At 70.5% G+C, this 54434-nt stretch carries 55 protein-coding genes (1 of these 55 cut by a window edge); 40 read left to right on the top strand and 15 right to left on the bottom strand.

From position 1 onward, the window contains the following. The first annotated feature begins 234 nt into the window (after nucleotides 1-234). The 14 genes from ACIGO6_RS32485 to ACIGO6_RS32420 all read left to right on the top strand — a co-directional run bounded on the left by ACIGO6_RS32485 (nucleotide 235) and on the right by ACIGO6_RS32420 (nucleotide 9554). The gene (locus tag ACIGO6_RS32485) at nucleotides 235-792 is read left to right on the top strand and encodes a hypothetical protein (protein ID WP_266552551.1); all 558 of its coding nucleotides are present in this window, start codon (nucleotides 235-237) and stop codon (nucleotides 790-792) included. Nucleotides 793-948: 156 nt separating this feature from the next. Then, the gene (locus ACIGO6_RS32480) at nucleotides 949-1623 is read left to right on the top strand and encodes a GNAT family N-acetyltransferase (protein WP_399882566.1); all 675 of its coding nucleotides are present in this window, start codon (nucleotides 949-951) and stop codon (nucleotides 1621-1623) included. A gap of 92 nt (nucleotides 1624-1715) precedes the next feature. Beyond that, nucleotides 1716-1949 (top strand): hypothetical protein, encoded by a 234-nt coding sequence (locus tag ACIGO6_RS32475; protein WP_053761229.1) that lies wholly within the window; start codon nucleotides 1716-1718, stop codon nucleotides 1947-1949. 215 nt (nucleotides 1950-2164) lie between these two features. Next, nucleotides 2165-2632, top strand: a complete 468-nt coding sequence (locus ACIGO6_RS32470) for a hypothetical protein (protein WP_266552542.1) — start codon at nucleotides 2165-2167, stop codon at nucleotides 2630-2632. A 76-nt stretch (nucleotides 2633-2708) separates the two neighbouring features. Next, nucleotides 2709-3011, top strand: a complete 303-nt coding sequence (locus ACIGO6_RS32465) for a hypothetical protein (RefSeq protein ID WP_266552538.1) — start codon at nucleotides 2709-2711, stop codon at nucleotides 3009-3011. 135 nt (nucleotides 3012-3146) lie between these two features. After that, entirely contained in the window at nucleotides 3147-3512 is a 366-nt protein-coding gene (locus ACIGO6_RS32460) for a hypothetical protein (RefSeq protein ID WP_399882571.1), read from the top strand. 143 nt (nucleotides 3513-3655) lie between these two features. Then, on the top strand, nucleotides 3656-4675 hold the full coding sequence (locus tag ACIGO6_RS32455; protein WP_399882563.1) for an N-6 DNA methylase: 1020 nt from the start codon (nucleotides 3656-3658) through the stop codon (nucleotides 4673-4675). A 49-nt stretch (nucleotides 4676-4724) separates the two neighbouring features. Further along, complete coding sequence (locus ACIGO6_RS32450) at nucleotides 4725-5078, top strand: hypothetical protein (RefSeq protein WP_030578709.1); 354 nt, start codon at nucleotides 4725-4727, stop codon at nucleotides 5076-5078. Between the two features lie 13 nt (nucleotides 5079-5091). Next, nucleotides 5092-6087 carry a DUF4007 family protein gene (locus ACIGO6_RS32445; RefSeq protein WP_399882561.1) on the top strand — a complete coding sequence of 332 codons (996 nt, stop codon included), beginning with the start codon at nucleotides 5092-5094 and terminating at the stop codon, nucleotides 6085-6087. A 161-nt stretch (nucleotides 6088-6248) separates the two neighbouring features. Beyond that, on the top strand, nucleotides 6249-6857 hold the full coding sequence (locus tag ACIGO6_RS32440; protein ID WP_205383903.1) for a hypothetical protein: 609 nt from the start codon (nucleotides 6249-6251) through the stop codon (nucleotides 6855-6857). 128 nt (nucleotides 6858-6985) lie between these two features. Beyond that, nucleotides 6986-7672, top strand: coding sequence for a hypothetical protein (locus tag ACIGO6_RS32435; protein WP_399882559.1), 687 nt, complete (start codon nucleotides 6986-6988; stop codon nucleotides 7670-7672). Nucleotides 7673-7987: 315 nt separating this feature from the next. Further along, nucleotides 7988-8437, top strand: coding sequence for a hypothetical protein (locus ACIGO6_RS32430; RefSeq protein ID WP_030819367.1), 450 nt, complete (start codon nucleotides 7988-7990; stop codon nucleotides 8435-8437). Next, nucleotides 8434-8796 carry a hypothetical protein gene (locus ACIGO6_RS32425; protein ID WP_399882556.1) on the top strand — a complete coding sequence of 121 codons (363 nt, stop codon included), beginning with the start codon at nucleotides 8434-8436 and terminating at the stop codon, nucleotides 8794-8796. Before ACIGO6_RS32430 ends, ACIGO6_RS32425 begins: the two co-directional genes overlap by 4 nt. Next, nucleotides 8793-9554, top strand: a complete 762-nt coding sequence (locus ACIGO6_RS32420) for a DUF6884 domain-containing protein (protein WP_399882554.1) — start codon at nucleotides 8793-8795, stop codon at nucleotides 9552-9554. Before ACIGO6_RS32425 ends, ACIGO6_RS32420 begins: the two co-directional genes overlap by 4 nt. A gap of 350 nt (nucleotides 9555-9904) precedes the next feature. Here ACIGO6_RS32420 and ACIGO6_RS32415 read toward each other — a convergent pair whose 3' ends face one another. Next, a complete protein-coding gene (locus ACIGO6_RS32415; protein ID WP_399882552.1) occupies nucleotides 9905-10915 on the bottom strand; it encodes an NAD(P)H-dependent glycerol-3-phosphate dehydrogenase in 1011 nt (336 codons plus the stop codon). A 328-nt stretch (nucleotides 10916-11243) separates the two neighbouring features. On the opposite strand from ACIGO6_RS32415, the gene ACIGO6_RS32410 reads away from it, so the two are divergent. Next, a complete protein-coding gene (locus tag ACIGO6_RS32410; RefSeq protein ID WP_399882550.1) occupies nucleotides 11244-12230 on the top strand; it encodes a phosphotransferase family protein in 987 nt (328 codons plus the stop codon). Here the strand turns inward: ACIGO6_RS32410 and ACIGO6_RS32405 are convergent. From ACIGO6_RS32405 to ACIGO6_RS32385, 5 genes are all read right to left on the bottom strand, one after another. After that, complete coding sequence (locus ACIGO6_RS32405) at nucleotides 12191-13480, bottom strand: ATP-grasp domain-containing protein (RefSeq protein WP_399882548.1); 1290 nt, start codon at nucleotides 13478-13480, stop codon at nucleotides 12191-12193. The two genes, ACIGO6_RS32410 and ACIGO6_RS32405, sit on opposite strands and share 40 nt — an antisense overlap. Then, the gene (locus tag ACIGO6_RS32400) at nucleotides 13477-14628 is read right to left on the bottom strand and encodes a glycine amidinotransferase (protein WP_030819377.1); all 1152 of its coding nucleotides are present in this window, start codon (nucleotides 14626-14628) and stop codon (nucleotides 13477-13479) included. Before ACIGO6_RS32400 ends, ACIGO6_RS32405 begins: the two co-directional genes overlap by 4 nt. 29 nt (nucleotides 14629-14657) lie before the next feature. Then, entirely contained in the window at nucleotides 14658-15635 is a 978-nt protein-coding gene (locus ACIGO6_RS32395) for an aspartyl/asparaginyl beta-hydroxylase domain-containing protein (RefSeq protein WP_399882546.1), read from the bottom strand. A 15-nt stretch (nucleotides 15636-15650) separates the two neighbouring features. Next, nucleotides 15651-17057, bottom strand: coding sequence for a hypothetical protein (locus tag ACIGO6_RS32390; RefSeq protein ID WP_399882544.1), 1407 nt, complete (start codon nucleotides 17055-17057; stop codon nucleotides 15651-15653). A gap of 61 nt (nucleotides 17058-17118) precedes the next feature. Then, nucleotides 17119-18291: a cytochrome P450 gene (locus tag ACIGO6_RS32385; protein WP_399882542.1), complete on the bottom strand. Its 1173-nt coding sequence runs from the start codon at nucleotides 18289-18291 to the stop codon at nucleotides 17119-17121. 372 nt (nucleotides 18292-18663) lie between these two features. Here ACIGO6_RS32385 and ACIGO6_RS32380 point away from each other — a divergent pair, with 372 nt between their 5' ends. Continuing rightward, nucleotides 18664-19983 carry a helix-turn-helix transcriptional regulator gene (locus ACIGO6_RS32380; RefSeq protein WP_399882540.1) on the top strand — a complete coding sequence of 440 codons (1320 nt, stop codon included), beginning with the start codon at nucleotides 18664-18666 and terminating at the stop codon, nucleotides 19981-19983. Between the two features lie 278 nt (nucleotides 19984-20261). Here ACIGO6_RS32380 and ACIGO6_RS32375 read toward each other — a convergent pair whose 3' ends face one another. Beyond that, the gene (locus ACIGO6_RS32375) at nucleotides 20262-21026 is read right to left on the bottom strand and encodes a hypothetical protein (protein WP_399882538.1); all 765 of its coding nucleotides are present in this window, start codon (nucleotides 21024-21026) and stop codon (nucleotides 20262-20264) included. Nucleotides 21027-21238: 212 nt separating this feature from the next. Here ACIGO6_RS32375 and ACIGO6_RS32370 point away from each other — a divergent pair, with 212 nt between their 5' ends. Next, the gene (locus tag ACIGO6_RS32370) at nucleotides 21239-21382 is read left to right on the top strand and encodes a hypothetical protein (RefSeq protein ID WP_167353436.1); all 144 of its coding nucleotides are present in this window, start codon (nucleotides 21239-21241) and stop codon (nucleotides 21380-21382) included. Nucleotides 21383-21509: 127 nt separating this feature from the next. Here ACIGO6_RS32370 and ACIGO6_RS32365 read toward each other — a convergent pair whose 3' ends face one another. From ACIGO6_RS32365 to ACIGO6_RS32345, 5 genes are all read right to left on the bottom strand, one after another. Then, nucleotides 21510-21773: a hypothetical protein gene (locus ACIGO6_RS32365; protein WP_030819389.1), complete on the bottom strand. Its 264-nt coding sequence runs from the start codon at nucleotides 21771-21773 to the stop codon at nucleotides 21510-21512. Between the two features lie 347 nt (nucleotides 21774-22120). Then, nucleotides 22121-25123 (bottom strand): DUF499 domain-containing protein, encoded by a 3003-nt coding sequence (locus ACIGO6_RS32360; protein ID WP_399882535.1) that lies wholly within the window; start codon nucleotides 25121-25123, stop codon nucleotides 22121-22123. A 49-nt stretch (nucleotides 25124-25172) separates the two neighbouring features. Beyond that, nucleotides 25173-27893: a DUF1156 domain-containing protein gene (locus ACIGO6_RS32355; protein WP_399882533.1), complete on the bottom strand. Its 2721-nt coding sequence runs from the start codon at nucleotides 27891-27893 to the stop codon at nucleotides 25173-25175. Then, nucleotides 27890-30889 carry a helicase-related protein gene (locus ACIGO6_RS32350; protein WP_399882531.1) on the bottom strand — a complete coding sequence of 1000 codons (3000 nt, stop codon included), beginning with the start codon at nucleotides 30887-30889 and terminating at the stop codon, nucleotides 27890-27892. The genes ACIGO6_RS32355 and ACIGO6_RS32350 overlap by 4 nt, the downstream gene beginning before the upstream one ends. A gap of 233 nt (nucleotides 30890-31122) precedes the next feature. After that, complete coding sequence (locus ACIGO6_RS32345; RefSeq protein WP_399882529.1) at nucleotides 31123-32277, bottom strand: hypothetical protein; 1155 nt, start codon at nucleotides 32275-32277, stop codon at nucleotides 31123-31125. A gap of 295 nt (nucleotides 32278-32572) precedes the next feature. Here ACIGO6_RS32345 and ACIGO6_RS32340 point away from each other — a divergent pair, with 295 nt between their 5' ends. The 18 genes from ACIGO6_RS32340 (at nucleotide 32573) to ACIGO6_RS32255 (ending at nucleotide 46382) form a co-directional block, all read left to right on the top strand. Next, the gene (locus ACIGO6_RS32340) at nucleotides 32573-32707 is read left to right on the top strand and encodes a hypothetical protein (protein ID WP_399882527.1); all 135 of its coding nucleotides are present in this window, start codon (nucleotides 32573-32575) and stop codon (nucleotides 32705-32707) included. A 396-nt stretch (nucleotides 32708-33103) separates the two neighbouring features. After that, complete coding sequence (locus ACIGO6_RS32335; protein ID WP_399882525.1) at nucleotides 33104-33409, top strand: hypothetical protein; 306 nt, start codon at nucleotides 33104-33106, stop codon at nucleotides 33407-33409. Nucleotides 33410-33518: 109 nt separating this feature from the next. Then, entirely contained in the window at nucleotides 33519-34091 is a 573-nt protein-coding gene (locus ACIGO6_RS32330) for a hypothetical protein (RefSeq protein WP_384995759.1), read from the top strand. 75 nt (nucleotides 34092-34166) lie between these two features. Continuing rightward, nucleotides 34167-34529 carry a hypothetical protein gene (locus ACIGO6_RS32325; RefSeq protein ID WP_399882522.1) on the top strand — a complete coding sequence of 121 codons (363 nt, stop codon included), beginning with the start codon at nucleotides 34167-34169 and terminating at the stop codon, nucleotides 34527-34529. Between the two features lie 51 nt (nucleotides 34530-34580). Next, a complete protein-coding gene (locus tag ACIGO6_RS32320; RefSeq protein WP_399882520.1) occupies nucleotides 34581-35138 on the top strand; it encodes a hypothetical protein in 558 nt (185 codons plus the stop codon). Then, nucleotides 35135-36040, top strand: a complete 906-nt coding sequence (locus tag ACIGO6_RS32315; RefSeq protein ID WP_399882518.1) for an N-6 DNA methylase — start codon at nucleotides 35135-35137, stop codon at nucleotides 36038-36040. The genes ACIGO6_RS32320 and ACIGO6_RS32315 overlap by 4 nt, the downstream gene beginning before the upstream one ends. 74 nt (nucleotides 36041-36114) lie before the next feature. Further along, nucleotides 36115-36774: a hypothetical protein gene (locus ACIGO6_RS32310; RefSeq protein ID WP_399882516.1), complete on the top strand. Its 660-nt coding sequence runs from the start codon at nucleotides 36115-36117 to the stop codon at nucleotides 36772-36774. Between the two features lie 346 nt (nucleotides 36775-37120). Beyond that, nucleotides 37121-38074 (top strand): SAV_2336 N-terminal domain-related protein, encoded by a 954-nt coding sequence (locus ACIGO6_RS32305; RefSeq protein ID WP_399882514.1) that lies wholly within the window; start codon nucleotides 37121-37123, stop codon nucleotides 38072-38074. A 324-nt stretch (nucleotides 38075-38398) separates the two neighbouring features. After that, nucleotides 38399-40159, top strand: a complete 1761-nt coding sequence (locus ACIGO6_RS32300; RefSeq protein ID WP_399882512.1) for a hypothetical protein — start codon at nucleotides 38399-38401, stop codon at nucleotides 40157-40159. Nucleotides 40160-40261: 102 nt separating this feature from the next. After that, the gene (locus tag ACIGO6_RS32295; protein WP_399882510.1) at nucleotides 40262-40723 is read left to right on the top strand and encodes a hypothetical protein; all 462 of its coding nucleotides are present in this window, start codon (nucleotides 40262-40264) and stop codon (nucleotides 40721-40723) included. 804 nt (nucleotides 40724-41527) lie between these two features. Further along, complete coding sequence (locus tag ACIGO6_RS32290) at nucleotides 41528-42154, top strand: TetR/AcrR family transcriptional regulator (RefSeq protein ID WP_399882508.1); 627 nt, start codon at nucleotides 41528-41530, stop codon at nucleotides 42152-42154. A gap of 49 nt (nucleotides 42155-42203) precedes the next feature. Then, complete coding sequence (locus tag ACIGO6_RS32285; RefSeq protein ID WP_266552374.1) at nucleotides 42204-42593, top strand: hypothetical protein; 390 nt, start codon at nucleotides 42204-42206, stop codon at nucleotides 42591-42593. Nucleotides 42594-42702: 109 nt separating this feature from the next. Continuing rightward, the gene (locus ACIGO6_RS32280) at nucleotides 42703-43152 is read left to right on the top strand and encodes a hypothetical protein (protein WP_062192848.1); all 450 of its coding nucleotides are present in this window, start codon (nucleotides 42703-42705) and stop codon (nucleotides 43150-43152) included. A gap of 156 nt (nucleotides 43153-43308) precedes the next feature. Further along, nucleotides 43309-43665 (top strand): hypothetical protein, encoded by a 357-nt coding sequence (locus ACIGO6_RS32275; RefSeq protein ID WP_024126702.1) that lies wholly within the window; start codon nucleotides 43309-43311, stop codon nucleotides 43663-43665. A 127-nt stretch (nucleotides 43666-43792) separates the two neighbouring features. Then, a complete protein-coding gene (locus ACIGO6_RS32270; protein ID WP_399882505.1) occupies nucleotides 43793-44773 on the top strand; it encodes a hypothetical protein in 981 nt (326 codons plus the stop codon). Between the two features lie 102 nt (nucleotides 44774-44875). After that, the gene (locus ACIGO6_RS32265) at nucleotides 44876-45013 is read left to right on the top strand and encodes a hypothetical protein (RefSeq protein ID WP_234315795.1); all 138 of its coding nucleotides are present in this window, start codon (nucleotides 44876-44878) and stop codon (nucleotides 45011-45013) included. A 471-nt stretch (nucleotides 45014-45484) separates the two neighbouring features. Beyond that, complete coding sequence (locus ACIGO6_RS32260; protein ID WP_399882503.1) at nucleotides 45485-46015, top strand: hypothetical protein; 531 nt, start codon at nucleotides 45485-45487, stop codon at nucleotides 46013-46015. Next, nucleotides 46008-46382 (top strand): hypothetical protein, encoded by a 375-nt coding sequence (locus tag ACIGO6_RS32255; protein WP_399882501.1) that lies wholly within the window; start codon nucleotides 46008-46010, stop codon nucleotides 46380-46382. The genes ACIGO6_RS32260 and ACIGO6_RS32255 overlap by 8 nt, the downstream gene beginning before the upstream one ends. A gap of 107 nt (nucleotides 46383-46489) precedes the next feature. Here ACIGO6_RS32255 and ACIGO6_RS32250 read toward each other — a convergent pair whose 3' ends face one another. From ACIGO6_RS32250 to ACIGO6_RS32240, 3 genes are all read right to left on the bottom strand, one after another. Continuing rightward, the gene (locus ACIGO6_RS32250) at nucleotides 46490-47734 is read right to left on the bottom strand and encodes a hypothetical protein (protein ID WP_399882499.1); all 1245 of its coding nucleotides are present in this window, start codon (nucleotides 47732-47734) and stop codon (nucleotides 46490-46492) included. 284 nt (nucleotides 47735-48018) lie between these two features. Further along, complete coding sequence (locus ACIGO6_RS32245) at nucleotides 48019-48723, bottom strand: beta-ketoacyl-ACP reductase (protein ID WP_024126708.1); 705 nt, start codon at nucleotides 48721-48723, stop codon at nucleotides 48019-48021. Nucleotides 48724-48765: 42 nt separating this feature from the next. Next, nucleotides 48766-49635: a helix-turn-helix domain-containing protein gene (locus ACIGO6_RS32240; RefSeq protein ID WP_399882496.1), complete on the bottom strand. Its 870-nt coding sequence runs from the start codon at nucleotides 49633-49635 to the stop codon at nucleotides 48766-48768. A 98-nt stretch (nucleotides 49636-49733) separates the two neighbouring features. Here ACIGO6_RS32240 and ACIGO6_RS32235 point away from each other — a divergent pair, with 98 nt between their 5' ends. The 5 genes from ACIGO6_RS32235 to ACIGO6_RS32215 form a co-directional block, all read left to right on the top strand. Continuing rightward, entirely contained in the window at nucleotides 49734-50606 is an 873-nt protein-coding gene (locus tag ACIGO6_RS32235; protein ID WP_399882494.1) for a helix-turn-helix transcriptional regulator, read from the top strand. Between the two features lie 68 nt (nucleotides 50607-50674). Then, a complete protein-coding gene (locus ACIGO6_RS32230; RefSeq protein ID WP_399882492.1) occupies nucleotides 50675-51646 on the top strand; it encodes an MBL fold metallo-hydrolase in 972 nt (323 codons plus the stop codon). Between the two features lie 314 nt (nucleotides 51647-51960). Beyond that, nucleotides 51961-52491: a hypothetical protein gene (locus ACIGO6_RS32225; RefSeq protein WP_399882490.1), complete on the top strand. Its 531-nt coding sequence runs from the start codon at nucleotides 51961-51963 to the stop codon at nucleotides 52489-52491. Between the two features lie 523 nt (nucleotides 52492-53014). After that, a complete protein-coding gene (locus ACIGO6_RS32220; protein WP_031062083.1) occupies nucleotides 53015-53593 on the top strand; it encodes a hypothetical protein in 579 nt (192 codons plus the stop codon). Between the two features lie 17 nt (nucleotides 53594-53610). Continuing rightward, a protein-coding gene (locus ACIGO6_RS32215; RefSeq protein WP_399882488.1) for an ATP/GTP-binding protein crosses the window boundary here: on the top strand, nucleotides 53611-54434 show its 5' portion. 73 nt of this gene lie beyond the right edge of the window; only the first 824 of its 897 coding nucleotides appear in the window; it begins with the start codon at nucleotides 53611-53613; the stop codon falls past the right edge of the window.

Below are 54434 nucleotides of genomic sequence, written 5' to 3'. Positions count from 1 at the left end.
AGTCCGGTCCGGGAGCAACGGCTCAATCCGCGCCCACTGCGCATCAGTCAACGGCACACCCGGACCAACGACCGACTGATCCAAACGAAACTGCCTAGCTGAAGTGTTGTTGCGTATTTGCATTCCACTGTGTATTGTCATTCTCGGTTCGGGCCAACGCCCCGCCACACCAACCCACTTGACGAGCGCCGCTCCGGGCGTCGCGCCCGTCTCAGCACATCCGGGGGACTACAGATGAAGCGGAACAAGCCGCTCATAAAGCGCCGCAAGGCCGGGACGCAGTACCGGCGGCGGAGGCTGCATCCGTGGGGAAAGCACGCCTCCTCGTACTGGGCGCTGGCCGTGCCCCAGGCGTTCACCGGGACCGGCCAGACCGTCCTCGACATGACCGGAGCGGTGCCCGCGGGCGCGGACGAGTCCAGGCCCGACAACCCGCGCTACGGCTCCGTGCTGCGCTGGCGGCTCGACCGCGGCGGCCAGACGCAGTTCGTCTACGGCATCCAGGTATGGGGGCGGTACCGGAGCGAGAGCCCGTCGGCTTACGGCAAGCGCATCTCCGGCGCGTTCCGCCGGTCCCTCCCCACTTCGACGGACGTCTACCACGTGTTCGTCGCGGAGCGGCCGGGTTGCGCACGAGGAACGCGGTGCCCGCTCACGCGGCACTGGTACACGGCCATCGAGGCCGACCTGTCGACACACCAGCCGGATCGGTGCCCGATGGGCGTCCTGAACGACGGCCCGCCCTGGCGCCTGATCGGCCGGACAGTCCCTGACGGCCGCCACATCTACTGACGGCCCTCGCACAGCACTCCGGGCCGCCCGGGCAGCTCTCAGCTCCGGTCGGCCCGGCCTCAGAGCCCGAACCGCCGTTGAGGCCCCTCCGGCAACCCTCCCTTCCGCCAACCCCAGAGGCGACGCACTGCGCCTCATACCGCCCCAGGAGTCCCTATGGGTAGCACCCGCACACGCCTGCCCGGCATCACCCTCCGCGACGCGGCGCCCACCGACGCGGACGCCGTCATGCGGCTCCTCGCCGACGTGAACCCCGACGATCCCGACGCGTTCGAGGACGTACGGCCGAACCTGTCCCTGCCGCAGGAAGGGCCCCTCTCCCACTTCCGGGCCCTGATGATCGTGGCCGAAAACGATGAAGGCGAGACGCTCGGCGTCCTCATCGGAGGCGTTCCGCTGTGGCTCTTCGACCATCCCGGCATCGACGTGCCGCTGGCGCACCTTCTGGCGGAACGGACCGCGATCGTCACCGCGGTTGCGGTGGACCCCGGGCAGCGCGGGCGAGGCATCGGGGCCGAACTCATTCGGCATTCCGTACGCCGCTTCACGCGCGCCGGTTACGGACTGCTGACCCTCAACTGCGCCCCGGATCTGGAGAGTTACTACGAAGGTCTCGGCTTCTCCATCATGAACGGCCTGAACGTGGCCCTCGGCCCCCTGAACGCGGTCGGGCACCGATGGGGCGATACCCGGGTGGCCGCCCGGCTCCTGGACCGATACACGACCCTCGTCGACGTCCCGGGCCTTACCTCCCCGGTCGTCTCGGGCATCCTTCCCAACACCCGGATGCAGCGTGGCGCGTACTTCGACGGGGAGCAATTCCGCGCCTGAGCCGATCACTGCCCGGGTGTCTGGCCTCCCGGGCGACAGAACTCACCCACGGATGCAGGTATCAGCCGGCATCCAGAACCAAGGAGGAACTGATGCCGGTTGTCGACGGCAAGAGCCCGAGCCCGTGGGTCCGATGGGCGCTGCGATGGGGCGCGCCGAGCGCAGTCGTCGCCCTGGTCAGCGTGTGGGTACTGGAGCCCGCCAGTCTTGTCGGCGCGGTCATTGCGGCCGGGGTGGCACTGACGGCGCTCCTGGTCTTCGTCGGCACGATGCCCCGCCGGCAGCCACCGGCCCAGCAGCGGGCGCGCAGGGACGCCGGCAAGTAGAAGGCTCCAGCGAGGCGGCCGGTGCGCCGTTACCCGAGAGCTCGGATGGCGGGCCCGGATCAGTGATCCGGCTCGCCCCCGAGGGCGGGCCGAGAAGCGCTCACAACTACCCGCGATGTTGCGTATTTGTCTTTCGGTATGTAGATTGATTGCATCGCTGGCGGACCTCCAGGTCCACGCCGCACAAAACCCCTCTACTGCTCTGGAGTCCTCCCATGCTTGCTGTCGCCCACGAGGCAGAGGTAGACGCCGCCCTTCTCGCCTACCGGAGGGGATGGGCCGACGCCTGGCTGACCCTGGTGGACGTCACCACCGACTTGATGCACCTGGCCAGTCACATGCGCGCCGACATCGAACGCTGCCTCGACGGCGACGCGAAGGCGCGACTCGACGAACGGCCCCTGGCCGCCATGCCGAACCTCGACCCGTCTGTCGCGCCGATCCACAACACGGACGATTCGGCCGCCGCAGACCACCTCTTCGACGTGTACGTGCACGCCAGCGACGCCGCTGCCGCCCTCCGCGTGCACATGGCAGAGGACCCCTACCCCACCTTCTCGAAGGCGCTGCACGTGCTGCTCAACGAACTGCGCGCCTACGCCCAGAACCTCGGCTTCGACTTCGACGAGGTCATGCGCGCGGCATCGCAGGCCCACCGGGTCGACCAGCGCAAGGCCAGGTAGCCGGACGCCGCCCCGGTGCCGCCGCCCGCGGTGCCGCCGCTCCCCACGAACGATCCCTCCTGGAAGGACCTTGACCATGACCACGCCCCTGATCCCCGCCCCGGCTCGATCGGGCCGCGGCTCGATACGCATGCACCTCGACCGCGGGGAACACCCCGCGACTCGGGTGCCGCTCCTCGGCGCCGATCTCGACAACCCGCCCGCCGTCTGCGGAGGCTGCGCCAACACCGTGTTGAAGCGGCTCGATGACGGTCGAGAGCGTCTCAAGTGCGGGCTTCTGCCTCGCGGAAGCCGCGGACTGCGCGGCCCGGATCTGCGCGAGTCCATGCCCGCGTGCGTGAAGTACGCCGCGGCGTCCGCCGCACCGCGGAACACCTGATCTTCCTGACCACGCGCCCGGGCCCCCTCCGCCGGAACCCACGACGGTCCCGTACACCAAAAGGCGGCGGACCCCGGGCGCGCGGTCAGGATCCCCCTCCACCACCCGCACCCGCCTCACCCCGGAGACGTGATCATGCTGCCCGGCCTCGCCCAGCACATCGACTTCCAGGCCGCCCACAACGACTACACCCGCGGGTTCCTCGTGGTGAGCAAGGCCGACCGCACCACCGCGTACGGGTACGTGTGGGAACACGCCCTCCCGGACGGCACCACCACGTGGGTCGCCCAGCCGGACACGGCCAACGACGCTTCGCGCATCCCCGGGTTCCAGTCCCGGGAGTGGGCCGGGGAGTTCCTGTACGAGCGCGAGTGGCCCAAGTTCGTCCGTCGCGGGAACGACAAGGGCGACGCCCTCCCGCAGCCGGGATGCGCCGAAAGCGCGCCGTGTGGGACGTGCTCCCTGTGCGAGCCCGAGCTGGCCTGCCGCGGAGTCCTCTGAACGAGCCGGCTGACGCCCCTACGCCATCCATCACCACAACGTGCAGGTCCGGGGCTGCGGACGACGCCTTCCCGCTCGCGGCCCCGGCACCGGCTTCCTGTTCCTGACCACAACACACCACCCACCCATGCCCTGGAACCCTCATGCCCGCTGCTGATTCCACCGCCGCCCACGTGACCGAGGCCGTTGACCAGGTGCTCACCCACAGGGCTCGGAACTGCACCGACCCGAGCTGCGCCCGGCACGCCGGTACGACCGACTGTCCTCCGATCACCGTCAGTTGTAGCGCCGGCTCCGTCCTCGGCGAAGCGGTCGCCGAAGCCTGGCACGCCGCCGGCGGCAGCCGCCTCGACATCCCCGCAGGGGTCGTCGCGGCCCTCGCCCTGTGGCCCCAGAAGTCCCCCGGTGCGGCGGCCGCCGACACGATCGCCGCGTACATCGCCGCACAGCCCCCGCGCGTCCTGGTCTGCGGCCTGGCCGATAGCGCCAACTACTACTACGGTCTCCGCCCCGACCTTTGGGCCACCGCCCGCCCGCTGTTCGACTGGACCAGGGAGGACCTGCACGACACCCACCTCGCGGGCGTGCGTGCTGTGGCCCTTGCCGCGCTGCGCCACGGAGTCCTCCGGCACACGGGAGACACCGACCCCGCCGAGCGGTCCAGGATCGACCTGATGTCCTGGGTCATCACAGCCCTACGCCACCATCACTCCCGGCGCAGCCTCGGCGAGTACCACACTCCGCCCGACATCAGCGATCTGATCGCCGCGATGCTGGCCGACGAAGGCGGCACAGGAAAGCGACCCCACCACCGCGGTGAGTGGGCGCTCGAGCCGGCCGCCGGAACCGGAGGGCTCTTCCGCTCCGCGGCGCAGGACCTGCGCCGCGACGGCGAGGACCCGGCAGAGCGCGGCTGGGTCATGCTCGAACTCGACCCCCTGGCCGCCGCTGGAGCCGCCGTCAACACCCTCGTCTGGGAACTGGGCCCCCGCGCGGTCGTCGGATGCGGAGACGTCCTCGCACAGCCCGACCTGGCCGAGGAAACCCTTGCCCGGCAGCGTGACATGGCGCGCCACCGCGACGACGTCATGAAACTGATCGGCTTCGCCATCGCCACTCGCACCGCCGAGCAGCTGCTGGACGCCCTCACGGCCAGCAGGTAGCTGCCCCGCCCCGGCCCACGCCTCGTGGGCCGGGCCCGAAGGAGGAACCGTGGCACAAGCCCACGACCACAGCGACAGCCAGGCCGTAGCCCGGGCGCTGCGCGCCGTCATGCCGGCACCCAGCCGTACCAGCGTGTATGTGCTGACCTGCGGATGTCCCGACGCCGAGGGACTGTTGTCCTGGTACATCGACACCGAGACCCGGTCCTACGAACTCGACCTTTCCCGCGCCGCGGCCGGTCCGAGTCAGGTTCGGCTGACCAGCCGGCCGCTCATCGGCGACGGCACCGTCTGGAGCGAGGACCTCCTCGTTCCAGACACCCCGGCCGACTGGGCGCACTCCCTCGCACGTCTCGTCGCCCGGCTCACCCTTTCCGACCGCAGCCCCCTCTCACTCGACTGAGCAAAGGACTACCGTGTCGAACCGCATTCCCCTGACCGGCTGCCTGCCCGGCTTCGGCCGGCACCGTGGCTACCCACCGCGCTACGGGTGGCTCCGCAAGGTCTACGACGCCCTGCGCCAGGACCCGACCGCCCTGCGCCGCCCCGACGCGACCGTCGTGCTGGGCGTCGGCAAGAGCATGGTCCCGTCCATGGCCTTTTGGTCCCAGGCCTTCGGCTTGGCCGCCCGCAACGGCCAGGACCTGGTGCCGACGAACCGCGCCCACTGGCTCCTGGACGAGGAAACCGGGGCCGACCCCTACCTTGAACTCGACGCCAGTCTCTGGCTGTTGCACTGGTGGTTGGTGAGCTCCGAGCAGTGTCACGTGCCCACCTGGCGGTATCTCTTCGGCCACTCCCCGTTCAGCCGGTCCAGCCGCGCGGAGCTGCAGGGGCGCTTGGCGGCCGCCGCCGGCGCGGCCGGCCACAGGACCCCGGCCGCGTCGGTTCTCGCGTCGGACATCGCCTGCCTGGTGAGCATGTACGCGCCCGGCAACCCCACCGCCGCGAACATCGAGGACGAGCTCTCCAACCCGTTCCGCACCCTCCACCTGCTCGACCCCGAGCCGCCCGCCGACCGCACAGCCGACCGCAGCCACCTCGTCGCCCTGCGCCGCATGGCCGGCCGCCACTGCCCCGCGCCCGTCCAGGCGTACGCGAGCCTGGACTTCGCGGCCCGGACCGCCAGCCCCGCGGCCGGCTCTATCAGCCTGGCGCGGCTTGCCTCCGACCCCCTGGGGCCCGGCCGGCTCCTTCTCACCGGTGCCGCCGACCTCCGCCGTGCCCTGCACCAAGTCGCGGACAGGCATGCGGATCTGGCCGTCGTGCAGTCCGGCGACGGCGAGGAGTCTCTCGTCTACTCGCGCCCGCCCGTCCTCCTCGCCGAGGACGTCCTGGCCGGCGCCTATCCCGCCCTGCGGCCGGCCACCAGCGGTGCTGCGGAGAAGGGGAGTTCTTGGTCCCTGTCCTGACGGACTCCGGGTTCCCGCGGGCGCGGATCGCTCAGACGAACACAAGCAATGTTGCTTATTGGCATTCCCATGTGTACTGTGATTCTCGTTGGTGGTGCTCGCCTCCCGGCTTGAGCGCCCCGCGCCCTCCCCTTCCGACGAGACAGGCCCAGGAGACACGCATGCGCATCAAGACCGGTGGACAGCACCAGGGTTGGACCGTGGTCCACCAGGCGCGGCGGGCGTGGCGCGGCTCCTTCGAGGGCGTGTGGCTCGGCGTGGAGGAGTCCACGGGGCACTGGATGGTCGGCCGCCAGCACGACGGGCAGTCGATGGACGACGGCTTCGACGCGGACGGCAACTGGGCCACGTCCCGGCACTTCCGGGAGGGCAACGAGTACCTCAACATGCGCCGGGCTCTGGCCGCGTACGACGAGGAGGCACAGAACGCGAGCGACGTCTGGAACGGGATGTGGGACCAGCGCGCCCACGAGGCCGTCGCCCGGCACCTCGCGCACCGCGTTCCCTTCCCCGCGCCGGTCCGGCTCTCGGCCGGATGGATCGGGCGCGGCCTGACCGATTACCACCCCCCGCGCGGGTCGACGTTCCCGCTCGACGGGCCGGAGGCCAAGTACGAGCTGATCCGCTACCTCCAGGGCCAGACCCGGTTCGACGAGATCGTGACGGAGCCGGGCTCGGTCTCCGAGGAGGAGGCGTACCAGCTGGCCATCAACGCGACGGGGCCGATCCGCTTCGTGTGCCGTGGCGTGACCTTCTACCTGAGCGAATGAGCCCGACGGCACGGGCGCGGGGCCACAGCGCGCACCGCGCCCGTGCCGCCGGACCACAAGTCGTCCAGCCAACCACCGACGTACCCACCGAAGGCGAGGACGCCGCCCCTGGGGGCGGTTGAGACGAGATGGACCACAAGAACCTCATCGGCCACGACGGCGCCGTTCACGAGGGCCTGCTCAACAGCCACACCGGCTTCATGATTGACGTGGCCTGCGACGCGGGCCGGTACGCGGTCGTCCACCACTACGAGAAGCTCGACCCGGCGCGCGTCACCGACGCTCCCCTGACCTGTCCTGAGTGCGTCGCCGCGAACTCCCCCGCCACCGCACAGCTGCACCGCGGACGCATCGCCCATCGGTACGCCGAAGACGTCCTCGCCCTCGCCGATACCCGCGCATGCCCGCCTGCCCAAGACGACGAAGGGCTCCGACTGGCCTTCGTGGCACTCGCGACAGAGAACCCGCCGCCCCGGGCCCTATACGCGCTGATCAGGGAGCACGTGACCGACATGCTGACCGATCGCGCCCTGGCCGTGCCGGAAGGGGTCCCGCAGGTCCTCGTGCCCTACAAGCGGTACACCGGCGGCACAGTCCAGGCCCCCGTCGGCCCTGGGGACCGCCTCATGCACTACAGCGCCGCCGGCGGGAACTTCCAGTACGTCTGGGTCGATGGGCTCGATGAGTCTCCGGACGGAATCGTCGTCACGGTCCACGAGAAGGACCGGCGTCCGGTCACGTACTCGGCGCGCGAGGCCAGCCAGCGGTACTCGAAGCTCGACCGGGCGGCACCGCTGCCGTCGAGCGGTGGGTGATCGAAGCTGACGGCTACGGCCTGACCTCAAACAGTCCTGGGCAGGCCGGGCACGTACCGTCGCGGCTGATCCCGCCCCCATCCGCAGGTGTGCGCCGGGATAACGCTCGTCCATCGCGGCCAGGTCCCCACCGCGATGGCGTCGGCCAGTTCAGGTCTTCTCACCCGCGGCCCGTGCCGGGATCCCCTCGGCCCCAGCACCGCGGGGGATGCGCCCCACCACCGTCCTGCCGCCCAACTGACCCTCTCTTTTCAGGATGCTGCGCCGCGCCGTCGCCGCGCCGCCGCCTCACCCGACTCCGGAGGCGCCCACACCATGACCACCGACAGTCCGCACGTCGCCTACCTGGCCCCTTCCGATCCTGCCCGCCCCCAGCCCGGCCGAGACAACGACGAGGAGGCCGACCGCTCCGAGAACGCGGTCCTGACCGCCTACCTCTTCCACCTGACGGCCAAGGGACACCGTGTCCTGCGGCACCGCGTCGTCACGGATCCCGTCCTGGCGTCCACCGACCTCTTCGACGCGACTGCCGGAGAGGTGGTGATGGCCTGTCACCGATCGCACTACCCCGCGCTCATCGCCGCGTACGGAGTGATCAGCGACTGCGCGCGATTCTTCTCCCCGGCCCGCCGCGCACTGCTGTTCACCGCCGAGCCGGGCTCGGTCGCCAAGGAGTTCCTGTCCCACCACAAGATCATCGCGATCTGGCCCGAGGGCGAGTCCTTCGTCCGCGCGGACCCGGCAGCCGAGACAGGCGGAGCGTGAACCGCCAGAGCTTCGGGCCACCGTCGACGAGAGCCGAGGAACGCGCCTGGCGCGCGGCCGGTCTCCTCGTCGACGTGACCGGGCGCGTACTGCCGGCCACGGCCCCGCCCTGCGGCTTCTGCGACGGCGAGGACATCGGCGACACCTGCCCGGCATCCCTGACCTGCCCCACATGCAAAGCCACGCCCCGACAAAGGTGCCGCCGGCCGAGCGGCCACACCGCCGAGCAGTGGCACCGCAGCCGCGTCCGCGCCGCCGACCTGGAAGACCAGCGCCGCGAGGAAGACGGCGACACCACCCTGCCCGCCCGCTGGGCCGAAACCCCGCCGGCGCCGACCCCATCACGAGGAACACGATGACCACCGACCACCCCCGCAACAGTGCCACGGCCACGTCGCCCGGCGCCCCGGACCGGCCGCGTACGGCCGGAGCCTTCACACCCCGCATCACCCCCGCCCAGCGCCGCGCCCTCCTCGCCGGGGCCAGGGACCCGATCGGGCTGCTGCCCAAGTCCGTCAACCTGCGGACCCTGGCGTCCCTCGCCGACATCGGCTACGTCGGCCTGGATCAGAGCCGCGACGTCCTTCGTGGACAGGAGGCAACGCGGGACGCGCTGGACGTCTGGGGCGGTGCTCTGACCGAGGACGGCTGGGAGCGGGCCCGCGCCGAGGGCGCGGGCAGGTTCCGGATCGTCGTCGTCGGCTGCGGAAAGGCCAAGCAGGACCGCCGCGTGACCGCCGGCGTGATGTACGTCGGCACCTTCCACGGCTCCTGCCGGGAGACGGCCAAAGCCCTGCTCCAGGACGGCGGCCGCCAGTACATCCTCTCCGCCGCCCACGGGCTCCTCGACCTGTCCACGCAGATCGACCCGTACGACATCACCGTGGGCGACCCCGGCAGCGTCAGCGCGGACTTCGTGCAGGCGCAGGTCCGGGAACGCGGCATCGAGTCGGCGGAGGTGACAGTGCTGGCCGGCAGCAAGTACGTGGCCCTCGCCCGGCACTCCTGGCCGGACCTTCAGGCGCCGCTCGCCGGAGCCGGCGGGATCGGGGAGATGAAACAACGCCTCTCCCAGATCCGTCTCGCCGCGCGGGCCGAAGCCGGGCAGGAGCGGTGAGCGCGCCGCTCGGGCCCGCTCCGGCTCGGTGGGAGGCCATGGCTGCCGGCAGCGCCGAGGGCTGGGCTCAGCGGTGGAGCCGCGGTGTGCCGACGTGGGTCCATACGTCGCAAGGCGGCTTCGACCGGCGCCGCTACGAGGTGGTCGAGCTGGCGGAGGCGCCCGCCCGGCGACGACGGCGTCCGGCATCGTCTGCTCGATGAGCAGCGCGGGCGGCAGCGCGATCTCCGCCGCGATGACGCTGGCCGCGACCGCGCGCCAGAGACGAACGTCCCGGTCGGTGAGGTTTCCAGCGTGGCGGCGGACGAAGCCGGAGCGGCAGGCCCCAGGGGCCGGGGTGCCGCAGGGGGTCAGCGCTCGGGCTTGGGGGGCCGCTGCATCAGCGCGGACGCGGCCTGGTCGAGCGTGACCTTCTCGTGCAGCAGGTCGGAGACGATCTCGGTGATCGGCATCTCGACGTCGTGGGCGCCGGCCAGGGCGAGGATCGCCTCGGCGCTCTTGACGCCCTCGGTGGTCTGCCGGGTCGCGGCAGTGGCCTCGGCCATCGTCAAGCCGTGGCCGAGGTGGGTGCCGAAGGTGCGGTTGCGCGACAGCGGGGAGGAGCAGGTCGCCACCAGGTCGCCCAGGCCGGCGAGCCCGGCGAGGGTGGCCGGGTGGGCGCCCATCGCGGTGGCCAGCCGGGTGGTCTCCGCCAGTCCCCGGGTGATGAGCATGGCCTGCGCGTTGTGTCCCAGGCCCATGCCGGAGGCGATGCCGACCGCGAGGGCGATGACGTTCTTGACCGCGCCGCCGAGCTCGCAGCCGGTGACGTCGGTGGAGGTGTAGGGCCGGAAGTAGGGGGTGTGGCACGCGCGCTGGACGCGGTGGGCGGCGTCCTCGTCGGGGCAGGCGATGGTGGCGGCGGCGGGCTGGCCGCCCATGATCTCGCCCGCGAGGTTCGGGCCGGACAGCACCGCGACCCGGTATGCGGGGATGCCGGTCACCTCGGTGATGATCTGGCTCGCCCGCAGCCCGCTGCCGATCTCGATGCCCTTCATCAGCGACACGATCACGGTGTCGGGGCCGATGTGCGGGGCCCAGGCCGCCAGGCTGGTGCGCAGGGACTGCGCGGGGATGGACAGCACAAGGAAGTCCGCGCCCGCGAGCGCGGCGGCTGGATCGGTCGTCGCGCTCACCGTGTGGGGCAGCTCGACGTCCGGGAAGTAGCCTGGGTTGCGGTGCGTGGTGTTGATCGCGTCGGCGATCTCGGCGCGGCGGGCGTGCATGATCACGCTGGTGCCGGCGTCGGCCATGATCTTGCCCACGGCGGTGCCCCAGGAACCAGCCGAGAACACCGCCGCACGGACGTGGTGCTGATTCACTGCGGGGTCTCCATGCTGGACGCGGGCCGGGCGCCGAGACGGCGGCCGGGCGCCGCCATCCTATCGGCCGACCCCACTTCGGGCGGGGCGTGAAGACGCCGCAGGGTCAGCAGCACGGCCCGCCGACCGCGCAGGGTGGGGAGAACCTGGTGCGCCTCGCGGAGCACCCTGGGATCCCAGTCGGAACGGACCAGGAAACCGGTGTTGCTGTCAGAAGTCTTGACAGGTGGTGATCCGGGCCGCGTCACCAAGGACGAATGTGGTTCGGCCGTAGCGTCGTACGCGGTGTATGTGACGAACAGCCTCCGGGCGGGGCATCCTGAGCGGCATGGACTTCCATCCGGTTGAGCGTGCCTCGCAGGCGTTCCAGCAGTCACTGACGGCGGAGGAGATCGAACAGGTCTGCCGACGGGCCTTCGGCGGCGACGCCGCGCCTGTGTCCGCTGTCGAGCTGGGCACGGGGATGTACAACAACGTCTACCGCGTCACCCTGGCCGGCCAGGTCCGGCCGGTGATCCTGCGGGTCGCGCCGCCGGAGGGCCGTCAGTTCCGGAGTGAGCGCCACCTGATGCGCAACGAGTTCGCGAGCCTGCCGTGGCTGGCGGTGATCGCGCCGCTGATGCCGCGGGTGCTCGCCGCCGACTGGTCGCACGAGGTGATCGGCCGGGACTGGATGATCCAGACCCACCTGGACGGCATCGCGGCCCCGGAGCACCTGGGAACGTATCCGCGTACCGCGTGGCCGGCGTTCTTCCGGCGGATGGGCGATATCGCCCGCTCCGTGCACGACGTGCGCGGCCCGCACTTCGGGCCTGTCAGCGGCCCGGGGTACGCCACCTGGAGCGAAGCGGTGATCGCTTCGTTGGAGGAGATCGCTGCGGACCTGGACGGCGTCGGCCTGGACGCGGCCGACGTGCGGAAGGTCGCGGCGGTGGCCGCGCACGAGAGCGCCGTGTTCGACGAGGTCACCGAACCGAGGCTGCTGACCGGGGACCTGTGGACCGTCAACGCCCTGATGGACCCGGCAGCCCCCGAGCCGGTGATCACCGGCGTCCTGGACTTCGACCGCACATGGTTCGGTGACCCCGCCGCTGACTGGACCATCCGCATGGCGACGGCCAAGGCGGACGAGCGCGAAGCGTTCTGGGAGCCCTATGGAGTGCTGGACCGCTCGCCCGCCGCAGTGTGGCGGGCGCGGGTGTACGAGGCCCGGCACCTGGGCGCGATCCGCCTGGAGCGCCACCGGCTGGCCAAGGCGGACGCGGTCCGCGAGAGCTACGGCGCGATGGCCGAGGTGCTCGCCGGACTGACCTGACCGGGCCCGTCCATCGGTTCGACGTGGATGCGGATCTGCCGCAGGAGCGCGTCGGCCCGCTCCTCGACCTCGGCGGCGTCCGGGCCGGTGACCACGAACGACCCCAGCCGGTGGCCGTTGGCGTCCGGCTCGTGGACAAGGCCGCCGATCGCCACCCGCCGGCGGACGAACGGTACGCCCGGACCCGTCCCCGGGAGCCCAGAGAACGACGTCAGCCGTCCCGCGCGCGGGCTGGTCACGAACCGCACGGTCGCGTAACCGCGGGCGGTGGGGGTGAGTGCGGCCGGGCGTCCGAGGGCGACGTCGAGCAGCGCCGCCCACACGTCTACGCCCAGGGCGTGCTGGATCAGGAGCCCGATCTGCCCGGCGGCGAGGCGGGCACCGATCTCGATGACCACGCACCGCCCGTCCCTGCCGACCATGACTTCGGTGTGCGAGGCGCCGTGCCGGATACCGGCCGCCCGGATGGCCGCCTCCGTCTCTCTGTACACGGCTGCCTCGACGGCCGGGGGCAGGTGGACGGGGAGGCTGTGCCCCGTCTCGACTCTGTTCGCGCCGCCCGTCACCTGCTTGTGGGTGACGGCGAGGTGCGTCGTGGTGCCGCCCTGGGTGAAGGACTCGACGCTGTACTCCGTCCCGGCGGCGTACGCCTGGACCAGGACACGCGGGTCGCCTCCGCTTGCGTACATGCCGGCCACCGCGCGGGCGGCGTCGACGGCCTCGGCCGCACCAGCCGGGCCGCTCACCACCCTGACGCCGGCGGAGCCCGCCCCGGCAGCCGGCTTTATGACGCACGGGAAGCCGACCCGCGGGTCCGCCAGCGCGGCCCGCAGCCCCTCCTTGTCCCGGACAAGGACCGTGTACGGGGCGCGCACCCCTGCCGCGGCGAACGCCTCGGCCATGGCCGCCTTGTCCCGGGCCGCCCGTGCCCGGCCCGGGTCGTTACCGGGCACCCCCAGCTCGGCGCAGAGATGCGCGGCGAGTTCGGTCAGGTACTCGTTGACGGTCAGCACCGCGCCGACACCGCGGCGACGGGCATGCGCGGCAAGCTCGGCCAGGGCCCGGTCGGGCCGGGCGAAGTCGGTGACGATGTGCCCGGCCAGCAGGTCCTTCAGCTCAGGCCCGTAGCCCTCGTACGCCGCGGCGGTGGTCGCGGCGTGGACCTGGTGCCCCCGGGCGGCGGCCGCCATGGCGAGGGCGCCCGCTTCGGGGCCGGCCGCGTCCAGCAGCAGCACGCCCGGGAGGGTCACGACAGGTAGTCCTCGAAGCCGCCGGTGCGGTGCGTGTCCAGGGTGAAGCAGTGGAACCCGCCCCCGAACAGGCGCCGGTGCCGGTGGCGTACGGGCACCACGCCGAAGCCCTCGGCCTCCAGCAGCTTGGCCAGGCCGGTGCACTCCTCGTTGACGAGCACCGTGCTCTCGTCGACCGAGAGGACGTTGAGGTCGATGTAGGGGCTGGTGAGGACGAGGTCCTCGTAGTCGTCGTAGACCGGGAACGCGCCCGCGTCCGGCTCCGGCGGCACGATGTAGCGCCACGAGCGCAAGCGTTCGGGCATCAGGTCCCGGATGCCGTCGTGCCGGGCCAGGAACACCCCCGGCTTCAGGGCGAGGACCATCGAGTCGATGTGGTTGTCCGCCATCCGCCACACCCGGTGGACGCGGTACTGGTGGCCGAGGTGCCGCTCCAGCCACTCCGCGCCCCGGGTGTGGTTCTCCTGCGCGACGTTGACGACCAGGTCGCGGCCCAGCCGCAGCACCTGCGCGCCGTCCAGCATCATCTCCACGCCGACGTCGTACGGGCTCGGCTGCGGGTCCTCGATCGCCTCGGTCGGCCCGCCCAGGGTGGTCGCGGTGTCGCGCGCGTACGACAGGTCGAAGCTGTTGTCGGTGAGGGTGGGGCGGGGCATCGTCGTCCACCGCGCGCCGTCCTCCCAGTAGCTGGTGAAGACCGGGGCGAGCAGGCGGGTCTCCAGGTAGCGGGAGCGGATCGCGGGCGGCGTCTCGATGATCTCGGCCCCGAGGATCAGCGTGTTGTCGCGGATGTTCAGCGCGGGCGTGGGGGCGGCCTCCCAGCCCAGGCCCGCGATCGGGGCCGCGTTGGCAGGCAGGGGCAGCGGCCGGTGCACGGCGATTCCGAGCTCGGCGAGCGTGGCCGCCAGCGCCTCCACGTCCTCGTGCAGCTCCTCGGCGTACCGCGCCTTGATGGTCCAGCTCTCCCGGTGGCCAGCCGCCGCCTTCGTCAGGCGCGGATAGGCCCAGTCCGACCGGAAGCCGCTCAGGTTCTCGTGGTGGAACAGCTCGAAGCTGACGTCGCGGTCGTGTCCCACGTAGTTGGCGGCGGACCCGACGATGACCTCCTTGAGCGGGGTGAAGTCGTCGTGACTGTTCAGGCGGGGCATGGGCGTTCCTCTCCGGCGGACGGGGCGGGTCAGGGGGTGCGGGGGGCTGCGGTCACGTGCCGGTCGGCGAGCGCGCGGCCCCGGCGGACGCGCAGGGTCAGACCGGCGCCGTCGTTGTCCGGCTGGAGGGTGCGCTGCTCGCTCCAGCCGGAGAACCGGAACTCTCCGGCGTCGCCGGCCGGGACGAGGGCGAAGGTGCGCCCGGCGATCGTCAGGGTGAGGACGCCGTCGGCGTCGCGGGCGATGCGGGCGGGGATGAGGGAGCCGTCCAGTGGGGCGGCCGCGTCGAAGTCCGCGAACCCGGACGGCAGCAGCGCCTCGTAGGGCAGTCCGGCGGGCCAGGCAGGCTCCGGGCCCGGGCCGGTGCGGTTGAACAGGACCTCGCCACGGGTCAGCAGTTGCTGCCAGGAGTCCGGGAACCAGTCCGCGAGGTCCGCGGTGAGCAGGGCGTCGATGACGACGTGCACCCGGGTCACCGCGGTGCTGGTGTTGCGTACCAGGTGCTCGCGGGAGAAGTCCCCGTACCAGAGGGTGCCCGGCTGCCAGCAGTGTTCGACGCCGCCCAGGACGAGCACGGCGCCCGGGTCGGTGATGACGGGGATGTGCAGGCGGACGATGCCCCGGTCCAGGCGGTACTTGGGGTCGCTGTGCGGGTTGGAGACGGCGCCGGGCCCCAGCGCCATCAGCCGCACTGCGTTCAGCGGGGCCGGGAGCGAGTGAAGGATCTGAGCGAGGTAGGGCAGCTGGTCGAGCCAGCGGGTCGCCGCGAAGGGCTGAGGGCCGGGGCCGCCCGGGTCGGTGCGCTCCGGGTCGCCGCCGAGGCTGCGCAGGGGCAGGACGCGCCAGTCGATCGAGGCGGCTTGGCCGACCTGCCCGCCGTAGGTGTGGATGCGCTGCGGGTTCCACGTGTGGGCGGTGACGGCGGCGAGTTCGGCGGCGAGCTTGTCGGCGTCGAAGACGGGGGAGAGCTGGGCGGCCTCGGCGGCCGCGGTGAGCGAGGTGGTCATGGTGAGGCTCCCGGGTCAGGAGGAGAAGGACACGGCGCCGGTGCCGATGTGCTGGCTGGCGTCGTAGGTGCCGGCGGGCACGGTCGCGAACCGCGCGTCGAGCCGGCCGAAGGCGCCCGCGTGGCCCTCGGCGGGGTCGTAGGCGATGCAGAACACGAACTGCACCGGCTCCCCGGGGGCCAGGGGGATGGCAGGCATCGACACGATCACCCCCATGCGGGTGGCCGGGTCGTACGTCAGGCCCAGCTCGTCGAGCGCGGCCAGGAACGCGGTGAAGGAGGACACGGCCCAGGTGGGCGGGACGTGGTACTCGACCACCTGCCGGGCCGGGGCGGCGGCGACCTCGACGATGCCGTGGGCGATCGACTGGTAGATGTGCAGCGATCCGCTGACCTGGGCGTTGACCTCGGTGAACACCACCCGCCCGCCGGGCAGGACCAGGGCGTCCGCGCTCAGGTGCCCACGGTAGCCCATCGACCGGTACGCCTCGGCGAGGCGGGTGCCGCCGTCCAGGAGTGCCGTACGCACGGGCTCGGTGACGCCGTTGAGGGGTACCACCTGGTGGCTCAGGCGGCGACCGACGTAGTGCAGGTGGCCCGTCTCGGTGGCCCGGGTGCCCTCATCGGACGTGTAGTGCTCGGAGTACACCGCATCGGCGCCGGGCGCGAACTCCTCGATGACGACCGGCCACCGGTCTTCCCCGCTCGCCCACGGCCACCGCTTCGCCCAGTACGCGGTGATGCCGTCCGGGCCCGGGGCCAGGTGGTGCAGGTGCCGGGCACCGACGTGGTCCACCGCCATCTCCTGATCGCGCACGAGCAGCTGGTTGCCGACTCCGGCACCGTTGTGGGCCTGCTTGACCACGACGGCCCCGCTCGCAGAGGTCTCCAGCAGCGCGCCGGTCGCCTCGATGGCTTCGGCGCGGCTGCGGCAGATGCGGCCCGGCAGGATCGGCACCCCGGACGCCGCCGCCAGGGCCCGGAAGTTCGCTTTGTTGTTGCCGATCTCCCCGCCGCCCTGCTCGAAGAAGGCCGCCCCGGGGAAGCGGCTCGCCACACCCAGGGCGTTGGCGAGCCGTGCCACGGCGGCCGACGGCCACAGCGCGAACACCTCGCTCACCGCGCCGCCCCCATCCGGGCCGAGCGCGGCCCGCACCTGCTCCACGAACGCGGGCACGGTCAGCGAGGCGGGATCGAGCAGCCGGTTGCCCCACGCTCCGGCCGGGGCGGTCAGCACGGTCAGCTCCTCGCGCTTCACGCCGGTGTGGGCCAGGGCGTAGTCGACGAACACCGCATCCGGCTCGCAGCACAGGATGAGCAGGTCACCGGGGCGGGCGAACCAGAACAGGCGCTGCGTCCAGGCGCGCATGTCGCCGCGCGCGCGGATCGAGGGATCGATGTGGTTGCCGATGAGGATGCGCACGACGGACTCCTTCAAGAGGTGGGCGGGCGGCGCCTCGCGGCACCGGGCGAGGGGGAGGGGATCAGCGATGAAGCAGGGCGGCGGGCAGCGTGTCGAAGGCGCGCATGGTCGCCGTGCGGCGCCGTACGCCGTCGCCGGCAGCGGCCAGGTGGGCTCGGTGGTCGCTCAGGGCGGCGACCAGGGCGCGCAGTCCGGCCTGGGCGACGGTCGTACCGATGCAGGAATGCGGCCCCCACCCGTACCCGAGATGCGGGTTCGGGGTGCGGTCCAGCACCAGCTCGTCCGCCCGCGCGAAGGCGGCCGGGTCACGGTTGGCCGCCGCGAACAAGGTGACGACCTTCTGCCCGGCGGCGATCTCGACCCCGCCGATCCGGCACGCCCGTACCGCCGTGCGCGTGGTGCCCTGCACCGGCCCGTCGAAGCGCACCAGCTCGTCCACACCCGTGGCCAGCAGCGCCCGGTCCCGCAACCGGTCGAGGACTCCCGGGTGGATGAGAAGGGTGTGCACGGCGTTGCCGACGGCGGCCGCCATCGTGCTGTAGCCGCCCTGGAACATCACCCGCGCGGTGTTCTTCACGTACAGCCGGGCAGCCGCGTCGCCGCCGGGGGCCGCCGCCTGGCGGACCCGGGCCAGCAGGCCGGGCCGGGCCGAGGCCGCGAACCAGGAGTCGACCAGGTCGCTCAGCTGCTGACGAGCGATCCGCCCCGGCTCCACGAGCGTCGGGTTGAGGCCGCCATCCATGCTCCGCATGATCGCGTCCGACACGGCGGCGAACTCCCCGTACGGCGGGGGCTCAACACCCAGCAGATCGGCCACGACGGCCACGGACAGCGGCACGGCAAGCTCGGCCACCACGTCGAACGGACCCCCGCCGGCCAGCACGTCGAGCCGCTCCAGCACCAGGCGGTGGGCGCGCTCCTCGATCGCGGTGAGGTCCTGGGCGCGCAGCGCGGTCATGAACAGGGAGCGGACCTGGCTCTGCTGCGGCGGGTCAAGCGTCTGCACGCTCAACGACGGCTCGGGCACCGTGCCCCCGGTGCGCCGCGGGTCACGGGCGAACGTGGCGTGGTCGCGCAGCACGCGCACGCTGTCCGCGTACCGGGTCAGCGCCCACGAGTCCATGCCAACGTGCCAGAACACGGGCTCGAGCTGCCGCAGTTCGGCCAGCACCGGATACGGGTCGCGCAGGACCTCCGGGTCCAAGGGGTCGTAGCGGTCGGTCACAGAGGGCATCGCGGGTCCTTCCAGAGCGGGGAGGGCGGGCCCGCCCCAGCGGACCCGCCCCGAATGCCTCGGACTCAGTGGTCGTACGACATGGCAGTCCCCTTCCTCGGCGTTGGCGACGGCGGACGTCCCGCAGGGTGGCGAAGGCTCCGTTCGGCCCTCGCCCGACGGGCGGCCAGGTGCAGCCCGGCGGGCGGGACAAAGGCCGTAGGAAACGGGTTCGTCACCGTGGTCCCGCCCGGTCGCACAGGCGCCGAGCGGAACACCACGAAGTACAGCCCCCGCCGAACTCCGTGCCCAGACGCGCGCCCTATCCCCGCCCTATCCCCGGTCTGCACGAACCGCTCCCCCTGGGGGCGGAGCGGGTGGTGCAATGAGCGGGTGGACGACGAAATCCGCCACCCCCTCGCGTACGCCAGGAACGAGCGCGGATGGTCGCAGGAGGAACTGGCCCGCCGCATCCGGCGGGCCGCCGAGCGCCGTGGCCTGCGCTCAGGCACCAGAGGGTCACGGATCTACAAGTGGGAGACCGGCCGGGCCACCCCCGACGAAGACGAATCCCAGCCCCTCATCGCCGAGGTCTTCGGCATCGACTACGCGGCCGTCGCCCATCTCGGCTGGCCCCACTGGCTCCCGAGCCAGGACAGCCCGCTGCCGCTGGGCCCGCACAACGCCGTCCCCTCCCTCCGAGAGGCCCTGATGACCTCCCTGGACCGCCGCTCCTTCCTCGCCTACACCAGCGGCTCCCTGGCAGCCCTCGCCCACCAGTGGGCCATCACCGAGCCCGGCCGGTTCCCGCGCCTCACCGCGCGCGGTGAAGTCGACGCCGAGATGGTCGCCTGGCTGGAGAACAGCGGCGCCGAACTGATCCGCCTCGCCACCGAACGCCGGCAGCACACCCACCGTCTGCTCGACGCGCACCTGACCGCCGTCACCGACCTCATCAGCGAGGGCCGCTACACCCGCCCCGTCGAACAAAGGCTGCATACGCTGGCCGCCGCCCTCTCCCAGGCCATCGCCTGGCAGCACTTCGACGAACGCCGCCACGCCTCCGCCGGCCGTTTCTGGCACGCAGCCCTCCACAACGCCCACGCCGCCGACCAGCGCGACCTCGGTGCGGGCATCTTGTCCGACCTCGCGTACCAGTTGCTGTGGCTTCGGGACGCGCGTACCGCGGCCGACATCCTCGAATACGCGATCCCCCGCACTCGGCACCCCGCCGCGCGATCTCTCCTGCACCTGCGACAGGCCCGCGCCCTCGCCGCCCTCGACGAGGGCGGCCGGTGCCGCCGCGCCCTCACCGCCGCGGAGAAGGCCCTGGACACCTCGTCGTACGACCCCGCACCCGCCTGGTGTTCATGGATGTCACACGCCGATCTCGCAGCGGACGGCGGGCGCTGCCTCGCGGATCTCGGCCAGCGGCGCCAAGCACACCAGCTGATGGACGAGGGCATTGCCCTGCTGCCCGCCACCCGCTCCAAGACTCGATCCGTCTTCCTCACCTACCAGGCCGAGACCTACCTCCGGGACGGCGAACCGGAGATCGCCGCAGCGACCGCTACCCATTCCCTGGACCTGGCCAGCCGGATCGCCGCACCCCGGTGCGTGACCATGGTGCGCGACCTCGAACCGGAGCTGTCTCGGTACGCGCACACACCCGGCGTCGGCGAACTCCTCGAACGACTCCGAGCCGTCGGCTGAAACTCTGCGACCGGCTGCCCGGCCCCGCTTGTGAAGCTCGAACGGATGCGCCGCCATTGGACGTTGCTCATCCTGAAGTTGGTCGAAGGCGACCGCGCCATCGCCGGACACCTCCACGAAGCCCACATCGGCACCCACTTCGCCCGCGCCTACGTCATCCCCGTCGGCCGACCCCGCATGAGAGTGCCCGCAGTCGGCCCCGGCACCGCTTTTCCCCCGTGCCGTGGGGCGCTGCGGGGGCCGACGCAGCGGCCACTCTCGACCCCGGAGCATCCGGCCTACGCGAGCGGGGCGTTGGCGCCGGTGAGGTCTTCGACCACGCCCGGGTCGAGCTCCGCGGCGCGATCCCGCAGGCGCATCTGCTGCGCGGGGGTCAGGCCAAGCTCGTCGTCGAAGGCGAGGCGTTCGAGGGCGGCGGCGATGTAGCCGGGCGCGGCTGCTGCCAGGGCCTGGCGCACGGCCTCGCCGACAACGTCTGCCACGGGCAGGTCAGCGGAGTAGTGCGCGGCGATGCCGTATGTCTCGGCCGCCCGCATGTTGATCCGCTCCAGAGCGGCCTGCACGCTGGCGTCACCGTGGTCGGCACGCAGGACGAGGTCCACTTGGTCGCGGCCGCTTGCGGCAGCGGTCACCGGCCGGAGACCAGACGCAGCCGGCCGCTCGGGGGCAGCCTCCTGCACCACCTCGGCGGCCAGAGTGTCCTTGGGCCTTCGTCGCACCTTCTCCTTGAAACGACGCGCCCCCTCCTTGAGGTACGGGGTGGCAACCTCCACGGCGGCGACCGTCACGGTTCGAGCGACCTCCACCGCAATGTCGGTGGCGCAGTTGACCAGGATGTTCCTTAGGCCGTCCTTGTAGCCCTCGTCGTACCGGTCGTCGGCGTCGAAGAGTTCGGCCTGGGCAACGAGCGAGTTGTCCCGGTCATCGCGGGCGGTACCCCGCATACCGCCGGAGGAGGCACGGGAACGGTCGAGGTGAGTGCCGGCGGGGAACTCGACCAGCATGAACTTTCGATTCGGCTGCGGCCGTTGATAGTTGGACATGACGGAACTGTAGGGGGCCGCACCGACAGCGCGGCCGTTTCCAGGGATCGCCATCAGCCGTCGCTGAGGAAGTCGTTTACCTCGCCCTCGCTCCGCTCGAGTGCCTCGGCCGTAGCCCCTATCGTGCCGACCCTCCCGCGTCCGGCGGCGAGGAACGTGCCTGATGTGCCTGAACAGGATATGGGCCTGTGACCAGCAGTAGCACTTGACAGATGCAGATAATCCCCTCGGCAGTCCACCGGTTCGGGCTGGTGGACCTCGAGCCCGCAGGGGGCGACGACGGCCAGGTGGTCGACGGCCAACTGCTGGTGGGTGTCGACAACAGCCTCAGCAGCTCCAAGTCTCCCGGCCGTTGAGGGTCGCGCATGCCGCGTCGGCGGCAGTCGCGCAGCAGGTCGGCCCACGACTCGGTCGACTCCCGCAGGCCCTCGGCCAGGGCGATCAGTGTGCAGAAGCGCCTACTCGCCGCCTGAAGACGCCCGCCTAGTCGTCGTTCGGCAGGTACCACCCGTGCTCGCGATGCCTGGGCTCTGGTGGGTTCGGGTTCTCGCGGGCATAGGCCTCGTTTGCACGGCGAGTCATCTCTGCGTCGTAGCGGTGCAGCTCGTCGTAGAGTTTGTCCGCCTCGTTGACATCCCCAGCGGATACGTAACGCTCTCGCAGCGCCTCGCGCTCGTCTGCGAGTTCCGCGTCGGACAGCGGGCGGAGGCTACCGAGGCCACGCGCGATGGCGTCGAAGATGCCCATGCGTTGATGTTGTCACACTGGCGGCTACCGCCGCGCCGTTGTCCGCCAATACCGCCTCGAAGGTACGCGAAGATGCCCGGCTCGCGGCCGCCGAGATCACCGCGCCGGAAAGCCCCATCCACAACTCTTGACTGTTACTCGAGGTTTTTGACCGACACCACGGCCGTCTCGAACCCGGTGGACGGAGTCCGGCACGGATCTGCCCGCATAGCAGGTGATGCCCCTCCTCCGGAGGGACCTCGGCAGTTTCCAGGACCAGTGCCGTCGGCAGTCGACCTCGTTCGACTGCCGACGGCAGTTGGAATGGCCAACCCTTGTTACTGGGTGGCGCGGCCCGGGTCGCGTGCCTAGATCTCCTTGAAGGTGGCCGCGATGCCCAGTTCCTGAAGGCGCTGCTGAATCTGCTCGGCGGCATCGGCGTTGAGGACGACCTGGATCGTTCCCTGCAGATAGCTGATCTGTCGTTCGTCCAGGGCCATGTAGAACGCCCGGAACAGTGCGGCAAACCCGTCGGCGCTGTCGGCGCTGGCCAGCAGGTTACTGGTGAACGAGAACGCCGCCTGCTTGTCCTTGGCGGGTGGAGGGGTGTCGGCGTCTGAACGGCCGCCGCTTGTTGTTCGGCTGTCGTCGTTAGTCGGACCGTTCGACGCACCGGGGCTGGCTGCGCCGCTCGGGGTCGCCTCATCCGGGGCTTCCGGGGCACTGTTGGTCACGCACGGGCCCTCGTGGGCTGGTTCGCTGCACGCCGGGCATGCCCGAGGTTGCGGTTTCGCCAGCCGCAGGCTCGTGCTCGCGAGGTTGACCTGCCCGGGTGCGGTGACAGCAACTTCCGTGCCCATGCCGTCGACGATGCTGACGAGGTTCTCGTTGACGGCGTCGTAGATCGCTTGCTGGAGGTCACGGTCGCCGCCGTAGAGCAAGGGCAGCCGCGGGGCGCTGTAGAACGCGGCCCGGATGTCCGAGAGGGTTTTGCCGTAGTCCTGGTCGCGGAGGTTGTGCTGCAGGGCCCTGGGGGTGAACTCCCCTACGTCGAAGACCTTGTCCCGGGCGGCGAGTGCCTTCCAGACGGCGGTGCCGTTGAGGGCGGTGAAGTTGTCGTCGTCGTGCGTGAGCTCGTCGAGGTAGCGTTCTCCGTCCGGGTCGGGCTGGGCGAGGAAGACGATGTGCTGGTACGCCCGCTTGAGGGCCTTCTCCAGCTGGTCCTTCGCGGCGGCGAGCTCCTTGGTTCCGGTCGTCTTGAGTTCGCTGTCGTTCTGTACTTCGGGTGCAGCCAGGGCCCTCTGCCGGGCCAGGTACTCGACGGCCAGGCTGCGTACGAGGCTGCGGCGCTGAGTGTTCGCTATCGCGTAGACCGCGCTGCTGGCCCACTGGACGGGGAGTCGCTGTGCGCCCTGTCCGAGTCCCATCGCGACGGTGAGCGCCTCAAGGGTCGACTTTTCCATGCCGTTGCGCAGGCTGAACTGCGCAGGGTCGAGCACGATGAGGCGGGTCGTGTAGGCAGTGTCCAGGCCGCTCGTGGCCATGACCTCGGTCGCGGTGCGCTGAAGGTCGGCGGGCAGGAACTTGAGCTCGCGGAACGGGCCGTTGCTGGCCAGTTTCTGGGCGAACTCAGAGATGACCTGGTCACGCTCGTCTTCGGTGATGGTGCGCCGGATATTGGTGACGAGCATTCGGTGGGTGAGCCGGGTGGACAGGAAGTACCGGGCCGGCTTGTTGTTGCCCTGTCCGCGGACGATGTCGAGGGCGCTTATGCCCCGGCCCTGGTCGACGAGTTCGTCGACCACGCTGTCGGCATCCGTGATCGTGTAGCGCACGTCCGGCACGCTGGTGACGGCTTTGACCTCGGGTGCGCTGGCGCCGCGTCCGCGTCCAGGGCGCAGGGTTCCGACGATGCTCGCCAGGAAGATGAAGGTGGCCGCGCGCTCGGCCGCGTGCGGATTGGCTTCAATCCAGGGGGCTTCAGACCGCTCGAGATCCTGTCGGCGTGCGGTTCCCGTGGATCCGTCGTTGTTGACGATCTCGATCTCCGCGAGGCTGCGGTAGTTCGCGATCGTGCGGTCGTCCTCGACAAGGCCGCTGCCCAGGAGCGCTTCGCGAACAGTGCTGTCCGAGAGCGGGAGGTCGCCTGGGCCAATGAGCGCTGGCGCCCACTCACCGGCCTTGCCGCGCTGCTGGAGGGCATACACCGTGGCGGCGAAGATGCGGATCGTGGAGCGGACCCGCTGGAACCCGGTGACCCTGCTCCACTCGTCCTTCGCCAAGGCCATCAGCATTGGGTGGAAGGGATAGCAGGCAGCGACCTCGTCGGACCAGTTGCGTCGCCAGTCAGCACCGATCTGCTCCCAGACATGCTTGGCCCAGGCCCGGTCGGTGAGCACCGGTTCGTAGAGTGCGGCTGTCGCGGCGAGGACCTCGCGGGCGGGTTCGGTGTCGAACAGTCGCCGGCGCAAGATGTCGGCGAAGTCTCCCACCTCGGTGACCGTGGCCGGGAAGCCGTTGCGTTCAAGCTGGCTGTTGAGGTCGTCGCGGCGTTCCTTGGCGGCAGCCGACAAGGCGGTCTTGTCGGTGTCGGAAGCGATCATCACCACGAGCATGGCTACGTGGGGCACGTCGTTGACTGTGTCGAGCAGGGCTCGGAGGAAGGCCATGTCCTGGGCCGCGAGGTCGGGCTTGTTGCTGCCGTCGAGGCCGTTGCCGATGTAGTCGAGGATCTCGTCGACGATGATCAGCACAGGCCGGTTCACGGCCCGGAGAGCCTCGGCGATCTTGTGCTTGTCGCTCCAGAACGGCTGATAGCGCTCGTAGAGGGCGTAGTCCTTGGAGAACAGCCGCCACAAGAACCTTTCGTGAAGGCTGACAGCCGGCCCGTCGAGTTCCTTCACTCCAGCGCCTGCGGTCATGTTGTCGCAGGGAAGAACGACGACATGCGGCTGGCCGAGGTCGCGAGCGAGCGGTCGCCCCATCTTTGCACGTGCCCGCTCGGCGACCCTCTCGCCGAGCTCTGTGGCCAGCAGGACCTCAGGGGCGGCGGCCAGGTGGAAGGCACCGATGCAGGCGTGTGACTTGCCGCCGCCCATGCCCTGGTCGAGACGGGTGACGGCCCGCGCCTTGAGGTAGTCCTCGCCGCCGCCGACACGGACCGCGATCTCAGTGAGCAGGTCGATGAGGCGTTCGGTGGGGTGGGTGATGTCCCCGTAGTAGCCGGCGTCCGCGTACGGCGGCCGATCCGCACCGGTTGCGTGGACGGCCCGGAACAGTGACATCTGCACGTCATCGATCTGGCCGGAGGCATTGAGGATCTCCTGGCGGATCTTCAGTGCCTTCCACCACGGTGTCACGCTCGTCGTCACTGCTGGTCTCCTGGGCTGGTGGTCATGAATGCTCGTACGGTGTTCGTCATCAGTGCAGCCTCAGCTGGGCGTCCTGTTCCTGCTGACGGCGGGCGCTCTCGAGGACGCTGGCAGCGGCGGCTTGGGCGGCGCTGCCGATTCCGGGACGGGTGCGCAGGACGCGGGTGAAGGCAATGGAGTCCGGGTCGTTGTCGGGGAGCCGGTCGGCGAGGAACTGCACGGTCGACCACAGGTAGGTGTCGTCGACTCCTCGCTCCGAAGCCGCCAGTACGTGACCCATCGCTTGCAGTCCTTCGCCGGATGCTGCGGCGAGCGCCAAGGCGACGTCGATGGAAGCTGAATCCCCGTCGACCTTGCCGCTGTATTCGCGGGAGGTGATGAAGCGGACGCCCTTGTCGGCGTCTGCGACGAGGTTGCGCACCGAGGCCAGGTCGAGGGAGGACGCGAGTGCCTGCCACCGCAGCTCGGACTTCGCCTGGACCTGACGGCCGTAGAGCCTGATCCACCACAAGGCGAACCGGGTGCGGGCGTCGAAGGCTGCCAGCGGCTGACGGTTGACCTCTACCGCCATGGCCTCTTGGACCGCGGCGCGCGCCAGCGGCAGGAAGGTATAGATGTCGACGGGCTCACCCTTGGCGTCGAGGACTTCGCTGTAGCGACCCACAACTTCCATGGCAGGGCCGGCGGCGGCCATCAGCATGTCTGCAGGCGCCAGGCCCCATCGCTCCCAATTGGGGTAGCGCTGCTTGATCTCCGTTTTGATCTCCGCCTCGACGGCGCCCTTGCGGCCGGCAGGGCGGCCTGCCGGGGCCGGGCGGCAGGCCATGGTCAGGGTCGTCTCGATGTTGGCCTTGCCCTGTTGGCCACCGGACTCGGTATTGGCCGGCCAGGAGCCGGTCATCACCAGTCCGGCTCGCTCGATCGAGTGCAGCAGTCGCTGCCACACCTCGGGCTCCCCGTGGCCGAAGACGATCGTGACCACACCGTCGTCGCGGACGACCTGCCGCATCTGGGTGAAGGCGTCGGCGATGAGGGTGTCGTAGTGCTCGCGGGTGCGGTGCTCGTCGGGGGCTTCACCCCGTACCCGCTTGACGATGATCTCCTGGCTCTTGTCCTGGCAGCCGTGCGGGTCGGCCGTGATGGCGAGTTCCGGCCAGGCGTTGTGTAGGCACCGCTTGGCCCACGTGTAGAAGAGGTCGGAGGCGTCCGCGTACGCGATCATCTGGTCGTACGGCGGGTCGGTGACGACCGCGGTGAAGGTGCGGGGCGGGAAGGGCAGGGCGGTGGCGGTTCCCCGCTGTACGGAGGCCGGAGCGCCGCGCAGGTCGGCGAACAGGTTGCGGCAGGCGGTTAGAACGTTGTCCGCAATGGACTTCCACGTTCCGGGACCGTCTCCGATGCCAGCCTCGAAGAAGTCGTGGGAGAAGGTGATCGACCCTTCGTTGACGAAGAGATCCCCGACACGGGCACCACCTGAGCTCTGGAACCGGGCGCCGCGTGTGGAGCGGCGCAGCTTCTTCACCACGACCGCGGTCGCATACCCGGTCAGGGCCCGCACGTAGTCCCGTGACATTCCGGCGGCGGTCAGTTCGTCGCCGAGCTCGTTGATGATGCGTGCGAGCCGTACGTACGACAGGGTCTGGCGGGTGACCATGAAGTCGCCGTAGGTCTTCGCCCCGTAGATGCTCGGGCCGATGATGTTGTTGTTGCCCGGTGCGATGCCTTCGTCCGGGATCGCAGGCAGGAATGGGCTGAACGCCGGCTCTGCGGCCAGTGCCCGGTCGGCCGCTGCGACGGCCTCGCGTTCTGCGTCTGTGGGCTGGCGGAAGGTCTTCTGGCTCTTGACGTCGATGTCCGCAGCGAGGACCAGAGCGTCCTGGCCCTGTCCCTCGTGCAGCAGGCGGCGGTGCACGGCGAGCGGGTGGACGTGGTTGCAGAACACGCAGATCGCGCTCTTGCCCGCTACCTTCTTGCCGTTCACCACGGCGTTGGTCAGCGTGGGCGTCCGGGTGGGCTTTCCGGGGGTCACGACCGCTTCCCACGTGCCGGTGGCCCGGTCGGCGTCGATGTAGAACGACACGGCCCCTCTGTCGCCGCGGGCCGGCATCAGCTCGTAGGAGCCGATGAGCGGGAACCGGTGGTGGCATTCCTGGCAGGGGATCGTGACGGACCACAGGTAGCCCCACGGCAGGGCACCGTTGTGGCGGGGGTAGACGTCGCTCATGGCGGCCGCGTGCCGGGTCTGGATCTCCGCGAACAGCGATTCGAGGTCGCCGAGCAGCCGGTCCGTGCGGGACATCAGGAGGTGGTCTCGCTCTTCCCCGAAGGGAAGCTCGGGCTCCTCGCTCCAGTCTTCGAACGGTGCGGAGGTGAGCAGGTGGCTGGCGAGTACCGCGACCGGGCTGTAGTCGACGGCCGACGCCTGGACGCCCAGGCGCGCGGACTCCAGGGGGATCATGCCCCGCCCCGAGAACGGGTCGAGCGTGGTCGCGCCTTCGGGATTCGTCTTGGCGATCTCGGCCTGCAGCTCGTTCCAAGCGGCGTAGCGGCCTGTCATCGCCTCCCGGACCAAATTCTGCAGCCGCGTCTGCTCCTCGGCGTCATCGGGCCACGGCAGCAGCGAGCAGATGGTGGCGGCCTTGGCCTGGGCGGTGGGTCGCTTGGCGAACCACATGAACAGGGAGATCTCGCTGTTGCCGGAGCCCCAGCCCTTGTCGCTGTTGGCCGACACCTCCGCGCTGGGAAACCATCGTTCGATCATCCTGGTCATGCGTTGCTCCCCGGTGCGTTCTTGAGGCTGCTGCCCGGGACGCGGAAGACCGCGTTCCCGGTCATGTCATTGGCGAAAAGGGTGGCGGGGTCCTGATAGGCACCGAAGAAGCGGCCCCGGCCGTCGGCACACTGGTCGACGACGTAGAGCCAGTAGTCCTTGCGGTGCTGGGTGGCGATCAGGACCTCGTTGCCGGTCATCCGGATGCCGTCACTGGCCGCGCTGCCCAGCACGCCCTTGACCTCGACGTGCCGGATCTGGCTGTTGCGGCGGGCCTCCAGGTCGTAGCCTCGGCTCTCCGTGTGGACGTCTTCCACGGTCCACCCGTCGTCTTCAAGAAGGTTCTGGACGTGCCGCATGGAGACTAGTTCGGCATCGATCTCCGCCTGGACGGTGACGTCGGCCGCGGCCAGGACGCGGATCCGGCCGATCAGCTTCGGGTCGGTCAGCTGCACGTCCGCGAGCCGTTCGAGTTCGTCAAGCCGCTGGGCGGTCTGGGCCTGAAGACGGCGCCGCAGCTCAACCCGCCTGGTCCGGTCGTCGATGTCCTCGGTGAGGCTCAGTGGCAGGTTGTTCAGGTCTCGGCGCGCCTGGGCGAACCAGTCGGCCCGTACCCGCCGGTGCTCGGTGACCGTGGCGGCGGCCACCTCGCGGGCCGTCGTGAGCGCTTGCCCTTCACGTGCGGGGTGAGGCGCGGTCCCGTGGTGCTCTGTGGGCACCAGGTTGGCCAGTGTCTCCCACCGCACCGGACGGGCGTTGCCGCTGTCGTCGACCTTGACCAGGCTCGCCCAGATGCTGGCGCGCTTGCCGTCGCTCTCGGTCATGGTCGCCGTGTACGCGTACAGGTCGTACGGGGTGAGGCTGGTGGGGTCGGCGGCGGCGCCGGACTGGTGCAGGTCCTCGGCCAGGGCGTGCTCGGCCATGCCGATCAGGTCGGCGAAGCCCGGTTCGCCGGGCCCGAGGGTGATGGTGTCGCCGACGTCGATGCTTTCCGCAGCCTCGCGTACCGCGTCGCCGCTGGTGGCGATGTGGACCTCGCTCGTGCTGCCGAGCGTGGCCGGGAACTGTGCCCCGCCGGTCAGCGACAGTCTCCGGAACCCGGTGCCGGCGGCGGTAGGGGCGGATCGCAGCACGCCGGCGGCGGCAAGCCGGTCGAGATACGCCTCAACGATGGCCGGGTTGATTCGGGCGAACAGGTCGCGCTGGAGCAGAGTCAGCGCAGCGACTGCGTCGACCTGGCTGGCCAGGCGACGCTCGTTGTCGCGCACCTGCCGGGCCGCCCGGGTGAGTTCCTGCGCCTTGACGGCGCGGGCGGCATCGATCGCCTGCTGCTTCTTGATCTCGTCGTTTCCGTACAGGTCGGACAGCCACTTGTCGTAGTCGATGCCCGTGATCTCGGCGACGGCCGACAGGCTGTCGAACATCTGCCCGCGCAGCTCGTTCGCCGCGGTGACGAAGTGGTCCAGCAGCCGCAGGAGCGTCTCGCCCTCGCGTGTGTCGGTGGCAACCAGGTTGTACAGGTGAACGTCGCGAAGCTGGCCGACGCGGTGGATGCGCCCCATGCGCTGCTCGAGGCGGACCAGCGACCAGGGGATGTCGTAGTTGACCAGTACGTGGGCGGCCTGCAGGTCGATGCCTTCGTTGCCGGCGTCGGTGGTGACGATGACCTGGAACTCGCCGCGCATGAAGGCCCGGCGCACCTCGTCGCGCTCGGGCTTGCTCTGCCGTCCGGAATAGAGGCGGGCGGTGAACCCCTCGGCTTCGAGGCGCCGGGCGATCCACTCGGCCGAGTCCGCGTACTCCGTGAACACCACGGCCTGCTCGCCGTTGCCTGGGAGAATGCCGTGCTTGGCCAAACAGTCCTCGGTCAGCCGCTTCCACTTCGACGGCGTCCACGCCGGGTTACCGATCGTGGCGTTGATCTGGTCCGCGAGGTTCTTGATCGCCGCCCGCTCGGCTCGCGTGGACGTCGAGCTCGTGTGGATGACCTTGGCCTCGTCGATCTCCGCCTCGTCACCTTGGCCCTCGCGGTCGGCGATGAGGGCCGCTTCGGCCTCGCTCATGACGCCCATGTGGTCGTGGCGCCGGCGGAGCGTCTCGGCGAGGGCATGCAGACTGGACGCGGTCCGCTTGCCGTAGACCATGCGGGCGAGCGGCTGGGCCGAGGGCGCGAAGTACCGGTCGACCATGTCCAGCGCGGCCTGGTAGAAGCCGTACTCGGTCTGCGACAGGGCGACGCTGTGGTTGTGGGCGGTACGGCCCTTGAACAGGCGTGTCTTGCCGTCGTAGTCGACCAGGTCTTCCTTCATCCGTCGCAGGAAGTGGATCGGGCCCGGCCGGAGCGCGCTGAGTTCGACGTTGGGGTCGCTACCGGGGTCCGGGTAGATCTCCGGGTCGACCAGATGCAGAAGGTGCCGGAAGAGCCACTCCTTGCCCCGATGCGGGGTGGCGGTCATCAGCAGGGCCCGCGGGGTGTTCTTGGCCAGCAGGCGGCCAACCTGATGGAACCCGGCCGCAGTCGGGGTCAGCCGGTGTGCCTCGTCGAAGACCACCAGATCCCAGCCGGCCTTGTCCGGCCGGATAGCGTCCTGCACAGCAGGGTTGACCGCGGCCAGCTCAAGGGAGGTCACCCACAGGTCATTGGAGTTCAGCGCGTTCTCACGGACTGTCGCCGAGGTGAGCTGCCGCAGCCCGCCGCCCAGCAGCCGCTCGAAGTCGTCCACCCACTTTGTGGCCAGGTTCGCCGGGCACACGATGATGGCGCGCTTGACCAGGCCCAGCCGCTGCATCTCCCGGATGTATAGACCGGCCATGATCGTCTTGCCGGTGCCCGGCTCGTCGGCGAGCAGGAAGCGCAGCAGCGGTTGCGGCAGCATCGCGCCGTACACGGCCGTGGTCTGGTGCGCATACGGCTTCAGCGGCGTGGCCGCCATGGCACTCGACTCTGCGTTCGTGGCCGCCGCGTACATCCACTGGGTCCACATGGCTGCCAGCACCCGGGCAGAATCGGCCCGGCCATCACTGGCCAGCGGGCGAACGGTCTGAGTGTCTCCGGCCGCCAGGTTCACCTCGTGCCGACGGTCCTGGTCATCGACGAGGATGAGGTCCCACGAATTCGGCTCGTCGCCCGGAAGGGCAAAGCGGATGGTAGCGAACTCGGGCACTCCGGCGGCCCGGACTCGCACTCGCTGTCCACGTTCGAACACCACCTCGTGGTCAGGCTGCATGCTCATGCGCGTGTCCCGTAGTTCGTCCGGATCCAACGGGCCAACAGCGGATCGATCACGCGCCACCCCTGGTCTGTGTCTTCGATGAGCCCAATGGCGACCAAGTGTGGGGCCGCCTTCTGGGCCGTGGTCTTGGGGAGCCCCAGGGCCCGCAAGGCCCGGGCCGCCATGGGCGTGCCGTACTCGGCCACCGCCCGCAATACCTTGCGCTGCCCCACAGTGAGCCCGCTCATCGTGGCGCGGGCCTCCGCGTCGACCTGTCGCAGGGCCACGGTGATTGCTGCCTCGAGATCATCGGTAGTGGCCCGCTCCCCCGCAGGGACTTCTTGCCACAGCAGGTGGGCCAGCAGCATGGTCCTCTGGGGATGCCGCTCGCCCGCCGCCACGAGTCCGTCCACAACATCGGACACGTCCCGGTTCCTCGCGGCGAACCGGTCCTTGATCACTTCGCGAAGCTCCGCGGCCGGCAGCCGGTCCAACTGAAGCGTCCGCATCTGCCCTACGGGGCGTTCCCTGTCGTCCGGCGCAGTCGACAGCATGCCTGGTCCGCCGCCGGCGAAGAGGTAGGAGACTGACTGCCGCTGCTGCCACGCGTGCTGCCAGATCAGGGCCTGCGCCTCCGGGACCCCGGCGACGGACTGGAACTCGTCCAGCACGATCAAGATCCGTCCAGGCCTGTGCTGAGCTAGCTGGGCGGGCAGTTCCAGCAGCGCGTGCAGCGCCGGCTCCGGGTCGGTGGTGGGCTTGTCGGCCATGGTCAGCGCGAAGCCAGCCCCAGAGATCGACACGCCGGCCTGAGCGCTGCTGAGGATCTTGCCTGCCGCTGGTCGGAGCTCCTCAGGTGTGTGCTGGGCCCACGCACGCTCCAGACGAAGCACCAGATCGGAGAGACTGGCAACCTCGAAGAGGTCGGCGGTGACCACCATCAGCCCGACCTTCTCACCCTCGGACGCGATCTTGCGGATCAGGCTTGTCTTGCCATAGCGCCGCGGAGCCACCAGGGCCATCAGTTGGCTCTCGTGGGTCCATGCCCTGATCGTGTCGGCCTCCGCCCGCCGGTTGATCATGCAGTCAAGAGGGACTGGCCCGTCGAACTCGAACGGGCTCGCGGTGTCCCGCATCGCCGACTCCAAGATGTATGCCGCGGAGATCTCCATAAGGTACGCCGACAGCGTACCCGTCCGGTACGCCACCGGCGTACGTATTTGACGATCCGCCGCATCGGCCCCAGAACGTGATCCGCCATAGCGTCGACACCCCTCCCGCAGGCCGCGAAGCCGATATGACAGTCGCTTCACGACGGCCGCAGGCGTAGCGCACCGGTGAACGAGGGCGCGCGCTCCTCACATCAGATTGGGTGATAACGACTTAAAAGAGACCGTAAACGGCAGGCAGGGCGTCCACGCAGGTAGCTGGGGCCATTCCAGCGCCTCTGCTCGCAGCGAGGAGTTGGTGACCGCGCACGACCGCAGCGAGTTCGAGCGATCCGACATCACCAGCTCGCGGAACGACGCGGACGACGACGGCGACAACGGCGACAACGGCGACAACGGCGACAACGGCGACCTGAACCACCCGAAGGAGTAGACAGCCACGGCTGGAAGCCCGAGATCGGAGCTCTGCCGAAGACGTTCCCAATCCATCAATGCATTGACTCATAGATGGCGCGCAATGTGACCTGCGACGACGACCACTCCCGGTGCGCAGAAGGAGCCGTATACGGAGGCACTGGAAATGTCGAGGGTGTGCCTGTCCCCCTCGGTGGCGAGCAACGGGGAGAGCTTCACGGTCGCGGGGGCACTGCGTCTGGCCGCGGGCCACGGCGTGCGGGGAGTGGTCACCTACGCGGACCCCGTCGCCCGGCGGCGGCTTCGGACCCTGCCGGACGGGCGGACGGCCGGCTCCCCCCGAGGGCACCTAGGGGTCATCTACCAGGCCCTTTCCGCAACTTATACGGGCCGCAGCACGGCGAGGACGATCGTCGTGCTGCCGGACGGCCAGGTGCTCCCGGCTCGGTCGATCGCCAAGTTCGTCGCCGGAGACCGTGGTGCCGACGGGTTCGAGCGGCGCATCGCGGCGCTGGGCGCATCGCCGCGCCCTGCGGGGTCCGACCGGCGTGCCTGGCTCCGCACCGCACTGGAGCAGATCGGGGCCAGGCGCCAGCGGCACCCGAGGACCCACAGGTACGCCCTGCCCGTTGGCCGTACGCGGGCCGAGCGGTCGAGGGCGGTCTTCGGCATGCCCGCACTCCCCTACCCGAAGTGGGCAGATGCCCGTCCCCGCACCTAGCGTGTTGCGTATTAAAGTATCAATATGTAGTGTGGTGTTCGTGATCGAGCGGCGTACCGCTGCTCTCACGACCACCACCATCTTGGAAACCTCACCCAGAGGAACGACCGTGGACACGTCCATCCCCGACCGCAAGGCTGCGCGCTTCACCGCAGCCGCGGAATCCGGCGTCAACATGACCCCCGCACGTGAGTGCACCCTCGCGGACCGCGCCGCATGGGCCGACGCGGCGCTGGAGGCCTACAACAGGCAGGCTCCCAAGGCTCTGTTGCCCGTTCCCGAGCTGGCCGAGCGCGTACGGCTCGGCGTCCTCGCGGCCGAGGCCATGGCCCAGATCGCCTTCAACCTGCCCGGCGACCAGGTCGTGGACGACCAGGAAAGCGCCGATCGCGTAATCGGTGATCTGGTCGCTCAGGTCTTCTGCCTGACGGACGGCCGGGTCACCGCCCATGAACTCCACCAGGCCGCCGAGGGACTTCGCAGCGAGGCGTACCCCGTGAAGCTCGATGTCCTGTGCGCCGTCGCCGCCGCCGGGGCTGAGCGCGAGGCCGCCATGCTCGCGGCGCTCCTGGACGCGGCCGAGTCCTTCGGGTGCGACGTCCCCGGCATGGTCGAAAGCGCTCGCGACTACTTCGAAGAGCTCAAGGCCGAGGACGAGGAGGCCGAGGCGGCGCGCGCCTGAGCCCCGCCCGGGAGCGAGGAGTTCGGCCCCGGTGGCCGCGCTCGCTCCCGTACGGGTCGCCACGGAGCACACCTGATGAAACTGATCGTCCCCGCCTTCAACCAGCACTACCGCGTGTCCGCCACGGACTACAACTGGACCAACCCGGACGAGATCCTCACCATCGGCACCGACGAGGCCTTCGTCGGCCTCGACAGCCGCCGTTACACCACGCACGGCCGGGTCGCCGCACTCGACGTCACCCGAGCCGAGGTCACCGCCAAGATCATCAGCCTCCTCACCCGGGACGGCTTCTACGTGCCCGGACGTGAGCGGCAGAGCACCGAGTCCCGCAGGCGTATGAGCGAAGTCTTCGGCCTGGCACGCGGCTTCGAGACCGGCACCGTCATCGTCCTTCACCGCGGTCGGCCCCGCCGCCACGCCGCACCCCCGAACTGACCCGCTCGGCGCGGAACATCCGCCAGCGCCCACCGCCACAGGAAGAGCCCCATGGACACCATGCCCCCGGACAACCATGCCCAGCAGCACTGGTACCTCGCCACCCTCGGTCACGAGGCGCTGTTGCGAGAGCTCGCACCGCTGGAGCTCCCCGCCTCCGCCACCCAGGATCCGCTCGCCCTCGCCGCACGGTGCCTGATCGCCGACCCGATCGGCTACCCCGAAGCCCACCAGGCCGCTGAACGGGTCCTGGCCCCGCTGCACGCCGCCCGGACGTTCACCACCACCGTCCCGGACGAGGACAACTCCCTGGAGCACACCGGCGTCGTGCCGGTCCTTGAGGAGCGCCAAGCCGGAGCCGTCACCGGCTGGTACGCCGAGCTCCTCCTCTTCGAGCACAGCACGCTGCTCAACAAGGCCGCCTACCGCCTGTCCCGGATGCCCGGAGACCCGACCTGGATCATCGACAGTGACTTCCAGCCCAGCGGCCACGCCGGGACGCTGCGGCCCTTCGGCTCCCGGCGGCCGGGCCGCAAGCGGACCCTCCTGCCGCCGTTCGTCGCCGAGCTCGACGGCCTCATCGCGCAGGGGCCGGGGAGCGCGACGTGACCCTGTACGGCATCCCGCCCGCCAGAATGCGCCGCGCCATGGCGCCCGAAAGCGGGCGGGACCACGCCCACGCCATCGCCGAGGCCGCACACGCCTGGTGGACATCCAACCGCGGAGGCTCCAGCGACCGGGCCATCGCAGTCGGCACCCTAGCCGCCCTCGCCCTCTCCGCGCCCTCACGGCCGGATGGCCCCGACTACGGCCCGCTCCTTCTCCCCCTCGACGACGAACAGCTCGTCGACACGTTGCGAGCCGGCTGGAACTCGTTCTGGACCTACGACCCGGACCTGACCGAGGCCGCCCGCCCGCTCCACGACTGGCTCTCCCACCCCACCGACAACGACATCCGCGGCCTGGCCGACTACGCCCGGATCCTCCTGCGCGCAGGGCTGCTGGAGTACTGCTCCGACACCGCCCGCGCCGAGTCCGACGATGTCCTCGGCCTGCTCATCACCCGGATGCGCAGCTACAGCGAACGGCAGAGCACCGGTGAGTTCTTCACCCCGGCCGTCGTCACGAACTTCATGGGCGACATGGTGCTCTCCGTTGACCGCAAGCCCGGTGACCTGTTCCTCGAACCCGCTGCAGGCACCGGGACGATGGCCCGGTCAGCTGCCGCCACGCTGCGGTTCTTCGGCACCGACCCCGCGCTCTACCACTGGTGGCTCAACGACCTCGACCCGCTCAACGCCGCGTGCTGCGCCGTGAACGCCCAGCTGTGGAGGCTCGGCAGGCAGGTGACCGTCTCCTGCGGCGACGCCCTCAACCGTCCCCGGCTCCTGGAGGAGGCCGTACGAGAGCGCGCCGAGCGGGCGAAATCCGAGCAGAAGGCCAGGCCGGTGCTGTACCCCACCATGACCCGCCCGCCGTTCTGGCCGTGGCAGTTCACTCCGCCCTCCTGACCGCGCGGCGGCCGTGCCCATCCAGCGGCCGGCCGCCGCTCTTCCCTCACCCCTGCACGAAACGGATCCTTCTCATGGCCATCAACACCACAGCGCCGCCCGCCATCGCCACCTTGGTCCCTGACTCCGAGGGACACGGGACGGTCCTGCGGATCGTCTACGCCCACCACCTGGACGGCGAGACCCTGGCCTTCCAGCTCTTCCACCGGTACGTCCATCGCTTGCAGGCCGGCACCCAGCTCCAGGACGAGATCACCCGCGCCGAGGTGATGGCCCTCCTCGGCGCGCAGGGCGCGGACTGTGCCGAGGGCTGGCACTCCTCTGCGAACGAGCCCACCGAGGAGGCCTCGGACGAGGCGTGGCAGTGGGTGCGCGCACAGGTGACCCGCCTGTTCCCCGGTCTGTCCTGGAAGGTCGAGCCTGACCGGCGCATGAACATTTCGGGGGTCGACGCCGACAAGGTCGCCGACATCGTGATCCGGGCCCGCCCCCTGGCATCGGACGTGACCCGACCCGCGACCATGTTCGATCCCGCGCTCACCTACTACGCGGACGGGACACATGTGGTGATGCGGGCCCGGGGGACAGAACGCTCCGGGCGCACCTTCGGCATGGCGGAGGGCGCCGCCTCGTACGCCTACCAGGCCGTGCGCTGGGACGACGGCGGAGCCGACCTCGTCGCCCCCCACGTGCTGCACCGCATCGAGAGCCAGGCCCAGGACGGCCTGGCTTAGCCAGCCGCAGGGGCCGACGCGCGGGAGTGCGCACCGCTCGTGGGCATCGTCGGCGACCAGTGTCGCCGGGAGGGATGAAACCAACGGCGTCCCGGTGGCCGGGACTTGGGGCGGACTCGCCAGTGGATGGGGGGCGCAATCGTTGTTGTGTAATTAGTTTTCAATGTGTATTGTACTTCCGTGAGGGCGGGAAGCCGCCCCCCGTCCAAGCCAATTCCGAAGGAGCCGCTTCCCGCGGCTCGCCCTGGCCGCACTCCCCTCGGCGGCCGGGGCCGCGAGGCCCGGACCGACTTTCCCTCCGCCCGGTCCGGGCCTCGCCCCCTCGCAGAGGCCCCAAGGAGACGACGTGACCATACGGACGAACACCGGACCGGCGTACCGCCTCCAGCTCATCTTCGATGCCGGACCCACGATGTCGATGTGGCGGCCGCTACTGCGGAGGCTGCGCCAGTCTCTCGCCCATGACGGCCTTCTCGAGGGTGTGACGGTGTCCGTGCTCACGGCCGATGGCACGGTGCGAGGGCGACAGGTCGAGGACGACCGGCTGGTGACCCTCGTACTCAGCGACTGCTCCGGCCCCCAGTGGTACCCCGGCCCGGCCGGTGAACGCTGGTACGAGACTCTGCGCAGCTGGGCGCGCGTGCGACCGGTGGCGGTGGTACAGCCACTGCCCGAGCGTATGTGGCAGCGCACGGCGCTGCCCGGGACGCCCGGCCGCGTCCACGCCCCGGCCGCTGGATCCGCCAACTCCGAACTGATCTTCATGGCGTACGACAGCACACCCCATGCGGGAGCGGACAGCATCCCTGTTCCCGTTCTGGAACCCTCCTCCGTCTGGCTGGAGAACTGGTTCACGCTCCTGGGCACCGGCGGCACCGAGGTCCCGGCGGCGGTCGCCTTCATTCCGCAGGCGCTCCCGGCCGAAGAGACCGCCTCCCCGGCGGGACTCACTGCCGAGGAACTGGTCCTCCGCTTCCGCGCCACCGCCTCCCCCGAAGCGTTCCGTCTCGCGGGCCACCTGGCCGCAGGCGTCCCCCACTTGCCGGTGATGCAGCAGGTGCACCGCTTGGTGGAGACGGCCCCGTGCCCGAGCCACCTGGCCGAGGTGATTCTGAGCGGCCTGCTCCGTGCCGTCCCCGGTCCCCCCGGGACCTACTCCTTCCGAGAGGGCGTTGCATCCGTGCTGCTGCGCGCGGTGCCGCGTTCCTCGCTCTCCCGCACGGTGGCTCTGCTGCGGCGAGCCGAGCCGTCGGCGCGGCGTCCCCTCGTGGCCGCGGAGGCTTCGCGGCGCCTCCGCTAGGCGCGGCTTCCGCGCCCGCATATCGACGCCGCCGTTCGCCGCGCCCCGCCCTCCAGCACCGCCTGATGCCGGATGGGCGGTCCGAGATGAACGCCTTGCTCGAGAAAGTGGGCAGCAGCCGGCGCGAAGACGCCGGCCGTCGCCACCTGCGCGCCCAGCGGGTGGAAGGGCCAGCCCGGGACGCACGTTCGCTGATCACACCGGCCAGGCCCCGGGCCGCCCTGATGTTGCTTATTGATATTCCAATGTGTACTGTCATTTCATCGCCTGGTGCTCGGCACCCGCGACCTCTCCCCAAACCCTCCGCGTCCAAGTAGGGATGACATGCACTCGAACATGCCCGAGTTGTCGGATTCCGAGCTTCTGGCTATCGCGGCCCGTGCCGCCAAGCGGACCCCGGTCAAGCCCAACGATCTCCTCATCCTCAGCGAGCTCCAGCTGAAGCTGTACCGGGAACTGCATGCCGCTGCCGGTCAGTTGGTCCGGCCGCCGGTCCCGGCGGAAGTCTCCCCGGCATCCTCGGCGCGGGTACGGGGCGCCATCGACAACGTCCTCGCCGAGGACGAGGAGATGGCCGTCTTCCGGCAGATCTACGACCACTTGGCGAACGCGGCACTGGGCGACCAGCGGGTCGCGGATCAGATGCTGGCGCTGTCCAGCGGCCAGCGCGGCCCGGTCGGCGGGTTCGTTAAGCGCATGCTGCGCTTCGCGGCGGCCGACTCGTATGCGAACACGGTGCAGATGCTCGTAGTTGACTTCCTGAAAAGCGCCGATGAGCAGACGTTGCGCGCAGTGCTGGCCCAGCTCGCGGGCATGGAGTGGGTGCTCGATCCGGACGACAGGCACCAGCGGATGATCATTGACCCGCCGGACGTCGTCGTTGACGACGTCGACACCGAGGTCCGCCGGTTCCGCGCGCTGGGGCTGCACCCCGGTGGAACCACCCCGGGCCGGAGTCTTGCACGCGCGGACGAGGCGGCCTGGGAAACTCCCGACCAGCACCGCATTCGTACGTGGCGGCGCCGGTACGTGGAGGCCCACAGGCAGAGCCTGGACTGGGCCCGGGCGAAAGCGGAGGTGTACCGGCGGGAACGTGAGCGGCTGGCGCCCTACGGGCATCCGGACGGCCTGGAGGCGGCCGTGGTGACGCAGCTGCGGCAGGAAGCCGACCGGGCCTCCTCCGCCCGCCTCTTCCAGATCGGCGACTCCCTCGGCCAGATGGCGCTACGCCGCGTGGTGCGGCGGGCGGAGAAGAAGACGACCCCGTTCGATCCCGCCCACCTCCCCGCCTCGCGCGGGATGCTGTTCCTGGACACCCCCCTCGCTCTGCCCAACGGGCGACGCATCGTCGGCTACGTATGGGGCCCGTGGTCGCCCCGGACGGAGGAAGGCTGGTTCCTTCTGCGGCCCGACCGGCTTCTGGAGCCGGTGGAGGCCGCGTGCGATGACGCCCCCTGGACCTGGGTCACTGCCCTGACGTGCGACGAGTCGCTGCTGAAGCTGCCGTTCTCGCCTTACGAGACCCTGCTGGCGCGCCCCGGCGAGATCCTGGATCCCGAGACCCGGCTTCGCGACCCGGACAACCCTGAGCGGTACCGGAGCGGATCGGGCCGCCAGGGCGGCCAGGAGCTGATGCTCCGCCACGTGCGGGCGCTGTGGGAGCTGCTGACCCAGCACAAGCGGTCCACGGTTCGGGTCCTGGCCCACCAGGTCCACCCGCTCAAGCCGAGCAAGCGCGATGCCGAACGGCGGCGGGGCATTTCCGACTCCGGCCAGGTCGAGAACTGGTGGGTGGACCCGGACGCGGGCGAGCGCTTCCGGGAGCAGCAGCCGAGTGAGCCGCGCGAGGGCGGAACCGGCCGCACGCTGGCGGTCCGCTACTGGAGGGAAGAACACGAGCGGCAGCAGTGCCCGAACTCCCACCGGCACGCCGCCCTGGAGACCGAAAAGCGCGGGAGCTGCCCGCACTACGAGATCACCATCCCTGAGCACCCCGTTGGGCCCGCCGACGCGCCGTGGTCCGACCGGCTGCGCCGCGCCCGCCTCCGCCCCTCGGCGACGCTCCGGCACGACACGAACGCCTAACAGTCCCCGTGCAGCAGGGGTGGGCCGCGTCCCGCCCGTGCCACAGGTCCCACGGCCCGTACACCGGGCCGACCTCCCGAACGTCTTCAGCCGAGGAGAGCCATGTCCGACGACCTCCGTCCCCGCACCGTCCAGCACCGCCGCTGTCAGCCACTGCACACCGTCTACGGGCTGGTGGCGCTGCTCGCCGGCTGCGGCCTCCTGATGGAACAGCCCGTCATGTGGCTGTTCGTCGTCCCGCTCGCTGTCCCTATCGTCAAGACGCGCCGGCTCGCCCGGAGCGGGGCCTGCGCCGCCCTCCGCAGGCGGGACGCGCGCAAGACCGCCCCGGCTCGCGCCCGCTGGGTGTGGAGCGCCGCCGCGGCCGGTCTGGACGCCGCCCTGGTGGCGGGAGCTTTCGCTGTCTGCACCGTGCTGCTGCACGGCCACGGTTACGAACTCGTCCCACGCGGGAGGGCGGTGGACTACGTGGCCCTCGGCGCAGGGACGGCGTTCGCCGGCGCGCATGCCCTCACTCACCGCATGTCCGCCCGAGCCCTGCAGCCGCCGCAGTCCGAGGCGTAGCAGGTACCCCGCGGTCGCGCCGTGCCGGGCGATCACCCGGCACGTCCCTCCCCCGCAAGTCCTCGGAGAGACCGTCATGCTGCGCCTCGACCTCGCCACTACGAGCGGCTCGGCCGTAGCGTTCCTGTTCCGCACGTGGCGCTTCCTGCGCGATGCTGGTCCCGGGCGCCGGCCGGAGGCGGCTGAACTGGCCTACGCCGTGGAGGACATGGCCGTCGGCCTCGGCCTGGATCCGGACGACTGGCGCCTCCGGGGCTGCGGTGGTGCACGGTCACGGCGGCCAGCCTTCCTCCGTCCGGGGCGACCACGGGCCCCATACGTAGCCCGCCGGTCTGAAGCTCGGGATGCGCCGCCCGTTGGGCAGAGCGAGGGGGGTGTCGAGGAACAGCATCCCGCGCGAGGCGGGGAGGTGGGCGGGATCAAAGGGGGGCCGGCCCCCCCTGCGCAGGTCGAGCTGGCTGGCACGGGCGAGGTGTTCACCGTCTTCGGGCTGCGGTAGACCGCGCCGACGCGCTGCTGATGGCCGGCCTCATTTCGGACGAGCATGCCGCTGCTGCTGTTGAACTGGACGGCGACGAACTCGACTTCTCCCGTTGGCCGACACCGTCCGCGCTGAGTCCGGGGACCGCAGCCGCCAGGGCCGCGCGGATGCAGGTCGATGGCGGGAACGCTGGGATGCCCCACACCCGGAACGTTGCTTATTCGCGCTTCAATGTGTAATGTGATTGAACGTCGGGTCCGGCGGCACCGCCCGCCCCCAGACCTGGACCACCCCCCTTCCTTCCTCCAGCTCAGGAGACGACTGTGCCCACCCGTGTCGTGACCCGCACCCCCGACCGCCGCGTGCCCAGCCAGCGCGGCCTCCAGACCCGGCAGAAGCTGATGGACGCGACGATCCAGCTTCTCGCCACCCGGCCCTACCGCGACATCAAGGTGATGGACATCGCCCAGGCGGTGGCCACGTCGCCCGCGACGTTCTACCAGTACTTCCCCGACATCGAGGGCGTCGTCCTCGAAGCATCCGGGCTCCTGGCCAAGGAGACGAAAGCGGCGCTCAAGGACTTCAAGGACGGCTCCTGGTCCTCGGACGGACTGCCCGGCGCCGCCCGGATGGTCGACGCCGTACTCGACGGGTGGAACGGCCACCTTCCGGTCGTGCGCGTGCTGACCGCCGTCGCGGCCGAGGGCGAGCCCCGCTTCGTCAAGGCGTACGCCGCAGCCACCCGGCCCATCGCCCGTGCACTGACGGCAGCCACCCAGACAACCACACCCGACGGCGCAGGCAAGGAACTCGTGCACGCCCTCGTGTCCGGCCTGACCGCCGCCGCCGGACACGAGAACGCCGGAAGCGTCCAGGGACTGACCAAGTACCAGAGGCGCCAGGGATTCGCCCGCCTCGTCCACGCCGCCGTGGCCAGCACCACCGCCTAACCCGCGCTCCGAACACCGGCCCCTTCGCAACCAACACGGGGAATCCACCTTGATCCAGCCAGCCTCCCTCGCCCTCGGCTTCGGCCTCGGCGTCCTCAGCGTCCTGATACGCGCCCTTGCTCTGCGCATCCGTCCGCGCCGCCCCCCGCTCCCCCTCTCGGTCGCCTCGCCGAGCCCCGACCTCATCGCCGCCCTGTCTGTGGCCGTCGCCGAGCGGTACCCGAACCTCGGAGGGTTCGACTACGCCACCATCAGCGTCTTCGAGCGCAACGCACCGCAGAACACGGTGCACCTCTACCCCGCGCGCGGCCCCCACCGGGGCGCCATACGCCTGGACTCCACAGACCCGAGCAGCGCCAGCGGCAGGACGGCCCGACTGCTGGCCGAGATGAGCCTGCCCCACGTCGGCGTCCTGGTCATCCCGCTCAGCCCGCGCTGACCCGGCCCACCCCGCCCCGGCTCCCTCCCCGGGGCGGCCCCCAACCGGCCGCCTCGACAGACCCGAGAGCGCCGGCCAACCACCACTGGCACGAACCGAGGAGAACGCCATGGGCGCCATCGAGAATCACGAAGCCCTGATGTACGGGTACCGCCTGGGAGGCCCGGCCGACAACTGGGAGGGCCTGACGAACGAGCTTGTCCGGTACACCGACGACGTCGACGGCTCATCCTTTCTGATGCCGCGCGTGCCGTGGGAGACAGAGGACATGCGCGAGGAGAACCACCCCGACTACTTCGCTGCCGCCGCGGAGGAGCGACTGGCCGCGAACGGCCTGGGATCGCTGCTCCTTCGGACGTACTCGATCGGGTGGGAAGAAGACGGACACATCCTGGCGGCCGTCGTCCACCAGCCCAAAAGCGGGCCCCTCACGCTCGACCCCACGGCGATGAGCGCCGCATCCCAGCACGACGAGGCCCTGAAGCGGGCGTTGTCCGTGCTGGAACTACGGACCCGCGCCAGCAAGCCCGAGTGGATCATGGCGAGCTACTACGCGTAGCCCCGGGGTGCGCGGGCTCCCGTCACTCCTCTTCTTCGTCGTCGGCACAGACCGCCGCCCGCTCCAGGTGAGAGCGGAAGTCCCCGATGCCCCCGACGCCCGCCCTGACCTGACGACCCGCGAGCACAGCCACAATCTCTTCCCCAAGGAATCCCCATGACTTCCATCGGTACCGCCCGGCATTTCCAGCCCCATGGCACGCCCGGCCACATCTGCCGCGACCACAACCGGGCGGTCCTGGCCCCGGCCGTCGCCGTCGAGGCCCTCCGTCAGGGCCTCGGTCCCGACCTGACCGACGCCCAGCTCGACCACTGCGCGGAGATCGCCGAGCGCAACCCGCTGTCCGACACCTCCCGCGCCGCCGTCCGTACCGCACTGGAGCCCGCGCTGTCCGAGCGCAACTCCCCGGCGACCGTGCATCATCGGCTGTTCACCCTCCCGCCCGGGCACCCGCTGCGCGTCCGTGTAGGCGACACCGAGTACTTCCTGGTCCCCATCCCCATCACCCTGTGACCTTCCGCTCTCCGCAGAGAGCGGGCGGCCGGAAAACAACACCCTTCACCAGCGCGTCCGGCCCCGGCCGGACGCGTTTTGGCATGATCCCCCTCGACCGAGATCCGGTACCTGACAAGGGGGAACCATGCCCGCGCGCCTGCGCCACGTCCTTCCGACCGTGATCCTGGCCGGCACGGTCCTGATCTCCGGCTGCGCCGACTCCGACAGCAAGCCCAAGGCCGACGGACAGACGACGAGCAGCACCCCCGCGGCACGGCCCTCGCCCTCCACAGTGCTGCCGGACGGCATCGTGAAGCCCGGAACGCCGCTGCCGGTCGGCGACGGGGCGTGGACGGTGACGCTGCAGGGCTTCGAGCGGCAGCCGGCCGGGGCCGTGCCCGGTGTGCCGGCCGGCTCAAGCGCGTACACGGCGCGGGTGACCGTGGCCAACCAGCGCGCCCAGGTCGCGACCGCGCCGCAGACCGCCGTCACCGCCCGCTACGGAGCTCTCGGCCGCACCGCTGCCGAGGCCACCGACAGCAGCGCGTCCTCTTCCACGGACGAGCCGCAGCAGGTGCGCCCCAACGGCTCCGTCGACAGGGATGTGAAGCTGGTGCTTCCCGACCAGGCCCAGGGCCTGCCGGTCACGGTGACCGTGGAGGCGACCGAGGAAGGGCTGGCCGAGCCTGAACTGCTGTTCTTCGAAGGCACCTTGCCAGGCGGTACCGCCGCCTCCCCGGACCCGCAGGCGCCGCAGGGCGCGCCGGCCGGGCAGTCGGTCACGCCGCTGGGGCAGTGGAACGGCCAGGTGCGCGTGGGCAAGGTGACGGTGAGCGGCGAAGGTGCCTCGCGCACCGGGAGCCTGGAGCTGAGCGTGGTCAACCGCTCCGGCGACCCGATGTCCGGCCTGGGCACCACCCTGCGGATCCTGACCGGCCAGGAGCTGCACCTGGCCGCCACCGTCCGTCCGGTGTACGGGTACCGCGACGCCGCGATCGCCCCGTACCGCACCGCCACACAGACCGTCTCCTTCCGCGTCCCGGAGACAGCCGTCGGCGGCCCGGTGACGGTCGAGGCCATCGACGCGGGCGGCTCCAAGGTCACCTTCGAGGGCACGCTCGGCTGAAGGAGCCCACAAAAAGTTCGGGCGGAGTGTCACACCGGCGGCCTCGGCCGCACCTGTAGCAGGTGAACGGTGCCTTCTCCGACCCGAACAGGACCCTCTCGCATGGCCCCTCGCCTCCTGGCCGCCGGCCTCGTGCTCGCCGGTGCGCCCGCCGCCTCCGCCTGCGGCCCGCTCACCGTCCCCGGCTCCACCGCAAACGCGGCACCCGCTCACGCCCCGGCCGCGGCGGGCCAGCGATGAGGCCGGCCGCCGCACAGCCTCAGCCCTTCGATGCAGACCGGGATCGGTGGACCCGCGCCGTCCAGGAAGCCGCCCGGCTCCATCACTCCGTGCGTGCCGAGCTGGCCATCCGGGCCTCGACCCCCGCCGCTGCTCGGGGCACCATGGAGGCGCTGCTGCTGATACGGGAGCGGACCCGGGATGGGTGGCTGCGCTGGGACATCTTCGGGCCGCACCCCTCGGGTGTGCTGCGCGAGGCGGGCTTCTTCGACCCGGAGCAGCACCGGCTGGGGCGTTGGGTGTGCCGGAGCGTATGGGGACGCCGCCCGCCCCAGTACATCTGGACGCTGGGAGGCCTCGAGCTTCCCCGCCCCCTCCCGGTCGGCCGGACCGCGCTGTTCACCGTGACTGCCTTCGCCGCTCTGGGTCCGGCGACCTCCCTGCTGCCGGCGGCCACCGGTCTCCTGGCGGCTGGCGGCTGGCGCGGCCGGCATGGCCGCGGCCGCCGGTCTGCCCGCGGCCGTCCAGCGCTGCACCCGGCGCCGCGTGCGCGTCGTCGAAACGAGCAAGGCGTACGCGGCGGTCTTCTACCGGCTGCTGGCCGACGAGCAGCGCCTGCGCATGCTCGCCGAGCGCAGCGGGCGCTACGAGCTGGCGCGCGCGGCGGCGGTGTTGCCGCGGCTGGTGTGGGACGCGGCCGGTCTCGTGCCGCTGGCGGCGGACAACGTGGAAGCCCGCGACCTTCTCCTCGGATACGCGCAGTCGCTCGCGCTCCTGGTCGACCAGGCCGTCGAGGTCGGACGGCGGGAGGAAGCGGTGGAGTCGGCGATCCGCGACGACCGCGTGGCCGTAGTGCCAGTCAGACCCGCGCTGCCCGAAGGGCTGCTGCCCCGGCAACTGCTGGACGACGCACGGCTGGAACTGGAGGAGCTGGGAGAGGGACTGCTCCATGCCCGGGAGGTCCTGGGCGGGGCTCACGACGACCGAACTCAGTCTGCAAGGAGCGGAGAGAGCGATGAGTGAGTACGAGCGGACCGACCGGCGCGTCCCGTGGCGGGAGGCGAACCCGGAGGCCTACGCAGAACTGAGGCGTACCTGGGGGGTGATCGGTCACAGCAGCGTCCTGATGGTGCTCAGCCTGAGCCTGATCGGCACGTCGCTGACGCTGGGCTACCTGCATTGGCCCGGCTGGCTGGAGACCTTTGCGCGTCTGGGCGCCAGCGGCGCGGCGGTCGGCTGCGGCGCGATCGGTCTGTGGCGGCTGGTTCGTGCCCTGTTCCGGTCGGTGCGGGCAGTCTTCCGCGCGCGCCGGCGCGGCGCCGAGGGCGCGGCGCAGGGGGAGACCGTAGAGGAGTCCGTGCCCGATGCCGCCCAGGTGGCGGGGTCCTGAACGGGCAGGGGGCGCCGTGTTCCTGTTCGAGAGCTTCGCGGTCGGGTTCCTCGTCGGCGCCGTGGCCTGGTGCGTGCCGTACGTGCGTGGCCTGGGTCGGCGCGGGGTCACCAGGGGGCTCGTTCCCTGGCGTCGCAGACGGCCTCCCACTCGGCGAAGGTGAGGCACTGCTCGGCGGTGCGCGTGCGGCGGGCCCGGTCCGCCTCGGCGAGCGAGGCGAGAATTCGGTCGCGGATGACGAAGCCGGGCGGTTCGGGCTCCGGTTCGACGGGCGGCGACAGCCTGGTGAGGCGGGCGCGGACTGCGTCCATGGCCTCCCGGAAGGCCGCGTTGGGCGGGACCCCGCAAGGCGTGTCCTCGCCGCGGCAGGGGTCGGCAGCGGGCTCGTCGTGGCCGGTGGTCTCGCTCCAGCGGGCCATGATCATGCTGGCTGGGGAGGCTGGCCGCCGGGGCACGCGCCAGACCGAGAGGTCGGCGGCGAGGTCGGCGGCGGAGAGGCCGGTAGCGATCCAGGGCCGCAGGGCGAAGGCGAGGCGGCGCAGTCCCTCTCCCTGGGTCCATGGCACCCGGGGGCGTATCCAGGCGGCGACGGAGACGGCGTGTGCGGCCTGGCTGGGGCTGGCTCGGTAGGGCTCGGGTACTTCGTGTCGGCGGCGGGGCCGCGGCCTCGCGCCGTGGGGCGCGCTGGTGTTGTTCTTCTTCCCTCTCATCTCAGCTGTAGGACGTGGGTGGTTGGTCTTACAGGAAGGGGTGTCACGGCGCCGGGAGGGACGGGTGCGGCGGCGGGCTTCGGTGATGGCCAACTGGCGTCCGTGTTCGGTGAATCCGACGTGCCGGGCGTGGTAGCCGTGGCCGCGCACGCGGTGGCCGAGGGCGTCGTCCCAGGCGCGGGGGACGACGGCGGCGTAGATGGTGGCGGTGCCGGCCCATTCGCCGCTTCCGGCGGGTCGGGTGTTGGTCCGGCTTCCGTGGACGGCCCAGACGAGGAGGCCGAGTTCGCGCAGGACGGCGATGTGCCGCTCCAGGGTGCGCCGGCTGATGCCGAGGCGCTTGTACGTTGTGTCGCGGCAGTAGGCGACGTGCCCGTCGGCGTTCAGGCGGGCGGCGAGGTCGCGGGCGACGCGCAGTGTGGTGTTGCCGGCCTTGGGGTGCAGGCGCTGGGTGATGGCCCAGGTGGCGGCGCGCAGAAAGTCGCCGCGCCGGGTGCGGCGGGACGCGGTGGTGCCGATCTCCTGGTCGGCATGGTCGCGGACCGGGATGTATCGGTTGTTTGTGGATATTCGGTGTTGTCCGCGCGGAAGGCGCGGTGGAGCGGCGGCGGCGTGGACCGGCGCGCGGGCATGCTGCATCATGGGCAGGGCACGCCCTCCTTTCGGGCATGCGTGAGCCCCTCTTCGGTGGGGCCGGTTCTTCCGGAACCAAGTGATCCGCCCTGGCAGGGGCGGTGTTGCCCGGTCTGCGGACCGGGTTCTTCACCAGGCGGGCTGGACACTCGCCGGGTGGTGGCAGAGATGCGGCGGGCGGGCCGAGGTGCTGGACACACCAAGGTCTTGCTGCCGCGGGGCAGCCCACGGGGGACTGCCCACTGTCAGATCATGTGCTCATCGGACTCCAGCGTGGTGGGCGGTCACGGTGGTCAGTGGCCCATGCCGGCGCCGCCGTCGACGGGCACCACGGCGCCGGTGATGTAGGCGGCCTGCTCGGAGGCGAGGAAGGCGACGGTGGCGGCGATCTCCTCGGGGCGGGCGAGGCGGCCGAGGGGGATCTGGGTCTTGAGGTTCTCGAGCTGCTCGTCGCTCAGCGCCTCGCTCATGGACGTCTCGGTGAGGCCGGGGGCGACCACGTTGAACGTGATGCCGCGGGAGCCGAGTTCGCGGGCCATGGAGCGGGCGAAGCCGACGAGGCCGGCCTTGGAGGCGGCGTAGTTGGCCTGGCCGCTCTCGCCGCGCAGGGCGACGGCGGAGGAGATGTACACCACGCGGCCTTTCTTCGCGCGCAGCATGCCGCGCGAGGCGCGTTTGGTGACGCGGAAGGCGCCGGTGAGGTTGGTGTCGAGGACGGAGGTGAAGTCGTCCTCGCTCATGCGCATCAGGAGCTGGTCCTTGGTGATGCCGGCGTTCGCGACGAGGACCTCGACGGGGCCGTGTTGCTCCTCGACCTCCTTGAACGCGGCGTCGACCTGGGCGGTGTCGGTGATGTCGCAGCGGACGGCGAGCAGGCCCTCGGGGGGTTCGCCCGAACGGTAGGTGATGGCGACGCGGTCGCCGGCCTCGGCGAGGTGACGGGCGATGGCGAGGCCTATGCCGCGGTTGCCGCCGGTGATCAGGACTGAACGGGACACGGGGTGGCGCCTTTCTGGGTGCTCGTGGGGGTTTGCAGTCAATCAGCTGGCCCGGCGCGTGCCGGAACGGGTGAGGTGTCCGCTCATCGCCGCGGCGGTGTCCATCACGGCAGTTACGTACCGGGCGCGGGTGGCGGCGCGTCGCATGGGCGCGTCCTTGGCCAGCAGTGCGACCGAGCCGGCGACGGCCGAGCCGTACCAGATTGGCGCGGCGATCATGGTGCGCCCCTGGAGCGGGGACGGCCCGATGGCGTGACCTTCCTCACGGACGTGGGCGATGTCGATCTTGTGGTCGCTGACGGAGCCGAGGCAGGCGAGGATCGCCAGTCCGGCCGCGTCGGCCTCCAGAGGTGCTGATTCAAGAGATCGGAAAGCGATCTGAGGCGATGTAAGGATCTCGTCAGCGTGTGACCCGTATGCCCGTTCCGCGCAGATTCTCATCGGAGTGCCGATCAGATGCGGTCGGTAAACAAATGCGGCCTGACCAGTTCTCGACTGTAGTGTGACGATCTCTGCCCTCACCGCGGGAGAGGGCGGGCCGGCCTGGAGGGGCTGGGCGGGTGTCGATGAGGGGGGACCGTGCAGCGCGTCAGTCAGCGCGTAGCGAGCACGCGGCCCGCGCTGTTCGACGGCGCCCTCCCGCATCAAGGCCTGCAGATACCGGTGAGCGGTCGGCGCGGGAAGCCCCGCGGACTCGGCGACCGAAGCCAGAGGGTGTTCACCCGGTCCGAGACGGATCAGCGCGCCGAGCACCGCCATGGTGCGTGCCACGGCACCGCCCGTGCGGTCGGACGGGGTGGCAACGGGATGCAGCAACGCGAACTCCCCCTCGCGGTTGTCGAGGACCTTCGCGTCTCCCACAACGCGGATTCGATCCAGTGCGCGATTCTTCCCGGCCAAGATCCCGCTCACCAGGCTCTGAATTTTCCGGTCCTCGAATTTCAGGAGCGAGCGCTTCCGGTATATCGCGGGGTCGACACGGGGACGGCAACACGGGGAAGGGTGCAAAGTTGAATCAGAAGGAGGCGTTGCAGCAGCTGCTGCAATGGAAGCGCGGAGAGATAGACCCGGTCGAGCTCGGCTGGCCCAAGCGCACTGGCCGGGGCCGGCGCTCCCGCGGGCTGTCTCAGGCGCAGGTTGCCCAGGCGCTGTTCGTCACGGAGAAGACCTACGCCGAGTTCGAGCGAGGGAACACGTCCCAGCCGAGCACCGAGTTCCTCGAGAACGTGGCCAAGGTGCTCAACATGGAAGAGCGCGAGCGGACCGCGCTCTACGTCTACGCGATCGGCTACGAGCCGCCGTTCCCCATGGACCCGATGGCTGGGACGAACGTGGATCCGGCGTGGCAGGTGGCTGTCAACGGCGTGTCGGGGCAACCCTGTTACATCAACGACGTGGCCTGGAACGTGCTGGCCGCCAACGACGACTTCAAGCTCATGTTCCCCCAGCCTGAGGGAAGATCCCCCGAGCTGCCTGAACGCAACCTGATCCGGTGGATGCTGCTGCGCGAGGACGCGCGCGAGCACCACCTGGTCGACTGGGACACGCGCTGGGCGCCGCAGGTCGCAGCCCAGCTGCGCACGGCGGTCGCCGCGCACCCCGACAACGCGGATCTCCGGCAGCTCGACAAGGAGGTCAACGACGACCCGGTGGCGGGGCCGATCTACCGAGACCACAGCCTCGCGTACATCCACCCGGACGGTGACGCGCGGCCGATGCGGCACGCCGGCTACGTGACCCCGCGCGGCACCGAGGACCACCGCACCCGGTGCTGCGACCGGCATGCGCCGTCCCAGCTGGGCACCGTCACCATGTGCGCCGCCCAGCCGTTCGGCAGCCCGGGCGCCCGGTTCTTCCTCCTGCCATTTGTGCCCCACATCTGACGCTGCCGCGCGGCCGCTTCGGCGGAGAGATTTCCTCCGGGCGGCCGCGGCACGCACAATGCATGCCCATGGCATCCACTGACCTGAAGCAGATCGCGCCCGGCGTCTTCGCCTGGCAGCCCGGCCACGAGGCAACATGGGGCCTGGCCAACTGCGGTCTCGTCGTCTCCAAGGGCCAGGCCCTCGTCATCGACACGCCCTACACACCCGCCCTGACCGACGCCTTCCTCACTGCGGTCCGCTCAGCCGCGGGCCCGGACGTCTCGCTGGACCGGGTCGCCGTCACCCACGCCAACGGCGACCACACCTGGGGCCTTCAGCAGCTTCCCGGCGCTGACGTCTACGCCACCCACGCCGCCCTCGAGCACCAGTGCCTGGAGCCGAGACCGGAACAGCTGCAGGCCCTCATCCATGACACCGACCCCGGCCAGCCCCTCGGCTGGTACTTCCGGGAGCATTTCGGCAAGTTCGACTTCGCGGGCATTGAGGTTCTCCCGCCGACCACGACGTTCACCGGACGCCACGACCTCGAAGTCGGCGAGATTGCCGCGGAGCTACTCGAAGTCGGCCCGGCCCACACCGTCGGCGACCTCATCATCCATCTGCCCGAGCAGCGCGTTGTCTTCGCGGGCGACATCGTCTTCGCGGGAGACCACCCCTCCCACTGGGCCGGCCCACTGGAGCGCGTCGCCGCCGCCTGCGCACGGATCCTGGACCTCGACCCCGAGTGGATCGTCCCCGGCCACGGACCGCTCATGACCCCCGACGACCTGCGCGGCTACATCTCCTACCTCGACGACCTCGCGGACCAGGCGTATGTGATGCACGGCCAGGGCCGGACGGCCGTCGATGCCGCACGCATCCTGATCAAGGAAGACCGTTACTCCGGCCTCGGCCTGCCCGAGCGGCTCGCCATCACCCTCAGCACGGAATACCGCCACCTCGACCAGGACACCACCGCCCCGGACCTGCTGAAGCTGATGGACCACGCGGCACGCATTGCCTGGGACCGCTCGTCGACCGGCCCTCTCGCACCTTGAACTCTTCGCCTGGCAGCCGTCCACGGCGCGAATTCCGGCTGGTGAAACAGCGCGGCCCACTCCGTTCCGATCATTGAAATAGGAACCGCCCGCGTAGCTCGGGGGCTTGCCCCCGAGCTCGCCCAAGCAGTCAACTACCGACGTCGGCGCGCCGTGTAAGCACGGGGGAGCGCCGCTCAGGCACCGAGGGCCCTCCCACGCCCGTTGACGTGCGCGGTCGAGCAGCACGCCGTTGCTGCACTCGATTCCGGATGCCGCCGCCGGCCCCCCGGCGGTGGCATCCGCTCGAAGCCGCCTCGCTCCAGGGAGAGTTCATGAGCCGCGCAGCCATTGTCTTGCCGGTCCCCGCCGCCGTCCCCGAGTTCCTCGGCCACCGCATCGAGGACCTCCGCCACACCCTCCGCTCCGGCCGCCGTGAAGAGGCCCTGGCGGCCGCCCGGACCATCAGCGACGAGCTCGCCGAGAGCCACGGCCCCCTGCACAACTACACGCTTCACGCCCTCGAGCTTGTCGCCTTCTGCGCTCAGATCGCCGGATACCCGGCCATGGCTACCGATGTCTCGGTGTACACCGCAGCGGCCTGGCAGCGCCTTCTGGATGCCACACACCACCAAATCCGGCGGCAGGCCCGCAACGGTGCGGCCTCCTGGCTCACCGTCACCGACGCGCACGACGCCGTCCGGACCGGAACGGCCCTGCTGACGCTGCTGCAGTCGGTTTATGGCAAGAACCACCCCTCCACCCCGTTCGTAAAACGTCGACTTAACGCCATTACCGGCGGCGACCAGGAGGCTGCCCGGAATGCTCTGCGGGCCACGGGGCCGGCCTTGCTGATCAAGCCGTGAAGTCCTTGGCCACAGCGTTTCCAAATCGCCCGCGCCAGAGGCATATACCGGAAGTGCTGCTACCGGAAAAAACGGGGCCTGGCTGCACCTGATCTTTCTGGCCAGAATCAGGCTCGGACTGATCACGTTGTGGGAGACGCGGCGTCCGTGACCGCGAGGGGGAAATCGCGTTGCGACATCTAGGAACTGGACTCGTGCCATCCGGGTCCGCATCACTGCTACGACCGGCCGACCTCCGGTCGGGAACCGGGTGGATGACCGAGTCGACCATCCAGGCTTCGGTGCGAAGCGGCCCTGTTCACACGCTGGCACCTCGTCATCCGTGGCTCACCCACGGCACGACGCCCCTGCCGCGGCTGGGAGCCAGGCACTGGCCCTGCGCCGTGGCCGTAGGCTCGCCGGGTCCTGGCCTGGCGTGCATCTCCAGAGCCGGCGAAGCGCGGTAGAGGACTCACCTCGCCGCGTTTTGTCCGCCCTGAGCGCGCGTCAGCGCCCGTACCCGACTCCTGAAGGGGATCTGCCGATGGCTTCGACCACCCACCACCGCACCCACGTCCTGCGACTCGCAGGTGCCGTCCTCACGTGCACCGTCGCAGCCGGCGCCCTGGCCGGCTGCGGCTCCGACACACCCAAGAAGAAGACGGCCTCCTCGCCCTCGGCCACTGCCTCCTCGACGCCGTCCAACGATCCGGACCAGGCAGCGAAGGACAAGGTCCTCGCTGCGTACACGAACATGCGCGAGATCCAGATCAAGATGGCCGCGGACGGAGATCTGCACACCGAGGAACTGGCCAAGTACGCCAGGGGCGATGCCGCCACCGACCTCAAGAAGTCGGTCCTGCGCAACGAGTCGATGGGCATCAAGTTCACCGGCCGTCCGGAGATGAAGCCTCAGGTCACCGCCGTGAACACCAAGGGCAAGACCGCAACGGTCACCGACTGCTTCGACGCGACCAGCTGGAAGCCCGTCTACAAGGACTCCGGCAAGGAGCTCAAGCTCGCCGAGCAGCGCCTGAAGTACCCCGTCACGTCCCAAGCCACGCTGGAGGGCGACACATGGTTCGTCACGAAGATCACAGCCGATCGCACACAGGGCTGCTGATCCGTTCTGCCCGCACAGTGGGCTTCCTTGCGGTACTGACCGCCCTGACGCCGGCCGGCCTCGCGTACGCGGGCAACGGCGCCGGCCACTGCTCCGACGTGGACGTGTGCGTCGACGTCGGAACGCCCGGCAAGCCCGGTGGAGGCGGAGGCGGCGGCACCGGCGGAGGAAGCGGCGGGGGCGACGGAGGCGGGAGCGGCAACGGGATGTGCAAGCTCGTCGACGACACCGAGATCCCCTGCGCGCCCGGGTACAACCCGGCCGACCGCTGCTTCTACGAGCTCATGGATCCCCAGCCGCCGTCCGGCCCGGGCCACACCGACATGAACGGGGCAGACACCACGGGTCCCGGCGCCTTCTACATGAGGGACTGCATCGTCAACGACGTCGGCGGCATCGTCTGGCTGACGGAACCGCCCGCCGGTCTCCTCCCCGACCCCGAAGTGCTGGCGCGTCAGGCCCGGGACAAGATGACTCTGCTGGGTGCGAACATCGGCAGCTCGCCCGGTCCGGACGCCCCTGGTCTCGTCGGCATGCCCGTCTGGCTGTGGAACAACAAGAGCGACACCACCTGGGGTCCCAACAGCGCGACGGCCGCCGTCCCGGGACTGTCGGTGACAGCCACGGCGCGCGTCACCAAGATCACCTACTCCATGGGAGACGGCGGCTCGGTCACGTGCACGACCGCGGGCACGAAGTACTCCAAGGCCTACGGGGACAAGTCCTCGCCGGACTGCGGCTACCGCTACACCAAGGTCTCCGCCGGCCAGCCGGGCGGGAAGTTCACCGTCACGGCGACCAGCTCCTGGGAAGTCACCTGGCAGGCGTCGAACGGTGCCAG

The sequence above is a fragment of the Streptomyces sp. NPDC053750 genome, assembly GCF_044544295.1.
Classification (GTDB): domain Bacteria; phylum Actinomycetota; class Actinomycetes; order Streptomycetales; family Streptomycetaceae; genus Streptomyces.
Note: the sequence above shows the minus strand (reverse complement) of the source record. Positions and strands in the feature narration are given on the sequence as shown.

What these genes read in the sequence shown, in the direction of transcription:
- ACIGO6_RS32365 (WP_030819389.1), bottom strand. Translation starts at nt 21,773, where the DNA reads ATGGGCATCTTCGACGCCATCGCGCGTGGCCTCGGTAGCCTCCGCCCG.
- ACIGO6_RS32385 (WP_399882542.1), bottom strand. Translation starts at nt 18,291, where the DNA reads ATGCCCTCTGTGACCGACCGCTACGACCCCTTGGACCCGGAGGTCCTG.
- ACIGO6_RS32475 (WP_053761229.1), top strand. Translation starts at nt 1,716, where the DNA reads ATGCCGGTTGTCGACGGCAAGAGCCCGAGCCCGTGGGTCCGATGGGCG.
- ACIGO6_RS32355 (WP_399882533.1), bottom strand. Translation starts at nt 27,893, where the DNA reads ATGACCAGGATGATCGAACGATGGTTTCCCAGCGCGGAGGTGTCGGCC.
- ACIGO6_RS32255 (WP_399882501.1), top strand. Translation starts at nt 46,008, where the DNA reads ATGAGTGAGTACGAGCGGACCGACCGGCGCGTCCCGTGGCGGGAGGCG.
- ACIGO6_RS32295 (WP_399882510.1), top strand. Translation starts at nt 40,262, where the DNA reads ATGTCCGACGACCTCCGTCCCCGCACCGTCCAGCACCGCCGCTGTCAG.
- ACIGO6_RS32345 (WP_399882529.1), bottom strand. Translation starts at nt 32,277, where the DNA reads ATGGAGATCTCCGCGGCATACATCTTGGAGTCGGCGATGCGGGACACC.
- ACIGO6_RS32250 (WP_399882499.1), bottom strand. Translation starts at nt 47,734, where the DNA reads ATGATGCAGCATGCCCGCGCGCCGGTCCACGCCGCCGCCGCTCCACCG.
- ACIGO6_RS32370 (WP_167353436.1), top strand. Translation starts at nt 21,239, where the DNA reads ATGCAGATAATCCCCTCGGCAGTCCACCGGTTCGGGCTGGTGGACCTC.
- ACIGO6_RS32480 (WP_399882566.1), top strand. Translation starts at nt 949, where the DNA reads ATGGGTAGCACCCGCACACGCCTGCCCGGCATCACCCTCCGCGACGCG.
- ACIGO6_RS32225 (WP_399882490.1), top strand. Translation starts at nt 51,961, where the DNA reads ATGAGCCGCGCAGCCATTGTCTTGCCGGTCCCCGCCGCCGTCCCCGAG.
- ACIGO6_RS32270 (WP_399882505.1), top strand. Translation starts at nt 43,793, where the DNA reads ATGCCCGCGCGCCTGCGCCACGTCCTTCCGACCGTGATCCTGGCCGGC.
- ACIGO6_RS32485 (WP_266552551.1), top strand. Translation starts at nt 235, where the DNA reads ATGAAGCGGAACAAGCCGCTCATAAAGCGCCGCAAGGCCGGGACGCAG.
- ACIGO6_RS32465 (WP_266552538.1), top strand. Translation starts at nt 2,709, where the DNA reads ATGACCACGCCCCTGATCCCCGCCCCGGCTCGATCGGGCCGCGGCTCG.
- ACIGO6_RS32400 (WP_030819377.1), bottom strand. Translation starts at nt 14,628, where the DNA reads ATGCCCCGCCTGAACAGTCACGACGACTTCACCCCGCTCAAGGAGGTC.
- ACIGO6_RS32410 (WP_399882550.1), top strand. Translation starts at nt 11,244, where the DNA reads ATGGACTTCCATCCGGTTGAGCGTGCCTCGCAGGCGTTCCAGCAGTCA.
- ACIGO6_RS32280 (WP_062192848.1), top strand. Translation starts at nt 42,703, where the DNA reads ATGGGCGCCATCGAGAATCACGAAGCCCTGATGTACGGGTACCGCCTG.
- ACIGO6_RS32460 (WP_399882571.1), top strand. Translation starts at nt 3,147, where the DNA reads ATGCTGCCCGGCCTCGCCCAGCACATCGACTTCCAGGCCGCCCACAAC.
- ACIGO6_RS32395 (WP_399882546.1), bottom strand. Translation starts at nt 15,635, where the DNA reads ATGACCACCTCGCTCACCGCGGCCGCCGAGGCCGCCCAGCTCTCCCCC.
- ACIGO6_RS32260 (WP_399882503.1), top strand. Translation starts at nt 45,485, where the DNA reads ATGGCCGCGGCCGCCGGTCTGCCCGCGGCCGTCCAGCGCTGCACCCGG.
- ACIGO6_RS32320 (WP_399882520.1), top strand. Translation starts at nt 34,581, where the DNA reads ATGGACACCATGCCCCCGGACAACCATGCCCAGCAGCACTGGTACCTC.
- ACIGO6_RS32310 (WP_399882516.1), top strand. Translation starts at nt 36,115, where the DNA reads ATGGCCATCAACACCACAGCGCCGCCCGCCATCGCCACCTTGGTCCCT.
- ACIGO6_RS32420 (WP_399882554.1), top strand. Translation starts at nt 8,793, where the DNA reads ATGACCACCGACCACCCCCGCAACAGTGCCACGGCCACGTCGCCCGGC.
- ACIGO6_RS32470 (WP_266552542.1), top strand. Translation starts at nt 2,165, where the DNA reads ATGCTTGCTGTCGCCCACGAGGCAGAGGTAGACGCCGCCCTTCTCGCC.
- ACIGO6_RS32325 (WP_399882522.1), top strand. Translation starts at nt 34,167, where the DNA reads ATGAAACTGATCGTCCCCGCCTTCAACCAGCACTACCGCGTGTCCGCC.
- ACIGO6_RS32455 (WP_399882563.1), top strand. Translation starts at nt 3,656, where the DNA reads ATGCCCGCTGCTGATTCCACCGCCGCCCACGTGACCGAGGCCGTTGAC.
- ACIGO6_RS32375 (WP_399882538.1), bottom strand. Translation starts at nt 21,026, where the DNA reads ATGTCCAACTATCAACGGCCGCAGCCGAATCGAAAGTTCATGCTGGTC.
- ACIGO6_RS32275 (WP_024126702.1), top strand. Translation starts at nt 43,309, where the DNA reads ATGACTTCCATCGGTACCGCCCGGCATTTCCAGCCCCATGGCACGCCC.
- ACIGO6_RS32230 (WP_399882492.1), top strand. Translation starts at nt 50,675, where the DNA reads ATGGCATCCACTGACCTGAAGCAGATCGCGCCCGGCGTCTTCGCCTGG.
- ACIGO6_RS32430 (WP_030819367.1), top strand. Translation starts at nt 7,988, where the DNA reads ATGACCACCGACAGTCCGCACGTCGCCTACCTGGCCCCTTCCGATCCT.
- ACIGO6_RS32440 (WP_205383903.1), top strand. Translation starts at nt 6,249, where the DNA reads ATGCGCATCAAGACCGGTGGACAGCACCAGGGTTGGACCGTGGTCCAC.
- ACIGO6_RS32300 (WP_399882512.1), top strand. Translation starts at nt 38,399, where the DNA reads ATGCACTCGAACATGCCCGAGTTGTCGGATTCCGAGCTTCTGGCTATC.
- ACIGO6_RS32220 (WP_031062083.1), top strand. Translation starts at nt 53,015, where the DNA reads ATGGCTTCGACCACCCACCACCGCACCCACGTCCTGCGACTCGCAGGT.
- ACIGO6_RS32435 (WP_399882559.1), top strand. Translation starts at nt 6,986, where the DNA reads ATGGACCACAAGAACCTCATCGGCCACGACGGCGCCGTTCACGAGGGC.
- ACIGO6_RS32265 (WP_234315795.1), top strand. Translation starts at nt 44,876, where the DNA reads ATGGCCCCTCGCCTCCTGGCCGCCGGCCTCGTGCTCGCCGGTGCGCCC.